General features: G+C 55.0%; 58 protein-coding genes and 1 tRNA gene. 24 read left to right on the top strand and 35 right to left on the bottom strand.

Annotated features, from left to right (window positions below; all coding sequences use genetic code 11):
• Positions 1-107: 107 nt before the first annotated feature.
• On the bottom strand, positions 108-2,720 hold the full coding sequence (gene clpB, locus DDZ13_RS12730; RefSeq protein WP_110131841.1) for an ATP-dependent chaperone ClpB: 2,613 nt from the start codon (positions 2,718-2,720) through the stop codon (positions 108-110).
• 219 nt (positions 2,721-2,939) lie between these two features.
• Here clpB and DDZ13_RS12725 point away from each other — a divergent pair, with 219 nt between their 5' ends.
• Positions 2,940-3,329, top strand: a complete 390-nt coding sequence (locus DDZ13_RS12725) for a hypothetical protein (RefSeq protein WP_146209364.1) — start codon at positions 2,940-2,942, stop codon at positions 3,327-3,329.
• Between the two features lie 6 nt (positions 3,330-3,335).
• Here the strand turns inward: DDZ13_RS12725 and nth are convergent, their stop codons facing one another.
• The 3 genes from nth to DDZ13_RS12710 form a co-directional block, all read right to left on the bottom strand.
• On the bottom strand, positions 3,336-3,986 hold the full coding sequence (gene nth / locus DDZ13_RS12720; RefSeq protein ID WP_110131839.1) for an endonuclease III: 651 nt from the start codon (positions 3,984-3,986) through the stop codon (positions 3,336-3,338).
• Positions 3,987-4,108: 122 nt separating this feature from the next.
• Positions 4,109-4,405 (bottom strand): TM2 domain-containing protein, encoded by a 297-nt coding sequence (locus DDZ13_RS12715; RefSeq protein ID WP_110131838.1) that lies wholly within the window; start codon positions 4,403-4,405, stop codon positions 4,109-4,111.
• Between the two features lie 107 nt (positions 4,406-4,512).
• Positions 4,513-5,016: a hypothetical protein gene (locus DDZ13_RS12710; protein WP_110131837.1), complete on the bottom strand. Its 504-nt coding sequence runs from the start codon at positions 5,014-5,016 to the stop codon at positions 4,513-4,515.
• A gap of 129 nt (positions 5,017-5,145) precedes the next feature.
• Here DDZ13_RS12710 and efp point away from each other — a divergent pair, with 129 nt between their 5' ends.
• Complete coding sequence (gene efp / locus DDZ13_RS12705) at positions 5,146-5,703, top strand: elongation factor P (RefSeq protein WP_110131836.1); 558 nt, start codon at positions 5,146-5,148, stop codon at positions 5,701-5,703.
• Positions 5,704-6,103: 400 nt separating this feature from the next.
• Here efp and DDZ13_RS12700 read toward each other — a convergent pair whose 3' ends face one another.
• From DDZ13_RS12700 to DDZ13_RS12655, 10 genes are all read right to left on the bottom strand, one after another.
• Positions 6,104-6,442, bottom strand: coding sequence for a histidine triad nucleotide-binding protein (locus DDZ13_RS12700; protein WP_110131835.1), 339 nt, complete (start codon positions 6,440-6,442; stop codon positions 6,104-6,106).
• A 51-nt stretch (positions 6,443-6,493) separates the two neighbouring features.
• Positions 6,494-6,673: a hypothetical protein gene (locus DDZ13_RS15770; protein WP_233246159.1), complete on the bottom strand. Its 180-nt coding sequence runs from the start codon at positions 6,671-6,673 to the stop codon at positions 6,494-6,496.
• A 135-nt stretch (positions 6,674-6,808) separates the two neighbouring features.
• Positions 6,809-7,285, bottom strand: a complete 477-nt coding sequence (locus DDZ13_RS12695; protein WP_146209363.1) for a hypothetical protein — start codon at positions 7,283-7,285, stop codon at positions 6,809-6,811.
• A 74-nt stretch (positions 7,286-7,359) separates the two neighbouring features.
• Complete coding sequence (locus DDZ13_RS12690) at positions 7,360-7,833, bottom strand: hypothetical protein (protein WP_110131833.1); 474 nt, start codon at positions 7,831-7,833, stop codon at positions 7,360-7,362.
• Positions 7,820-8,290 (bottom strand): transcriptional regulator NrdR, encoded by a 471-nt coding sequence (gene nrdR / locus DDZ13_RS12685; RefSeq protein WP_110131832.1) that lies wholly within the window; start codon positions 8,288-8,290, stop codon positions 7,820-7,822. The genes DDZ13_RS12690 and nrdR overlap by 14 nt, the downstream gene beginning before the upstream one ends.
• A gap of 505 nt (positions 8,291-8,795) precedes the next feature.
• Positions 8,796-9,359 carry an anthranilate synthase component II gene (locus tag DDZ13_RS12675; RefSeq protein ID WP_110131830.1) on the bottom strand — a complete coding sequence of 188 codons (564 nt, stop codon included), beginning with the start codon at positions 9,357-9,359 and terminating at the stop codon, positions 8,796-8,798.
• A gap of 158 nt (positions 9,360-9,517) precedes the next feature.
• A complete protein-coding gene (gene trpB, locus DDZ13_RS12670) occupies positions 9,518-10,744 on the bottom strand; it encodes a tryptophan synthase subunit beta (RefSeq protein WP_110131829.1) in 1,227 nt (408 codons plus the stop codon).
• A 514-nt stretch (positions 10,745-11,258) separates the two neighbouring features.
• A complete protein-coding gene (locus DDZ13_RS12665; RefSeq protein ID WP_110131828.1) occupies positions 11,259-11,669 on the bottom strand; it encodes a type II toxin-antitoxin system VapC family toxin in 411 nt (136 codons plus the stop codon).
• Positions 11,669-11,932, bottom strand: coding sequence for a type II toxin-antitoxin system Phd/YefM family antitoxin (locus DDZ13_RS12660; protein ID WP_110131827.1), 264 nt, complete (start codon positions 11,930-11,932; stop codon positions 11,669-11,671). Before DDZ13_RS12660 ends, DDZ13_RS12665 begins: the two co-directional genes overlap by 1 nt.
• Before the next feature lie 177 nt (positions 11,933-12,109).
• Complete coding sequence (locus DDZ13_RS12655; protein ID WP_110131826.1) at positions 12,110-12,901, bottom strand: PEP-CTERM sorting domain-containing protein; 792 nt, start codon at positions 12,899-12,901, stop codon at positions 12,110-12,112.
• Between the two features lie 162 nt (positions 12,902-13,063).
• Between DDZ13_RS12655 and DDZ13_RS12650 the strand changes: the two genes are divergently transcribed.
• Positions 13,064-14,149: a substrate-binding domain-containing protein gene (locus tag DDZ13_RS12650; protein ID WP_110131825.1), complete on the top strand. Its 1,086-nt coding sequence runs from the start codon at positions 13,064-13,066 to the stop codon at positions 14,147-14,149.
• 26 nt (positions 14,150-14,175) lie between these two features.
• Here DDZ13_RS12650 and DDZ13_RS12645 read toward each other — a convergent pair whose 3' ends face one another.
• Positions 14,176-14,964, bottom strand: a complete 789-nt coding sequence (locus DDZ13_RS12645) for a hypothetical protein (RefSeq protein ID WP_110131824.1) — start codon at positions 14,962-14,964, stop codon at positions 14,176-14,178.
• 331 nt (positions 14,965-15,295) lie between these two features.
• Positions 15,296-16,024 carry a 3-deoxy-manno-octulosonate cytidylyltransferase gene (gene kdsB, locus DDZ13_RS12640; RefSeq protein ID WP_233246158.1) on the bottom strand — a complete coding sequence of 243 codons (729 nt, stop codon included), beginning with the start codon at positions 16,022-16,024 and terminating at the stop codon, positions 15,296-15,298.
• A gap of 54 nt (positions 16,025-16,078) precedes the next feature.
• Between kdsB and DDZ13_RS12635 the strand changes: the two genes are divergently transcribed.
• Positions 16,079-16,399, top strand: a complete 321-nt coding sequence (locus tag DDZ13_RS12635; protein ID WP_110131822.1) for a rhodanese-like domain-containing protein — start codon at positions 16,079-16,081, stop codon at positions 16,397-16,399.
• Positions 16,400-16,403: 4 nt separating this feature from the next.
• Here DDZ13_RS12635 and DDZ13_RS12630 read toward each other — a convergent pair whose 3' ends face one another.
• From DDZ13_RS12630 to DDZ13_RS12620, 3 genes are read right to left on the bottom strand one after another with little or no spacing between them, the layout of a single operon-like run.
• Entirely contained in the window at positions 16,404-18,776 is a 2,373-nt protein-coding gene (locus DDZ13_RS12630) for an adenylate/guanylate cyclase domain-containing protein (protein ID WP_110131821.1), read from the bottom strand.
• 18 nt (positions 18,777-18,794) lie between these two features.
• Complete coding sequence (locus DDZ13_RS12625) at positions 18,795-19,706, bottom strand: FecR family protein (protein ID WP_110131820.1); 912 nt, start codon at positions 19,704-19,706, stop codon at positions 18,795-18,797.
• Positions 19,707-19,709: 3 nt separating this feature from the next.
• Complete coding sequence (locus DDZ13_RS12620) at positions 19,710-21,656, bottom strand: O-antigen ligase family protein (protein WP_110131819.1); 1,947 nt, start codon at positions 21,654-21,656, stop codon at positions 19,710-19,712.
• A gap of 135 nt (positions 21,657-21,791) precedes the next feature.
• Here DDZ13_RS12620 and DDZ13_RS12615 point away from each other — a divergent pair, with 135 nt between their 5' ends.
• Positions 21,792-22,427, top strand: a complete 636-nt coding sequence (locus tag DDZ13_RS12615; RefSeq protein ID WP_110131818.1) for an acetyltransferase — start codon at positions 21,792-21,794, stop codon at positions 22,425-22,427.
• Between the two features lie 23 nt (positions 22,428-22,450).
• Here DDZ13_RS12615 and DDZ13_RS12610 read toward each other — a convergent pair whose 3' ends face one another.
• On the bottom strand, positions 22,451-23,158 hold the full coding sequence (locus DDZ13_RS12610; RefSeq protein ID WP_110131817.1) for an exosortase-associated EpsI family protein: 708 nt from the start codon (positions 23,156-23,158) through the stop codon (positions 22,451-22,453).
• Positions 23,159-23,413: 255 nt separating this feature from the next.
• On the opposite strand from DDZ13_RS12610, the gene accB reads away from it, so the two are divergent.
• The 8 genes from accB (at position 23,414) to DDZ13_RS12570 (ending at position 29,904) form a co-directional block, all read left to right on the top strand.
• Positions 23,414-23,881, top strand: coding sequence for an acetyl-CoA carboxylase biotin carboxyl carrier protein (accB, locus tag DDZ13_RS12605; RefSeq protein WP_110131816.1), 468 nt, complete (start codon positions 23,414-23,416; stop codon positions 23,879-23,881).
• Positions 23,882-23,889: 8 nt separating this feature from the next.
• Positions 23,890-25,254 (top strand): acetyl-CoA carboxylase biotin carboxylase subunit, encoded by a 1,365-nt coding sequence (accC, locus tag DDZ13_RS12600; RefSeq protein ID WP_110131815.1) that lies wholly within the window; start codon positions 23,890-23,892, stop codon positions 25,252-25,254.
• Between the two features lie 25 nt (positions 25,255-25,279).
• Positions 25,280-25,720 (top strand): Asp23/Gls24 family envelope stress response protein, encoded by a 441-nt coding sequence (locus DDZ13_RS12595; protein ID WP_110131814.1) that lies wholly within the window; start codon positions 25,280-25,282, stop codon positions 25,718-25,720.
• Positions 25,721-25,738: 18 nt separating this feature from the next.
• A complete protein-coding gene (gene amaP, locus DDZ13_RS12590) occupies positions 25,739-26,278 on the top strand; it encodes an alkaline shock response membrane anchor protein AmaP (RefSeq protein WP_110131813.1) in 540 nt (179 codons plus the stop codon).
• 108 nt (positions 26,279-26,386) lie between these two features.
• Complete coding sequence (locus DDZ13_RS12585; RefSeq protein WP_110131812.1) at positions 26,387-27,184, top strand: indole-3-glycerol phosphate synthase TrpC; 798 nt, start codon at positions 26,387-26,389, stop codon at positions 27,182-27,184.
• Between the two features lie 31 nt (positions 27,185-27,215).
• The gene (gene rsmA / locus DDZ13_RS12580) at positions 27,216-28,046 is read left to right on the top strand and encodes a 16S rRNA (adenine(1518)-N(6)/adenine(1519)-N(6))-dimethyltransferase RsmA (protein ID WP_110131811.1); all 831 of its coding nucleotides are present in this window, start codon (positions 27,216-27,218) and stop codon (positions 28,044-28,046) included.
• 5 nt (positions 28,047-28,051) lie between these two features.
• Positions 28,052-29,383: a dicarboxylate/amino acid:cation symporter gene (locus tag DDZ13_RS12575; protein ID WP_110131810.1), complete on the top strand. Its 1,332-nt coding sequence runs from the start codon at positions 28,052-28,054 to the stop codon at positions 29,381-29,383.
• Between the two features lie 62 nt (positions 29,384-29,445).
• On the top strand, positions 29,446-29,904 hold the full coding sequence (locus DDZ13_RS12570) for a RidA family protein (RefSeq protein WP_110131809.1): 459 nt from the start codon (positions 29,446-29,448) through the stop codon (positions 29,902-29,904).
• A 317-nt stretch (positions 29,905-30,221) separates the two neighbouring features.
• Here the strand turns inward: DDZ13_RS12570 and queF are convergent, their stop codons facing one another.
• Positions 30,222-30,596: a preQ(1) synthase gene (queF, locus tag DDZ13_RS12565; RefSeq protein WP_110131904.1), complete on the bottom strand. Its 375-nt coding sequence runs from the start codon at positions 30,594-30,596 to the stop codon at positions 30,222-30,224.
• A gap of 164 nt (positions 30,597-30,760) precedes the next feature.
• On the opposite strand from queF, the gene rsmI reads away from it, so the two are divergent.
• Entirely contained in the window at positions 30,761-31,471 is a 711-nt protein-coding gene (gene rsmI, locus DDZ13_RS12560) for a 16S rRNA (cytidine(1402)-2'-O)-methyltransferase (protein WP_110131808.1), read from the top strand.
• Between the two features lie 346 nt (positions 31,472-31,817).
• Here the strand turns inward: rsmI and DDZ13_RS12555 are convergent, their stop codons facing one another.
• Genes DDZ13_RS12555 through DDZ13_RS12545 form a run of 3 tightly spaced genes read right to left on the bottom strand, consistent with a single transcriptional unit; the run spans position 31,818 to position 33,852 of the window.
• Entirely contained in the window at positions 31,818-32,837 is a 1,020-nt protein-coding gene (locus DDZ13_RS12555; RefSeq protein ID WP_110131807.1) for a M23 family metallopeptidase, read from the bottom strand.
• 23 nt (positions 32,838-32,860) lie between these two features.
• Entirely contained in the window at positions 32,861-33,346 is a 486-nt protein-coding gene (locus tag DDZ13_RS12550; protein ID WP_110131806.1) for a hypothetical protein, read from the bottom strand.
• Positions 33,347-33,354: 8 nt separating this feature from the next.
• A complete protein-coding gene (locus tag DDZ13_RS12545; RefSeq protein ID WP_110131805.1) occupies positions 33,355-33,852 on the bottom strand; it encodes a hypothetical protein in 498 nt (165 codons plus the stop codon).
• A 169-nt stretch (positions 33,853-34,021) separates the two neighbouring features.
• Between DDZ13_RS12545 and DDZ13_RS12540 the strand changes: the two genes are divergently transcribed.
• The 4 genes from DDZ13_RS12540 to DDZ13_RS12525 all read left to right on the top strand — a co-directional run bounded on the left by DDZ13_RS12540 (position 34,022) and on the right by DDZ13_RS12525 (position 36,789).
• A complete protein-coding gene (locus DDZ13_RS12540; RefSeq protein ID WP_110131804.1) occupies positions 34,022-34,702 on the top strand; it encodes a metallophosphoesterase in 681 nt (226 codons plus the stop codon).
• Positions 34,703-34,823: 121 nt separating this feature from the next.
• Entirely contained in the window at positions 34,824-35,381 is a 558-nt protein-coding gene (locus DDZ13_RS12535) for an isochorismatase family protein (RefSeq protein ID WP_110131803.1), read from the top strand.
• A gap of 47 nt (positions 35,382-35,428) precedes the next feature.
• Positions 35,429-35,911 (top strand): YegP family protein, encoded by a 483-nt coding sequence (locus DDZ13_RS12530; protein WP_110131802.1) that lies wholly within the window; start codon positions 35,429-35,431, stop codon positions 35,909-35,911.
• Positions 35,912-35,913: 2 nt separating this feature from the next.
• Positions 35,914-36,789, top strand: a complete 876-nt coding sequence (locus tag DDZ13_RS12525; RefSeq protein WP_158279914.1) for a DNA-3-methyladenine glycosylase family protein — start codon at positions 35,914-35,916, stop codon at positions 36,787-36,789.
• 266 nt (positions 36,790-37,055) lie between these two features.
• On the opposite strand, the gene DDZ13_RS12515 is transcribed toward DDZ13_RS12525, so the two are convergent.
• The 3 genes from DDZ13_RS12515 to DDZ13_RS12505 are packed head-to-tail and all read right to left on the bottom strand — an operon-like array spanning position 37,056 to position 38,764.
• Positions 37,056-37,958 carry a phosphatidylserine decarboxylase gene (locus tag DDZ13_RS12515; protein WP_110131799.1) on the bottom strand — a complete coding sequence of 301 codons (903 nt, stop codon included), beginning with the start codon at positions 37,956-37,958 and terminating at the stop codon, positions 37,056-37,058.
• Between the two features lie 15 nt (positions 37,959-37,973).
• On the bottom strand, positions 37,974-38,360 hold the full coding sequence (locus DDZ13_RS12510; protein WP_110131798.1) for a fluoride efflux transporter FluC: 387 nt from the start codon (positions 38,358-38,360) through the stop codon (positions 37,974-37,976).
• A complete protein-coding gene (locus DDZ13_RS12505; protein WP_110131797.1) occupies positions 38,360-38,764 on the bottom strand; it encodes a fluoride efflux transporter FluC in 405 nt (134 codons plus the stop codon). The genes DDZ13_RS12510 and DDZ13_RS12505 overlap by 1 nt, the downstream gene beginning before the upstream one ends.
• Positions 38,765-38,814: 50 nt before the next feature.
• Here DDZ13_RS12505 and mgtE point away from each other — a divergent pair, with 50 nt between their 5' ends.
• Together mgtE and DDZ13_RS12495 are read left to right on the top strand one after the other, a co-directional pair.
• Positions 38,815-40,191, top strand: a complete 1,377-nt coding sequence (gene mgtE / locus DDZ13_RS12500; RefSeq protein WP_110131796.1) for a magnesium transporter — start codon at positions 38,815-38,817, stop codon at positions 40,189-40,191.
• A gap of 99 nt (positions 40,192-40,290) precedes the next feature.
• Positions 40,291-40,449 (top strand): small basic protein, encoded by a 159-nt coding sequence (locus DDZ13_RS12495; protein ID WP_110131795.1) that lies wholly within the window; start codon positions 40,291-40,293, stop codon positions 40,447-40,449.
• A 57-nt stretch (positions 40,450-40,506) separates the two neighbouring features.
• On the opposite strand, the gene DDZ13_RS12490 is transcribed toward DDZ13_RS12495, so the two are convergent.
• The gene (locus DDZ13_RS12490; protein WP_110131794.1) at positions 40,507-41,499 is read right to left on the bottom strand and encodes an adenosine deaminase family protein; all 993 of its coding nucleotides are present in this window, start codon (positions 41,497-41,499) and stop codon (positions 40,507-40,509) included.
• Between the two features lie 141 nt (positions 41,500-41,640).
• Between DDZ13_RS12490 and DDZ13_RS12485 the strand changes: the two genes are divergently transcribed.
• Complete coding sequence (locus DDZ13_RS12485) at positions 41,641-42,099, top strand: EF-hand domain-containing protein (RefSeq protein ID WP_110131903.1); 459 nt, start codon at positions 41,641-41,643, stop codon at positions 42,097-42,099.
• Between the two features lie 587 nt (positions 42,100-42,686).
• The gene (locus tag DDZ13_RS12480; protein ID WP_110131793.1) at positions 42,687-44,315 is read left to right on the top strand and encodes an ABC-F family ATP-binding cassette domain-containing protein; all 1,629 of its coding nucleotides are present in this window, start codon (positions 42,687-42,689) and stop codon (positions 44,313-44,315) included.
• 73 nt (positions 44,316-44,388) lie between these two features.
• Here the strand turns inward: DDZ13_RS12480 and DDZ13_RS12475 are convergent, their stop codons facing one another.
• Genes DDZ13_RS12475 through coaE form a run of 6 tightly spaced genes read right to left on the bottom strand, consistent with a single transcriptional unit; the run spans position 44,389 to position 52,669 of the window.
• Positions 44,389-45,648 (bottom strand): type II secretion system F family protein, encoded by a 1,260-nt coding sequence (locus DDZ13_RS12475; protein WP_110131792.1) that lies wholly within the window; start codon positions 45,646-45,648, stop codon positions 44,389-44,391.
• 12 nt (positions 45,649-45,660) lie between these two features.
• Positions 45,661-47,349, bottom strand: coding sequence for a GspE/PulE family protein (locus tag DDZ13_RS12470; protein ID WP_110131791.1), 1,689 nt, complete (start codon positions 47,347-47,349; stop codon positions 45,661-45,663).
• A gap of 39 nt (positions 47,350-47,388) precedes the next feature.
• Positions 47,389-48,468, bottom strand: coding sequence for a type IV pilus twitching motility protein PilT (locus DDZ13_RS12465; protein ID WP_110131790.1), 1,080 nt, complete (start codon positions 48,466-48,468; stop codon positions 47,389-47,391).
• Positions 48,469-48,491: 23 nt separating this feature from the next.
• Positions 48,492-50,210, bottom strand: coding sequence for a GspE/PulE family protein (locus tag DDZ13_RS12460; protein WP_110131789.1), 1,719 nt, complete (start codon positions 50,208-50,210; stop codon positions 48,492-48,494).
• Positions 50,211-50,246: 36 nt separating this feature from the next.
• On the bottom strand, positions 50,247-52,070 hold the full coding sequence (gene rho, locus DDZ13_RS12455; protein WP_110131788.1) for a transcription termination factor Rho: 1,824 nt from the start codon (positions 52,068-52,070) through the stop codon (positions 50,247-50,249).
• A gap of 17 nt (positions 52,071-52,087) precedes the next feature.
• The gene (gene coaE, locus DDZ13_RS12450) at positions 52,088-52,669 is read right to left on the bottom strand and encodes a dephospho-CoA kinase (protein ID WP_110131787.1); all 582 of its coding nucleotides are present in this window, start codon (positions 52,667-52,669) and stop codon (positions 52,088-52,090) included.
• 86 nt (positions 52,670-52,755) lie between these two features.
• Here coaE and DDZ13_RS12445 point away from each other — a divergent pair, with 86 nt between their 5' ends.
• Positions 52,756-54,303, top strand: a complete 1,548-nt coding sequence (locus DDZ13_RS12445; RefSeq protein WP_110131786.1) for a YifB family Mg chelatase-like AAA ATPase — start codon at positions 52,756-52,758, stop codon at positions 54,301-54,303.
• Positions 54,304-54,864: 561 nt separating this feature from the next.
• Here DDZ13_RS12445 and DDZ13_RS12440 read toward each other — a convergent pair.
• Positions 54,865-55,206, bottom strand: a complete 342-nt coding sequence (locus DDZ13_RS12440; RefSeq protein WP_110131785.1) for a hypothetical protein — start codon at positions 55,204-55,206, stop codon at positions 54,865-54,867.
• 403 nt (positions 55,207-55,609) lie between these two features.
• Between DDZ13_RS12440 and DDZ13_RS12435 the strand changes: the two genes are divergently transcribed.
• A tRNA-Ser gene (locus DDZ13_RS12435) sits at positions 55,610-55,697 on the top strand.
• Positions 55,698-55,895 lie beyond the last annotated feature (198 nt).

Genomic DNA, 55,895 nt, shown 5'->3' with positions numbered 1-55,895 from the left:
TCAATGATTTCTGCTGCCTTCATTAGGAGTATTATCGTTGATTTCATGGGAGATTGCAAGCCAACTGTCGTCGTGTGCGATCTCGGCCTTGAGTTCATTTTAAATGATTAGATCAGTTCGACACGGTCAATCGTCTCCATCCCGAGAGCGTCCCCCTCCAGCTTGAAGAGCACCGTGCTTTCCTCTCCCAGATCGCCGGCGATCAAGGCTCGGGCGAGACGTGTCTCCACCTGCTTCTGCAGGAAGCGCTTGAGCGGGCGGGCGCCGTAGACTGGGTCGTATCCGCGTTCGGCAATCCAATCGCGGGCACTGTCATCGAACTCGATGGTGATCCGGCGCTCGGCCAGACGATTGTTCAAGTCGGCCAACAGCAGATCCACGATTCGGGTGATTTCCTCGAGCGCGAGGGGCTTGAACAGAATAACGTCGTCAATCCGGTTCAGGAATTCGGGACGGAAGCCCTGCCGCAGCTCGGCCATGACCGATTCGCGCACGCTTTCCGGAATCTCGCTGCCGGCCACACCCTCGGTGAGGAAACGACTGCCGACGTTCGAAGTCATGATAATGACGGTGTTCTTAAAGTCGACCGTATGCCCCTGCGCATCCGTGATACGCCCGTCATCCATGACCTGGAGCAGGACATTGAATACATCGGGGTGCGCTTTCTCGATTTCATCGAAAAGAACGACACTGTAGGGCTTACGGCGAACCGCTTCAGTCAGTTGCCCCCCTTCGTCGTAACCGATATAACCGGGAGGCGCCCCGATCAAACGGGCCACGGCATGCTTCTCCATGTACTCCGACATGTCGATACGGACGATGTTTTCCTCCGTGTCGAAAAGCGTTTGCGCAAGGGTGCGCGCGAGCTCGGTCTTGCCCACGCCGGTCGGTCCGAGGAAGAGGAAACTTCCGATCGGCCGGCGCGGGTCTTTGATACCGGCCCGTGCACGCAGGATGGCTTCGGAGACAAGGCTGACGGCCTCATCCTGTCCGATCACCCTTTCATGTAGGACATCTTCGAGTCGAAGAAGTTTCTCTTTTTCGCCCTCGACCAAGCGGGTTACCGGGACACCGGTCCACTTGGATACAATATCGGCAATTTCCTCTTGCGAAACTTCCTCCTTAAGCAGCGCCCCCTCCTGAACTTCCGCAGCCTCAAGCTTCTGGAGTTGCGCTTCGAGTTCTGGCATTTTACCGTGCCGCAACTGCGCCACCGTGTTCAGGTCGTAATTACGCTCTGCTTTTTCCATTTCGATGCGGGTTGCGTCAATCGCCTCACGAACCTGGCGGATCTCGTCGATGGCGCCCTTTTCCTTGTCCCATTGCGCCCGCAGTCCGGATTCTTTCTCGCGAACATCCGCCAACTCCCGCGAAAGTACGTTGAGCCGTTGTTTGGACGCTTCGTCCTTTTCATTTTTCAACGCGGCCTCTTCGATTTCCAGCTGGAGCGCGCGGCGGGATAAGGCATCGAGTTCCTGAGGCATGCTGTCCATCTCCGTGCGGATCATGGCACAAGCTTCGTCGACCAGGTCGATGGCCTTGTCCGGGAGAAAACGCTCACTGATGTACCGGTGCGAGAGAATGGCTGCCTGCACCAGGGCGTTATCCTGAATACGCACACCATGGTGCAGCTCGAAGCGCTCACGCAGGCCGCGCAGAATCGAAATCGTGTCTTCGACATTGGGCTGGTCGACCATCACCGTCTGGAAGCGACGTTCGAGGGCGGCATCCTTTTCAATGTGCTGCCGATATTCGTCGAGCGTGGTGGCCCCGACACAGTGAAGCTCGCCGCGGGCCAGCATGGGCTTGAGCATATTGCCCGCATCCATGGCACCTTCGGTCTTGCCCGCGCCAACAATCGTGTGCAGCTCGTCAATAAAGAGCAGGATACGTCCTTCGCTGCCTTTGACTTCGGCGAGGACGGCCTTGAGCCGCTCTTCAAATTCGCCGCGGTATTTGGCGCCGGCGACCAGAGAGCCCATGTCGAGGGCGAAGATGGTCTTGTCCTTGAGCCCCTCGGGCACGTCCCCCCGCACAATGCGCTGGGCAAGCCCTTCCACGATCGCGGTCTTACCGACGCCCGGTTCACCGATCAGAACGGGATTGTTCTTGGTTTTGCGCGACAGAATACGAATGACCCGCCGGATCTCGTCATCACGACCGATCACCGGGTCCATCTTTCCCTTGCGGGCCTGCTCCACGAGGTCGATCCCGTATTTCTCAAGGGCTTCGAAGGTTGCTTCGGGCGTTCGTGTATTCACCTTCTGGTTGCCCCGCACCTCTTTCAGGACTGAGTAAAATTTATCCCGGTCGATCTCAAATTGTTGAAAGAACTTGGCGAGTTTTCCGCTGGCGGCATCGAGTAGCCCCAGAAACAGATGCTCGGTACTGACAAAATCATCGGACAGCTTTTCCTTCGCCTTCTGTGCTGCTGCCAAAGCTTTCTGCAAGGCGGCGGAGATATAGACCTGGCTGGCATTAATGCTGCCACTTGCTTTCGGCAGCGCATCCAACTCGCGCTTGAGCGCCAGATCCAAAGCAGAAGTGGTGATCCCCATACGCTCCAGCAAGCCCGGCACAATACCGTCTTCCTGCCGCACAAGCGCTAGTAGCAGATGCCAGACATCAATCTCCTGTTGGCCGTGCTGTTGTGCAAGCGACTGTGCCTCTTGAAAGGCAAAGGCGGACTTCTCGGTAAAACTGTTAAAATCAATATTCATACTTATTTGAGTTGCATGGTTCATTCCAGAATTCACCCGCGCGATGAAGATAAATTACATCTATAAGTATCTATCAATTAACAGTTTGCATACCAATAGAACAGCATCCATTGATTCCAAAAAAACTCGGTGTGAGTCAAAGCCGGCAACAGGTGCGACAAAATGGCCCATTTCGATTCCATCTCGACACTTTGCTGCTTAAGTGTAGTCCATGAACCTATGAAAACGAGAATTAGAGTCCGGACGACGCGCTTGTGGACAAGTCTTGGCCTTCTCGCCGCTTCCCTACCCCTTTCGCTACCCGCCTACCAACAGGGGAGCTATTTTCTGATCGATGTACGCGAAGACGCGAAGGCAGCGAGCAAAACCGGTCGGATTGTTGTAGCCGCCTCGGTCTTCCAGAAGAAAGCCCCGAAAGCCGGGACCGGTATTGCGGCCAAGGCGAAACGCAGCGAATTCGAAACCGAGATTACCAGCCTGCGGACAAAAGACAGCGACTTTGGCAGCCCGGGCAGCGAGTTGATCAAAAAGAAAAAGGAAGGCGCGGACAGTGAATCGTCATTCGGCGAAACCGTTCCGGCCTCCGGCGGCTTTTTCTTCGATTTTTAAGCGTTCCTATTTCCTGGTTTTCTTGGCCCGCTTGCGCTGCGGATAAAGTGTTTGGCATATGTCGCAGACCATACCGTCACAGCCGCGGGCCGTGCAGTGCTCGCGCCCGTAGTAGATAATCTGCAAGTGCAGGTCGTTCCAGCTGGACTCGGGGAAGAGGCGCTTCAGATCACGCTCGGTTTGCACGACGTTCTTGCCCGAAGTCAGCCCCCATCGCTGAGCCAGCCGATGTATATGCGTATCAACGGGAAAGGCGGGCACGCCAAAGGCCTGGCTCATGACGACGGAAGCGGTCTTGTGCCCCACCGCCGGCAAGGCCTCCAACGCCGCCATATCGGCGGGCACTTCCCCACCATGCTGGTCCAGCAGGATGCGGGAGAGTCCAGCGATGCCCTTCGACTTCATGGGCGACAAACCACAGGGCCGAATGATTTCCCGAATCTCCTCCACGGAGAGCCTGGCCATATCGGTGGGATTGTCCGCCCGGGCAAAAAGCAATGGTGTCACTTTGTTGACCCGTTCATCCGTGCATTGGGCCGAGAGCAGGACCGCGATCAAAAGCGTGTAGGCATCCTTGTGGTCCAAAGGAATTGGCGGATCCGGATACAGCTCGTTCAATCGCTTCAGAACATAGGCGGCTCGTTCGGTCTTGGTCATAGCTCGAAATGAAATTGATCGACACGTCCGGGGCTAGCCAAAAGACCGCGACGTCAGTAACGTTCGCATAAAAAAGCCGCCCCTGCGGGCGGCTGAAAAATCAGGAGAGCCGGATACAGGTGCTAGAACCAGCCTTTCTTGCCATTGATGTAGGTCGCGACGAACTCTTCGTCCGACTTGGTCAAATACATGATCCCTTCGACCAAACCGATAATTCCCATGACCCATGCAAATAACCCCAGGGTGAGCACAGAAACCAGCAGCATGATGACGCCTTCCTTGGTATAACCGAGGATGAACTTGTGAATACCCAGTGCGCCGAGCACGATAGCCAGAATACCGGCGACAATTTTCTTATCGGCACCGGCGGGCTTGGCAGCTGGTGCGGCGGGTTCTTGGGGAACGTTTTCTTCAGACATGTTAGTGCTTTCGTTAGTTGTGGTTAGAAATTTCCAGTTAATGCATCAGTCGTTTACTTTTCGAGAAAAATTTATGAGTCGCCTGACGCCGGTTCCGCTTGATCTCGCTATAGAACCGAATCGATGGTCTCCCGGTCACGCTCGTCGCGTTGTTTGAGTTGCTCCTCCCCTTTTTCGAGGGTTTTAAGTGTCACCTCGACCCCGAAAAAGGCGGTCACGGCGGCCGCAGTGGCAAAAGCGAAAATGAACACAGCGGCATAACCGCTCACCATAAAGACCCGCTTGGACAAATACAGGATGACAAGCAGGGCGACAAAAACGAAGGAAGCAAGTGGCAGATATTTTCCCGCCCAATCAGCTTCGATTTGCGGGACCACACGCACATCCACAACCCCGTAGGCGAGCAAGCCGAAGAAGAACGGAAGAATCAGCGCGACTGTGGCCGCCAGAAAGCCGCGGTCGCTTTTCAGCAGGCCCATGAAAACACGAGCCACCACAATCCAAGCGACCGCAAAAGCCCCCAGAACGACGTAGAACTGGGTCGAACCGGGCTCATAATCAATGCAGGCAGAGACCAGTTCTGAGACGGAATCGATTAATTCCTGGGGCATGATTCAAGGTTTTCCCACAGTAAGGCAGACTTTCCCCTGACGGGCCACCTTATTTTGCATGGATCGCGTGCCCTTGACAGCCCCGATAGCGGCTGACAAATAAAGGCCTTTTTTCAACACAACACAGCTATGGCATCACCTACCGACGTCCGTAAAGGCAAAGTCCTGAACTATCAAAACAACCCTCACCTCGTGCTTGATGTGCAGCACCGCACGCAGGGGCGCCAGGCCGGCTTCATGCAAGTTACCATGCGTAACCTCAATACCGGGGCCAGCACCAACACCAAAATCCGCACCACTGACTCGGTTGAGATCCTGCATACCGATATGGTCACACTCGAGTTCAGCTATATCGACGGAGACGGCTACCACTTCATGGATCCGGAAACATTCGAGGATGTGATTCTGGATGAAAGCCTGGTCGAGGATGCCAAGGATTTTCTGGTCGAAAACCAGGCCTACAGCATTCTGCATGTGGACGAAAAACCGATCTCCATCGACTTGCCCGCCTCTATTGAAATGAAAGTCACCGAATCACCGGAAGGGGTTAAGGGAGACACCGCCAGCAATGTGCAGAAGCCGGCCACACTGGAAACCGGACTTACCGTGCAGGTGCCGCTCTTCATCAAGGAAGGCGAGGTCATCAAGGTCAACACCGCCGACCGCTCCTACGCTGGCCGGGCTTAGGTTCAGAGGGCAGAGGCCCGAAGACAGTAGAGGCTCCGCTTGCGGATGCCAGTGGTAAGTCTCGCGCTGTGACGCTCGGATCGGCATCACCGCATCACGAAAACGAGCTTAAAAGAGCGTACTTCAGTGGCATCTCATACCACTTTGTGACTTTTACTGGTGGTATAGGGGATGTTGGATACGGGTGGCAAACGGAGTCGGGACATTCCTGTCCCGATTGATCGCAAGGGAGAACTTTTCTAAATTCAATATGCATCTCAATTCGCGATGCTATGGATGGACAGGAATGTCCATACTCCGTTTGTTGGCTCAGATTCGATGATATTGCCAATAAAAGTAAGCAGACGTTATTCTCTGCCAGTTGGCTCATGGCATGCGCAAGCGCAGCCTCTACAATCTCTCACCCCGGAGGCCAGTTCATCTGGCGGCCACCGAGCACATGCACGTGAAGATGCGGCACCGCCTCGCCGCCTTGTTTCCCGTTGTTGATGACAACGCGATATCCGGCATCCAGTTCCAGTTGCTTTGCCATCTCGGCCGCGGTCAGCAATAAATGACCGAGCAGGGACTGATCCTCTGTGCCGGCTTCGCCCACACGCGGAATGGGCTTTTTCGGAATAACCAGTACATGTACGGGGGCCTGCGGATCAATATCGTGAATGACGATACAAGCGTCATCCTCGTGCTCCACCTTGGCCGGAATCTCGCGGGCAATGATCTTTTCGAAGAGTGTGCTCATAGTATTATTTATATGGGTCGAAAGTCTTGGGGATACTTAGTCGCAAGCGTTTCAAGGAACAGCAAGCATAGAACTAATACCCCAGCTTGTGGATTTTAGATTGCTGATGATTCGCGGATTCGCGGCGGCATAAATCGGTTTATCCAGCTTCGACTGGATGTAGAGCAGGCCGGTCGTGCGGCGTCCCATGGTCGAGTGCTTATCCTCCGGTATACATGTTATTTTTTTCAACCGTTAATTAACGTTAATGAACGGCTCCTTCCCCGGCACTCTGGTTTCTGTTTCTTAGTTTTTTTCCGCATACCTGTTCATCCTTGGTTCCCTCCTCTTCTTCATACATCAGAGTAGATTCTCAAAGACGTTCGGCTACGGATTCTGCTTTTCAAACGCAGTCACAAAATCACTCATCAGTTCCCGCAATTTGGATTTGAGGGAACTCAAATCATCAGGCGTGGGAACACTCTCGCGTTGCATCTCATAAATTGTGGCGATGGTCCGCTGCTTATTCCGGTCGATGGTGACATAATCAAAGACTTTCAGAGTCAGTTCATAGTTATCCACGCTCCGGGACTGGGCTACCTTGATCGAGACCTCCACCAGCGGCACGTTGGTTTGCGGGGCATTCATCACATAGGGCCTCAAGTTAATATCGGCGCGTCGCAACTGCAGCTCCACGATATCACTGATATCCAAACGTTCGGCAGAAGTAATTCGGGGCGCGAGCGAAGTATCCACATTCATGTAGAGGTAGTTAATGCCTTTCAAATGCGAGGCCTCTCCGCGCTCGGTAGTCTGGGCAATGAGAGTGATGGGCAAGACGAGGAACAGGGTAAACAATCTCATGATCCCAGCATGCGATCACAGCCCAAAAAGTAAAGCGTACAGCCAGCTGTCGATTTTCGCTGCGGGGTCCTTCATCAAAGCACCACCACCTGCAATTGTGAGCCGCGGGTCGCCCAGGCGCAGGCCAGTTCTTCAATCCAGCCACGTACACGCTCATACTCGGATTGCCGGGCCTGCGTCCAGTATTTGCCCCTGGGGCAGACGGCCTCACGCAGCCCCGTGACCAAGAGTAAGGCCTCGCGCCGACCGGCCAGCTTCTTCATTTCCCCGACAATAGCCTGCCGGATCCAGAGGGCGCTGAAGACCTCCAGCTGCGGCACATGCCAGTGGGAGAACCCCATGCTGGCAGGTTCGCCCCCTTCTCCAAAATGGAGGCGCGCCAGTTTCTCGACGTAGCTCCCGAGTTGTACCTGAGCGGCGTCCTCCGGGTGCTCACGGTAGAAAAATTCCAGCGCCCGGCGGGCGTGCTCACTGCGTTCGGGATCGGAGACCCGGGCCAGCAGCTCATTGAGCGTGCGCAGCTGTTCGACGGGGTCAGGTCGTGGCATTTCCGGAAGACGACTTCAACTCGTTGATCTCCTGGGCCAGTTCCGAAAGGTCGCGGAAATCCTTGTAGACCGAAGCATAGCGTACGTAGGCGATCTGATCGAGGTGCTTCAGGCGCATCATGATCTGCTCGCCGATCGCTTTCGCCGGGAACTCGTGGTCGAACTCGTTCTCGAGGGCGGACAGGACGTCGGCGACCAGCATTTCGATCTGCATGACGTCGATCGGCCGCTTCTCCACCGCCTTCTTCAGGCCTCCGAGCATTTTCGCGCGATCAAAGTCCTCACGACGGCCGTCGCGCTTAACCACCTGCAAATCGGCGCGTAGGACCTCCTCAATCGTGGTAAAGCGATAGCCGCAATCCAGACACTCGCGACGGCGACGGATCGACGTTTCGTTCTTACCGGTTCGGGTATCGAGCACTTTTGTCTCGATCGAGGTGCATTTTGGACAACGCATGTTGAAAGGAAGTCAGAATTCAGAAGTTAGGAGCCAGAAGACAGGAATTATACCGTTTCAAAAAGTTTTGCACCTTACAGAAATGACTATTGTGGCCCCGGTTCTGGGAACCGGGGCGACCTGCATCGACCCCGAAACAGAGTTTCGAGGCTACGGAGTTACTCATCTAAAAGATTAAAACTTAAGAAAACGATATTAGAAAAACTGACGAAGTTCTATGAACTAGATGTAGTGTGACAATTTGGCAAACACTATATTTAGTGCGCAAGAAGGGCAATCAAACCGCATCTAGTCCCCATGCCCTGACTCTTAATCTTAATCTCAATCTCAATCACCCCGCCCTAGAATGATCGGGTGGGCCGACCAAGGTCTTCGATCCCAACATCTCAAAGACAAGGATCAAAACCCGCCGTAAAAACTCTGCGACCTCTGCGCCTCTGCGGTTCATGCAAAATACGCCCGGGTTTGAGTAAGAGTAGGAGCAAGGGTAAGACGATTTGAATCTCTAGAGCTTGAGGAAATTCTCCAGCATCTTCATCCCCTGCTCCGTCGCGATGGACTCCGGGTGGAACTGCACGCCCCAGAGAGGCAGCTCCTTGTGGGCCAGCCCCATGATCTCGCCCTGCTCCGTCTCAGCTGTGACTTCGAGGCAGTCGGGCAGACTTTCGCGTTCTACGATGAGAGAGTGGTAGCGGGTCGCCTCCATGGGATTGGGCAGGCCCTGGAAGATATCCGTATCGCGGTGCGTCACCGGACTGGTCTTCCCGTGCATGAGATTAGCGGCCCGGATGACCTTACCGCCGTAGTATTGGCCGATACACTGATGCCCCAAACAAACCCCGAGCAGCGGCTTCTTTCCGGCAAAAGCTTCGATCATCGCCAGCGAGACGCCGGCCTCGTTGGGCGAACAGGGCCCGGGAGAAATCATCACCCGCTCGGGATCAAGCGCGAGGGCTTCCTCCACCGTAATAGCGTCGTTGCGATAGATCTTCTGCTCCACCCCAAGCTGGCCAAAATACTGAACCAGATTGTAGGTGAAGGAATCGTAGTTATCGATGACGAGAAGCATAAGAAAATGATTTAGACCGTTAATTTACGTGAATTGACGTTAATAAGAGAAGATTTTTCCGATGTGAATGCGAATGATGTTTAAGCGTTTTCGTCGATGACGAATCCTCCTGAACAATCTAAACCATCATTCACGTTAATTCACGTTAATTAACGGTTCTAAACATCATCCCCCATCACCCGGGCCGCTTCCTGCACGTCCTTGTCGCCGCGGCCGGAGAGGTTGCCCACGATGATCTGGTCGCTGCTCATTTCCTTGGCGCGCTTCATGGTGTAGGCAATGCCATGGGAGGATTCCAGCGCGGGCACAATACCCTCGACCCGACATAGCGCCTTGAAGGCGTCAAGCGCTTCGTTATCGGTCGCGTAGCCGAAGCGGATACGATCGGCATCGCGGTAGTAGGCGTGCTCGGGGCCGATGGCCGCATAGTCGAGCCCGGCGGATACGGAGTGCGTCAGATCAATCTGGCCCTCATCGCTCTGTAGAATCCAGGTCTTGGCTCCCTGCAGCACGCCGAGACGACCGCCCTCGAAACGGGCGGCATGCTCACCGGGCTTGATGCCGTGACCGCCGGCTTCCACGCCGGTCAGCGCCACTTCCAGGTCTTTGAGAAAGGCGAAAAAGATCCCGATGGCATTGGAGCCGCCACCCACGCAGGCAGTAACTTCGTCCGGCAGGCGCCCGGCCTTTTCCAGAATTTGACGGCGGGTCTCTTCACCGATCACCCGGTGAAAGTCCCGTACCATCATGGGGAAAGGATGCGCGCCCAGCGCCGAGCCGATGATGTAGTGCGTCGTGCGCACATTGGTCACCCAGTCGCGCATGGCCTCGTTGACCGCCTCCTTCAAGGTCTTCTGCCCGGCCGAGACGCCCCGCACCTCGGCCCCGCAGAGCCGCATACGATAGACGTTGAGGGACTGGCGGCGCATGTCCTCCTCGCCCATGTAGATGACGCACTCAAAGCCCATCTTGGCGCACATCGCCGCCGTGGCGATGCCGTGCTGCCCGGCCCCCGTTTCGGCAATGATACGCTTCTTCCCCATCCGCTTGGCCAGCAGGGCCTGCCCGAGCGCATTGTTGATCTTGTGGGCCCCCGTATGGAGCAAGTCCTCGCGCTTGAGGTAGATCTGCGCTCCACCGCAGTGCTCGGTCAACCGCTCGGCAAAATAAAGATTGGTCGGACGGCCGGCGAATTCACGCAGGTGATGGTCCAATTCTTTTTGAAATTCGTGATCCTTCCGCGCCGCCTTGTAAGCCTCGGTCAGCTCGAAGAGCGGAGTCATCAAGGTCTCGGGCACATACATGCCCCCATAGGGCCCAAAATGGCCCCGCTCATCCGGGAGGCTGAGCGGATCAAGTTCTAGTCCTGGCGTCGCAGTTGGCATACTTAGAATACGGCGCGCAGAGCGCGGCTTTGTCAAGCGCGGTGGTGGGTAACATAATCGAGTTAACGGCTGTCAGTGTAAGAAAATAAAAGAAACCGTTAACCGCAGAGTTCGGAGAGCGCGCTGAGGCTTCGCCGAGCGGTTTCATTTTTCGGTTCTTCGAAGATTTTCGTGGAGGACTATTTGCGTTCTCGGGGTGATTCATCCCCCGACCCGAATGGCAGACTTGTTTGCACCGTGCCTGACAGGTCACAGCCGATTGGGGCGCTCCAAGCGGAAGCCCATTCGCAGCCCCTAACCCGCTCGGTCGGGGGATGAATCACCCCGACAACTTCTACCGAATATATCGTTTCTCTTTGAACGCTTGAGGACTCGTCGGAAAGCTCGTTTCTCAGACATCTACAAATAGCCCATTTCCTTCTCCCTCAGTTCTCCGCGTTCTCCCCGAACTCTGCGGTTCAAAAATTGCTTCGTCATTTTCGGAAGACCTTCGTCTATTCCTCTTTGTCGTATTTCAGTTCGACCAATCCTCCCAGTCCAAACCTTCGATCAATTTAAAATGGCGCACATTCAACGTGGCAAGGGTCAGATTGTGCGCAACGGCGATGGCTGCCATACTCAGATCGAAATCATCAACCGATTTGCCGAGCTGACTTTGCCTCGCCTTCATCTCTCCAAAGACCGAAGCCACTGGGGCCGTAAAATCAAAAACCTGCAGGCGACCCTTGAGTATCGCCCGATAGGCGCTCCATAACTTATCGGAATCCTTGAGAAACAGACCATACTCGACCTCGGCAATGGCCATGGCGGGCACAGCCAACTTGCCATCACCCTGTTGCTGCCAACGGCTCTGGCACACAGGCAGAGGCTGCGGACGAATGGGCTGGGAAAAGACCGACGTATCCAGTAGGTAGCGAAGCGCCATCAGTCCAAGGGATTCGCATGCTTGTCCGCGTGGGTCTTTCGTTCCGGCAGCTCAAAGTCCTCGTCGAATACACCCTGTTGGGCCTCAATCTGGGCCCGGCGTGCCCAGACATCGGAGCGAGCCGATGCCGCATCTTCCACGTAGGGGCGAATCTCCGCGACCGGCCGATTGCGGTCCAGGACGATGATGGAATTTCCAGTCTGCCGCACCCGCTTGAGATAACGGCTCAATTGGTTACGTAGCTCTCCAGTCTTCACCTCCATGTAGCCAAGTATTTTAAACTATTTGGCTAAGTCAAGCTTGGTGGTAGGTCCCTAGTCATCGCAGGTGGCACTCAAAACCTTCATGCACACCCCTCAGCAACAGGCCGCGGTTTCCAAGTACAAAAAAATCCGCTCCGAAGCTGGAGCGGATTTTTGAAATTTAAAATGGCAGCAACCTTAGCTGCGACGGCGGCGCAGCATGACCGAAGTCAAGGCGAGCAAGCCGCCGAGGAGCGCGAAGGTGCCGGGTTCCGGGACAGGAGTGACATCGGCATACGATATGCCAAAGCGGATTTCGTCAGTTTCGGCACGAGGATCAGACGTTTTGTTCCAAAATGTGATAGTGTCGAAGTTGCTCTGGGTCAAAGACGCCGATACGGTTTGTTGGACATCGCCCAGAACCAGATCAGTGCCAGGGGTATAGATATTGATGGTATCGGTAGCGCCAAAAATAATTTCACCAACCACGAAAAGGTCAGTTCCAGAGGTATATCCTACGCCGCTAGATGAGCTAACAACTCCTCCGCTCCAAGTGGCCGCTTCCAGCCCACCCTTAATACGAAAACCAATTCCATCGCCAGAGTTTTGAAGAGGAACGTTATTTGTATCATTTCCTTCGTCAGTACTGAGGGCGAAAGCGAAATCAGGATTGGAGCCTGAAATCGTGTTGATAATCACGCTGAACCAAAGCGTGTCACCGTCATCCATGAATGTGTCAAAAGTGCTGCCAATATCAGTCCATGAAGAATCGTCAGACATGGTAACCTTGTTGCCTACAACAGAAAGCGACCCCCAAGACATGCCCGGACTCTCGATGGTTGAACCATTGTCGCTCCATACACCTGAAGTCTCAGTAGAAAGATCGCCAGTATTATAATCAAAACCTTCGTAGAAAAGCGTCTGGGCGCTAAGCGCGCTAACAGCCAAGAATACTGCTGAAAGTGTGGGAATGAATGGTAAGTCATTCATAGAGATTAGACTACATAAACAGCGACTGTTAGTAACACAATCACACCCTGATCTTTTTTTCAAGACAATAACAGCCCTACCCACCTGCCCTTATCCGGACAGGAAAAACCTCGCCTTTACGACATTATTCTCAAAAATAGCCTCTAAAAATCAAAAAGAGCCATGCCCTTCGACATCCTTTCCCCTTCTGAGCAGGTCGCTCAACATTTAAAGAAACTGATCCTGCGCGGTCGCTGGGACCGAAACCTTCCGGGCACGCCGGCGCTGTCCAAAGAAACCGGGATCGACCGTAAGACGATCACGGCGGCCATTCAGCTGCTGGAGGAACAGGGCGTTGTCCAATCCCAGGGGGCCGGGCGGCCGCGAAAGATCGTCCTGTCCGAGAAACAGCGGCGGAGGGGGTTAAAAATCACTCTTCTCCTTTATGATGAAGGGGTGAAGGACAAGCTCTATATTCAAAAACTGCAGAGCCTGCTGACGGCGGCCGGCCACACTCTGGAATTTTCCAGACGCAGCTTGACCAGCATGGGCATGGACCTCGAGAAGGTGAAGCGCTTTGTCCGGGCGAATCCCTCGGATGTTTGGATCCCGACCGCGGCCTCAAAGGAGATACTGGAATGGTTCGCCACCCAACCCTTCGCCACAATAGCGCTGTTTGGCCGTCGGCGCGAGGTCCCGATTGCCGGTGCAGGGCCCGATAAGATCGGGGCCATTCGGGAATTAACCCAAAAGCTCATCTCGCTGGGACATGAGCGCATCGTCATGTTCAGTCGGGAGGAGCGCTTACACCCCAGCCTGGGCCTCTTCGAACGGGTCTATTTGGAAACGCTGCAAGCCAACGGCATTAAAGCGGGCAGTTACAACCTGCCCGACTGGAAGAGTAATGCCAGAGGCTTTCAGGAGTGCCTGGACGGACTTTTTAAAGTGACACCCCCGACCGCACTGATCATCGAGGAAAGCCAGTTTTTCGTGGCGGCCCTGCTCGAGCTTTCGCGACGCGGCATTTCCATCCCCGAGCAAATCTCCATCTGCTGCACCGACAACGACATAGTTTTTGAAATGTGCGCCCCCCACGTGACCTGCATCAACTGGCCCTCCGACCCGGTGGTGCAGCATATTGTCAAATGGGTGAGAAAAGTTAGTCGCGGGAAAGTGAATAATAAGCAGGTCTACACCCCGGCCAGCATCCTGGAAGGCGGGACGATCGGTCCGGTGCCGGGGGCGCGTGCCCAAACGGGCGAGACATAAAAAAGAGACGCTCCTTTTCGAATCGGCTAGCTGCAGCAACGACGGCGAAAACCGGCACACAAGGCCAGTATCCCGAAAACCAAGGCCGAAGGCTCCGGAATCCGGTCCACGGTAAAGTTGATGTTATCGATCACGCCAGAGGAGATGTTAGAGTCCGGATTACCCATCCAGAGGTCTTTGAAGGCGATCCCGATGTCCTTGCCGAAGTGCTCGCTGTCGGCGGGCAAGCCGGTGTAGGTCAGCGTGACCCGGGAAAAGGACGGCCCGGCGTCGACGGTTCCGGTGGCTTGGCCCAAAATGGTATGCTCCTTGTCCGGCATGTCCCGTTTTTTCCCGCCCAGGTCCTCCCCGCGGTCGGCGCCGGGATTGAAAGCGAGAATGTAAGCGTCGTAACCCATGGCGACGGAGGGGTCCTCATTGTCGTTCCGGTCCTGCTGTACATCAAAGGAGAGCGTGTAGACCGACCCCTCTTCCAGGGTGATGCGGAAAGCTGCTTCCGATGAGACAATTTGAGGTGAGGCGGTGTAGCGGAAGGCATAGGCCTGATTGTTTCCGACTGAGGCGGAGAAAGCGTTGTTGACCGCATCGACAATCCCCTGCCGTTCCGCCCCGTAGACGAGATTGCCGGTATCCGGGTTGATCGGCCCCACCACCCATGCGCCGGGCCTTCGCTCGCTGGTGAATTTCGGCTCGGTGGTCTCCGTCACATTGGGAAATTCAAAATTTTCCCGAAAGATCTCATTGGCATTGGCTGTCGCCGCGCACACCAAAGCTCCGCCCGCTAAAAAAATGAGTGTTTTTCTGATCAAGGACATAATTCAAACCTCTGCTAGGTTCATGCCTTCAGGGCAAAATATAAAGCATGAAGCATCGTGAAAACTGAGTTCACATTTTATTTACTGAACGGATTACTTTTCCGGTCATAAATAATGTCTAAGAATTCGGTCGACCCCGCTGTCACAAGCGAGCAAGGCCACGTCGCCTGAGGCTCCATTGGATTACGCCCGCACAAGTCAAAACTCAGTTTTGGGGTGAGCGAGACACGAGGAAGAAGATCAAACCGCACCGGGCCCCGCTGTCACCAGCGACCATGTCCGGCGTCCTGTCCGGCGTAGCTTGGAAAAGCGCAGACGGAGGCCACCGAGGCTAAATTTTCTTCAAGGCCGCTTCAAAGGCAGCCACATCCTCGGGTGTATCGATTCCGATGGTCGGCTGGTCGGTAATCCCGACGTGGATTTTGTACCCATGCTCCATGGCGCGGAGCTGCTCGAGTTTTTCCAGCTCTTCCAGATAGCCCGGCTCCAGGGAGGAAAATGCGGATAGGAAATCAGCGGTGTAGGCGTAGAGCCCGAGATGACGGTAGACCAGATGCTCCGAAAGCCAGGCGACGTCGATTTGCCCCTGCTGATCGCGGGCGAAGGGAATAGGCGAGCGCGAGAAATAGAGCGCAAGGCCGGCGCGGTCGCGGACGACTTTGACCTGATTGGGATTGGCAAAGTCCTCCGGCCGCTCGAAGCGGACCGCAAGCGTGGACATGGCAGCGCCACCTTTGAGGCCGGCGGCGAGGGCGCGGATCTGCTCGCCGGTGACGAGGGGTTCGTCGCCCTGCACGTTGATGACGGCCGACGCGCCGACGCTGGCATTGGCTTCGGCGAGTCGATCCGTCCCACTGGGATGATCGGGACGAGTCATCACGGTTTGGTAGCCGGCGGCGCCGAGACAGTCTTCCAACTCGGCATCGTCCACCGCAAAATAAAGCGGGAACTCCGGAGCCACCTCGCGAATGCGCTCCGCTGTCCAGAGAATAACCGGTTTGCCCTGAACGGGGTGAAGCAGCTTGCGCGGGAAGCGGGAGGACGTGAGCCGGGTGGGCACAATTATAACAGGCGTCTTTGACATCTTGCCCCCAATCATCATGAAAGATCGGCAATGAACAAGGAAATCAGTGCGACCCACGCGGCTAAATTACGTGATACCGACCCGAAGGTGACCTTTCTCGATGTGCGGGAAGACTCGGAGCTGGCCATCTGCCGGATCGAGGGGGCCTTGCACATTCCGATGGGCGAGATTCCGGAGCGGGCGGATTCGCTGCCAAAAGACGAAACCATGGTGGTTTTTTGCCACCACGGCATGCGCAGTGCCAACGTACAGCAGTATCTGGAAGCCAAGGGCTTTAAGAAAGTTTTGAATCTGGCCGGGGGCATTCACAGCTGGTCGCTGGAAGTGGATCCCGGGACGCCGCGGTATTGAACGGCTATTTTGAGGTCATGCGATAGACGCCGTCCCAGGGATCGGGCGCGCCGTGCTCGATAAATTCCCGGCAGCGGGCCGCAAGGACCTCGGAAGGAGTGGTCGGGGCAAACTCGCGGCACGGCTCATGCGGCAGGCTGGCCTCGAAACCGGATAATGCCGATTCCCACCGCCCGGCGAAATAAGCGTCCAGAGCTTCCTCATAGGCCTTCTTGCAGGACTTTCGCTTGGCTTCGTCCAAGGTACCGTCCCAGAGCTCGAAGATATCGACCGGCTGGCTGCGACCCTTGACGATGATTCGGTCCAATTTGCGGTAATCCAGGCTGCCGCCGTGCGCCAGAGCGGCCTTCAGGGTGTCTTCAGTGATCATGGTATAGACACCGTAGCTCTTGGCCCCGCTTTCGCAGCGGGCGGCGAGATTCACCGAGTCGCCCATCATGGTATAGGTGAATCGCATCTTGCTGCCCATGTTGCCGATAACAGCCTCACCGGTATTAATGCCAATGCGCGTGCGCATCTTCAGCACCTTCTCCGGCCATTTACCTTCCTGCGCCCAGTGCAGACGCAATTCGGCATGCCGCTCCTGCATCCGTACGGCCGAGTAGCATGCCTTAATGGCATGATCTTCGACCGGGTAAGGCATCCCGAACATGGTGACGATGGCATCGCCAATATATTTATCCAGGGTACCCTGCTGCTCCTGAAAGGTTTGGGTCATGGCGCCCAGGTATTCATTCATCAGTGCCACGAGATCACTCGGACTGAGTTCCTCCGAGATCGCGGAGAAGCCCTCAACATCGGAAAAGAGCGCAGTGACCTGGACTTCCGTGCCTCCAAGCTCGGGGTCGCGCTCCGACTCCACCATTTCCTCGACGAGGCTGGGCGAAACATAGGCCCCGAAGAGCGTTTTGATACGCCGACGCTGCCACTCCTCCACGCTCAACTTAAAAACGACGACAAGCAAAGTTGCAGTCGCGGCACCACCCACCGGCGCGATCAGCGGCAGGATACAGGACCCGTAATTAAAGGCATAAAAAACCAGACCGGTGTAAGCGAGAAGCGCAACCACGCCTCCGGCACGGGTCCACACCCGCCCCCGGCCGCTCCACAGAATCAGGACCGACACCATGATGGTGAGGAGAAAAACAATCAGAGACGAACCGATCCCTTGAACCCGGGAAACATAAGCCTGCTCTTGAACGGTTCGGTAGACGTTGGCGTGCAGCCCGACCTTGGGCATAGGCGCACGGCTAAAAGGCGTGGGCGCGAGGTCCTTTAAGGTGGCATCCACACCCCCGATAAAAATAACCTTGTCGTGGAAGCGCTCGAACCAAGCCTCCCACTCGGATACTGCGGCAGCATCGCCTGCCGCGGCCGCCGCCCCAAGCGTATTGGCCGCTTCGAGCACATCCGCCATGCTGTAGTGTAGCCCGGCGCCTTGGTCCGCCCAGTCCCTGAACCAATTGACCTCAATCGTCTGCCCCTGGATCAGCGGTATTTCGCGAAAGATCGAGCCCTCCCTGCGGATGCGCAGAGCACTCCCGGACCACTCGACTGCTTCTGAATCAAGGTCATGAGCAGCAAGAAAAACTTCCAAACCCAAACTTAGCAGCCGATGCGAGCTATGAGCCGGGATCGGATCGAGCGCAAATCCATCGGCGTCCTTTAATTGCATATTGCCACCCTCCAGCACGATTTCCGGATCGTTGAGAATATGGTAAAAATAACGCCGCTGCCCGTTAATCAAATGCCGACTAAAGCCTTCGCCCTCGGCCTCAATAATCGCGGGGAGCATGTGGGGCACATCGCCCCGGTTGAGCTCTTCATCCACGTTGGCCAACCCCAGGCGACCGGTATCAAATGTAATAATGGGAAATGTCGGCGCCTCCGGGAAAGGCACGTCCGGCGGATCCGTAAACCCATTACGGCGAAGGGGTAATTCCGACAGACCTCCGCTTGTGCCCGTGTAGGCTGCCGCAAGTACCAACTTATCGGAGTAGCGAGCCACCACTTGCCCGAAGCGCAGATCACCTTTCCGCGCCCGCTTTACGTCGAGCAAAGAGCCGGTGCCCATGGGCGAGAAAATAATATCGACCCCAACCGCCCGAGCCTTTCCGGGTCCAAGCAGGGCCTCGACCGTCTGGGCGAAATTTAAACGGTCCCAAGGCTTATCTCCCATTTTGGCCACCGTCTTCGGATCCACATTGACGAAAACAATCGGTGCCCCCGAGACTTTCTCCCCACGCACAAGGTAACGCCAACGAAGAGCCTCCTGCTCCACACCGTCCAAGAGACCGGATAGGCTTAGAGCAACCCAGAGCCCGGCAGACATGGCAATGAGTACCGCGTAGGCGATGAGTTGTCTGGTCCGGCTCACGTAAGCTCTTTTTAGCGGTTAAAAAAGTTCGGCCTGATTCTTTGAGGGTGGTTTCACTTCACCGCGAAACGGTGAAATGGTTTCGGCACGGGGCGCGAACTCAATCACGCGTGGGCGTCTGGCCTGTTCTACGGGCCGGCCATCATTCGACGGGGAAACAACCACCTCCACATCGCTAAAATCAGCGAGCGCTTTGGTATGGGCCCACAGTTTCGTTTGATCCATTTCGTCCAGCTCCATACGATCCAATCGAGATAAAAACTGCTCGAATTTTTCACGAATTTGGTCGGTCTGCTCCCCCACTTCAATTGCCGGCGCCAAATAACTGCCCGCACCCGAGATCCGCTGCCCTGCGTAAATCAAGTAGGATTCCCCGCGTTTGTCACTGAGGCGAACCGTCCCTTCCGTGCAGGAAATCGTGAAATCGTAGATGTTACTGCGGTAGTCGAAGTCAATCCGCACGAGCAAGACCGCCTTAACACTCGAGATCCGGCCAAAGGGAGTTTCCACGACAAACTTGGAATCGGCAGTCAGCGAGCGACTGTCAATCAGGAGCTCGCCCCGGCGCAAATTAAGAATCATACGACTACGAATTTCCGTAAGTTCCTCCCGTTCACCGGTACTTTGGGCCTCGTAAAGACCTTCAAAACGCTCGACAGAAAAATAACCTCCCCCACGAAAACCGAGCGTCATAGCGTTTGAGGTATGAATGAGAATCGACCCATCCGCCTGCGCCTGACTGGAAAACATCCCGGAAAAATAGGTCGCCTGCCCGAAATCCTGGTAAGTCTTACCCGCGGCGGTATCCGTCAACTGAACCTCGCCCGAGGCCTCGACCACCATGGCCGAGCCACGCACCCACGCTTCGGCCGCAACAGGCCGGACGCCGAACACGAGCAATAGAATGACAAATTTCGGAAAGGTTCTCATGGATCAAAGAATTAACAGTTTCTGCTCCAGGCGCCGGGCAGCGGCATTGTTCGGATCGATTTCAAGCGCGCGGCGAACCTGCTCGACCGCTTCTTCGCGCATCGAAGCATCGCTGCCCAGAAATGCCGCGTAATAGTAATGTGCGTTACTCGAATTGGGGGCGAGCTCAACCGCACGCTTCAATGCGGTGCCGGCTTCTTCAATTTTGCCGGATAGCGCAAGTGCCACACCCAGTTGGGAGGAAGCCAGCCAATACTCCGGGCAAATCTCGTAGGCCCTGGACGCGGCCTTGACAGCACGTGCGCCCGTTGTGGCAAACTTTGAGGGGTCACGGTAATGCAACTGACAGATCGCCATACTGAGGCCGGCCCAGGCATCCGCATTTTCAGGGTTTGCAATGAGCGCATCCTCGTAAGTTTCGATCACCTGATCAAGCAGTTCAAACTTGCCCGACACGCCAATGCCCCGCTCCACCAAGTTTTCCAGGCGCTGTCTGGCCTGTAGTTCCTGTCCCTGCGACTCAAGAAGCAGCGATGCATGCGACCAAAAGACCGCAGCGACCGTGGTCCCAATGAGAAAGTAAAGCATGCCGAACGATCGAAATTTCGGCAGCGGGAGGGTCCGGCGATAGCTGGACTTGACCAGGACCGCACCCATCAAGGTGGCATAGAGCAAGAGGGCAGGGATATAAATCAGGAAGTGAAGTGCTCCGCTCAAAATAATAGCGATACCGGCACTAATCGCCAGAGAAAGAAAGAACTTCTGCGAAGACATGACGTCACGGCTTCGGGATTTCAACTTGAATGGCTCTTTCGACCACTGCCGTAAAGATCTCAAAAAGACAACGCCCAGGGGGATGAACAAAAGCCCCGCACCGATGAATCCATACGCGCTGAGAACCAGCAGGAAATCGTTGTGTGGCGTCACCGGCAATTCTGCAAGGGAGAGATCTGGGCTGCTCTCCAACATCAAAGAAAAGCTCCCGGCCCCACTGCCAAAGATCGGATTTTGAGCCAGTTGACTCAGTGTCTCCCGCCAAAGCACGAGGCGAATCCCCTCGCCTTCAGGTGTCAGCGCCTGGACCAGGCCTCGCTCAAAGAGCGGGTTGAACGAATACATCAGGAGAAAGACTGCCAGTGCGGCAGCAACCCCGATAAAAGAATACAGGTAACGGCGCCCCAATCCCTCGAAACAAAACCAGGGTACGACAGCCATCATCACCACCACCGCAGCCGCCGCCCAATAGGTTTGGGTCAGAGTGATCCCGACAACCAGGATAAGGGCCACATAGAAACTGAGAACCCGCAAGACTTTCGGCAGCCGGGGAACGAATGCGGCAATGGTGAAGCAGGGAAGTAGAATCAGTAAGAACGTGGCAAAACTGCCCGGATCCGCAAAGATACCGGTCGCCTGACCGCGATACCGGGCACTGATTTCAAGCGGGTAGCCGATGGCAATCGCCGCCATTTTCGTCGAGTCCTGAAAAAACTGATAGTAGCCGACGAAGATCCCCTTTGCGACCGGGACCATCGCGATGATCAAGAGCGCCCAGAGGTGCGCCCGGGTCCGGACGTTGTTGACCGCAACCCAGCCGAAGAGAAAGGCGGTCAAAAAATAAACCAGTTCGTAGCTGCCACGCCATGGCGTCGGCGTCCAAAACATGACCGAGGCGAAGCCCCAGATCAGGAAGGGGACAAACAGGAAGGGCACCGGATTGAGCTTACGCGACTCCGGCCGGCACACGGCCAGGCTTAGTCCGTGCAACGCCATCAGGAGAACATAGAGCGGCAGCTGCTGAAGCTGAGTTTCCGGCCGAACGCCGCCCAGCTGTGTCGCCGTAAGCACGATGATAGCACCCAGACAAAAGGTGATCAACCAATCGAGAAAATTGGCCCAGGTGAGCTCACCGAAGTAATCAATACTTCCGGCTTTTTTGATTAGGGATGGCATAAGAAATCAGCAAACTTCTGAGATAGATTTATCTGACATCTGGGTAAACGCATATTTTGTGCCCGCAGGCAATCCAAACTCCTGTCTTGCACTTCGGTGCCTATAAAAGAGAAATGAAGTAACACGCATTTTGTAATGACGAAAAAACTACTCGTATTCGGCGGTTCCGGTCACGCGAAAGATGTCATCGCTGCGGCGCGGGTGATGGGCTATGAGCGCTTCGGGATCGTCACGACCGACGGCACCTCCCATATTGAAGGACTGTCTGCCGTAGCGGAGGCGGATTTCAAACCCGACCAATACGCCGATTGGGACTGCATTGCCGCCATAGGTAACAACGACCACCGAAAGCGCTTCTACGAGCAGTATGCTGCTAAGATAAATTTCGTCAGTATTATCTCAAAGGAAGCCTCCATCTCTGAATCCGCGACCATCGGACCGGGCACCTACATCGGAGCGTTTGCCTACATCGGCCCGGATGCCGTCGTGGGGGATGCCTGCATCGTGAACACACACAGCATCGTCGGCCACGATGCCAAAATTTCAGATTTTACCCACGTCGGCCCCCGGGTCTGCCTGTCCGGACATGTCGAACTCGGCAAGAATGTCTTCATCGGTGCCGGCGCCAGCTTCAACAACGGAAGCTATGATGCGCCGCTGTGCGTGCCGGACGGCGTGCATATCGGCATGGGATGCCAGATCACCGAGTCGATCCGCCACCAGAATGTACGACTTATCCCGAAGCCAAATTATATCCTTATGCAAAGGTGAAGCGATGATGGCTGAAGTGCCGCTCAATTAAGCTTCGACTGGGCATTTTCCCTGGTCAGCCCAAGTCCTTCCAGGGCGGACAGGATATCATCAAGCTCGCCGCTTGCTTCCACCTCTTCGAACGGCTTGTTCGAAGAGATCCGGACAAAAAGCTGGTCCTGGCCGAGGTCGAAGCCCATCTGATACATGTTGTAGATGAAGTAAAACTGACGCTTGAAACTATCGATGCCGGAACTGGTCCAAATCATGTTTTTGATATGCTTGTTCGGCTCGCCTCCGAGCAGATGCCAGAAAAGCACATACACTTCGTTGTTATCCTTCTCGTAGACGCCCCACTCGTGCTCTTTGAGGGGATAGCCGGACATCTTGACACTTCGATTGCTTTCGCGCTCCAGCACGTCCCAACCGGCAATCACCCAGCAACTGTCCGGATTGTGAATGGCTACCGAACTGTAAGGCTCACTGCCCGGAAACCAGTAGGCCACGTAGACCATAATTTCAGTATCCCCTTTGGTGTACTGACGGCAAAAAACATCGTCCAGGTCGAGCACATCCAGAACCCGCTCCTCCCCCTCCGGCGTTTGGGAGAGTGGCACGTTGGTGGAATGCCAGCCTGCAATATGCTCCGGAAGCAGTTCCTCGAGTGAGCGGTCAATCGTCGGCTCAACTTCGGGCACAAAAAAAGCGAAGACCAGGCCGGTCGACATGACGAGGATCAGGCCGAGGGCCATGCATACTAGAACGAAACGCTTCACAGGGGGGGGGGGTGGAATCTACGGAAATAAGAGGTGAATAATAGATTGAGCTAAGCCAGCTAATGTTTTGAGTCAAGTTTGCGCCCTACCTTGAAACAAAGCCTATCGGTGTAACAAAGTCGTTGCACAAGACGAAAAGCTTGCCTTTCATGATCGCCAAATACGGAGCTAATCCAACACATTTACATTCTAATTAATCAGAACTACCAACGACCCAACAAAGGAAACACCTTGGATATAAAACTGATCAAACAAGTCGTCGATTTAATGAAACGCTCGGAACTCTCGGAGTTCGAATTTGAAGAAGAGGGCTTCAAGCTGAGGCTGAGCCGTGACAACGGCGACGCGCCGCAGATCATACAAGCGCCCGCTCCTGTTGCCCAACCGGCGGCAGCACAGCAACCTGCTGCCGCGGCAGCACCTGCCGAAGAAGCCGCAAAACCTGCTGAAGAGGCCGGCATTTCCGTGATCAAGTCACCGATGGTCGGTACTTTCTACCGCGCCCCGTCACCGGACAGCCCGACCTTTACGGATGTCGGCAAAAAGGTTGGCTCCGAAAGCGTCGTCTGTATCATCGAAGCGATGAAGGTCATGAATGAGATTCAGGCCGAACTTAGCGGAACCATTACTGAAGTGCTCGTTGAGAATGGCGAGGCAGTCGAATACGGCCAGCCACTCTTCAAAGTGAAAACTGCTTAACGCTCTGGATGATAAAAAAAGTCCTTATCGCAAACCGGGGCGAGATTGCGCTGCGCATCGTCCGGGCCTGTAACGAACTGGGAATCAAGACGCTTTGTGTCTACTCCGAGGCGGATGAGCAGTCGCTCCACGTGCAGCTCGCTGACGAGGCGATCTGCATCGGCCCGCCCCCGAGCCATCTGAGCTACCTGAAAGCGGACCGCATCATCGCCGCAGCCGAAATTGCAAATGTGGATGCGATCCACCCGGGATACGGTTTCCTGGCGGAAAATGCCGACTTCGCCGAGCAATGTGAAAACTGCAAAATCAAATTTATCGGCCCCAGCTCGGACGCCATCGTTAACTTCGGCGACAAAGCACGGGCCCGCGAAATGGCGGTCAAAGCCAAGGTTCCTGTCATTCCCGGCAGCGAAGGAATCGTGGATAATGAGAAGGACGCCCTCGCCGTCGCGAAGAAGATCGGTTTCCCCGTCATCATCAAGGCAGTGGCCGGCGGTGGCGGTAAGGGCATGCGCGTGGCGCACAACGCCGTTGCCTTCACCAAGGAATACAGCAGCGCCCGCAACGAAGCAGAGAAGGCTTTCGGTAACGGTGCCGTTTACATCGAGAAATTCCTCGAAGCACCGCGCCATATCGAAATCCAGATTCTGGGCGACCAGCACGGAAACGTCATCCACCTCGGCGAGCGCGACTGCTCGGTGCAGCGACGCCACCAGAAGGTAATCGAGGAAGCTCCCTCCCCTTTCATCAGTGCGGAGACCCGCAAAAAGATGGGGCGCGATGCCGTCAAGCTGGCGAAGTCGGTCAATTACGAAGGCGCCGGGACCATCGAGTTTCTCATGGATGAGAAGCAAAACTACTACTTCATCGAGATGAATACCCGGATCCAGGTGGAACACGGGGTGACGGAAGAAATCACCGGTGTTGATCTGGTCAAGGAACAGCTGCTGATCGCCAGCGGACAGAAACTCAGCTACGAGCAGAAGGACATCAAGATCACCCGCCATGCGATCGAGTGCCGCGTTTGCGCAGAGGATCCGAGCCGTAATTTTGCGCCCTGCCCGGGCGAGATCACGCTTTACTACTCCCCCGGCGGACACGGCGTGCGGATCGACTCGCACGTTTACAGCGGTTACACCATTCCACCGCACTACGACAGTATGATTGCCAAGGTCATGACCTTCGGGAAGACCCGCGAACTGGCCCTGGACCGGATGGATCGTGCCCTCGGGGAATATCTCATCCGGGGCATCAAAACCAATATTCCTTTCAGCCGCGCCATCATCCGCGACCCTTACTTCCGCGAGGGTAAAGCGACCACCAAATTCATTGAAGAATTTATTAATCGCGTCCCAAAGGATATTTACACCTGAGCATACACACCCTAAGTTAATCACTATGAACAAGGAATCCGATAATCCAAACGAGTCTTCCATCCCAACGGTTTCTGAAGATTCCAATACACTCGGCGACATTCGCATTAACCACAGCGTCGTCGCGAGTATTGTCCGGCTGGCTGCCCTGGAAGTAGCCGGCGTCGCTGCAGTCGGTGGCGGATTCGTCGATGGTATCGCTGAGATCTTCTCCAAAAAGGGAGATGAAAGAGGTGTGCGGGTCGAAGAAGACGAGGCAGGCGACTATCAAATTGAGATCCGCGTCATCCTCCGTTTCGGAGTTGAGCTGGCGGCCGTTGCTACCCAGATCCAACAGCGTATTTCCGAGCAGGTTGAAAAAATGACCAGCAAAAATGTTTCCCGCGTCAATGTAGTCATTGATGGAGTGCGCACGCACGAGGAAGAGAAGCAGCAGGAAGAGTGGGAAGACGAGCACACGGATTAATTCCGAAACGGGCGATTTATGGATTGGGCGACACTAAGCGAAACTCTTGAGCATTTGACTCAGCCGACATATCTTTACAGCGCTGCGGCGGTGCTGGTGCTTGCCTTTTTTCTCATACTCCTCGTACGGCGCCAGCCCAAGAATGTGACGGCTTATGTCACCACGAATGGCCAGGTCATGGTCAGCCGTTCGGCAATCGTCGAACTGGTGCAAACTTCCTGCGAGCAAATCAAGGAAGTGTCCAAGCCGCAGGTCCGCATGAATGCGAAGGGGAACAAAACCCACTTCGAAGTACGCCTGAAACTGGCCAGTGGCGCCCAGCTGCGCTCCATCGAAGAAACATTGCAATCCCACCTGCGTAAGGCTTTGACGGAAAATCTCGGCATCGAAAACCTCGGCCGGATCAACATCGTGGCGACTGGTTTTAAAAGCGGGCGGCTTGAGCCCAGCAGCTCGATTGCCAAGAAGCAGCCCGACCCGGAACCGGCGGAAGAGCCGGAGGAAGAAATCTTCGACGATCCGGAAGAACCGAAAAGCGGCACTTCGTCGTCTTACTAAGGCACCTCCCTGAAAGCTTGCTCGCCGCTGCACCCCCAGGATTTGGATCAACACGTAAGTCCAGCTTGATCTCATGGCGGAGCCCGACAATCTTGGCCGCGAATCAACATGGACAAGCTATCTGAAATCATGGCCGCCAAGCGGCAGGCTCTCGCTGGCAGCATTCGGCCGGTTCGGAACCAGGAACTGGAACGCCTCGGGCAAATGCAGCGCCAGGGCGGCAGCTTTCTCAAGGCACTTGCCCGAAAGGACAGGCTCTCTGTCATCGCAGAGATCAAACGCAAGTCACCCTCTGCCGGCGAAATCGCCTCGGCCACCCTGGATGCCGTGGAACAGGCGCGGGAGTATGTGAATGCGGAAGCCGACTGCCTCTCGATCCTGACCGATACGGATTATTTCGGCGGCAAGTTGCAGGACCTTTGGGATGTGGTGGAGTTTTTGGAGTGCCACCAGCGCAAAACGCCCTGTCTCCGCAAGGATTTCATGGTTCACCCCGTTCAGGTGGCCGAAGCGGCCGAGGCCGGAGCCCGCTGCATCCTCATCATCGTTCGCGCATTGGAAAACGACGAAATCAAAGCCCTCCGCGATGCTGCAGACATCGCCGGTTTGGACATTCTCTACGAAATTCACGAAGAGCGCGAATTGGAAAAAGCCCTGCGGTTCGACCCGAAGATTATCGGAGTCAACAACCGGGACCTGAAACGATTCAAAACCGATCTGGTCGTGTCCGAAGCGCTCATCCCGCAAATCCCCAACGGGATCATCAAGGTCAGCGAAAGCGGTATCTTCGACCCTGAGGATGCCACCCGTGCCCGTGAATGTGGGGCCGATGCAATCCTGGTGGGGGAAGCACTCATGAAAGCGGAGGATCCGGAAGCACTCATGGAAGCCTTTCACCAAGCCTGATCGTCCCACCTTTCTACCTCCCCACCTTCACATGCCGCTAAGCCCAAGCCAAACGAAAGAGCTTCTGAGTAAGCTGGGCCATCAGCCTAATAAGAAGCTGGGGCAGAACTTCCTGATCGACGGCAATATTGTCCGCAAGTCGGTCGAACTTGCCGGCCTGCAAAAGGGAGATGCAGTCGTCGAAGTCGGACCGGGCCTGGGAACCCTTTCGCAGGCCATACTGGCATCGGGCAGTAAACTTTGGGCCGTTGAGCGCGATCCGGCACTATCCGCATACTTACGTGAGTCGCTGCTTCCCGGGTCGCCCCAGTTTCACCTGACGGAAGGCGATTGTCTTGATTTTCCGCTGGCAGGCCTCCCGTCGGCTCAATCCGATGACTTTAAGATCGTGGCCAACCTCCCCTACGCAGTTTCCACGCCCTGGATGGAAGCCGTTCTGTCCGGTCCATTACCGGAATGCATGGTACTGATGCTACAAAAGGAAGCGGCCGACCGCTACGCTGCCCAGCACGGCAGTAAGAATTTCGGTGCCATCTCCATATTCCTGCAATCGGCTTACACGATCCGGGGCAAGCATCCGGTCTCAGCGGCCTGCTTCTGCCCCGCACCGAAGGTCGATTCCGCCCTGCTCTGGTTGGAGCGAAAACCCAATGCAGTCCGTTTCTCCGAGGCCGCCAGGCAGTGTGTGCGACGCATTTTCACCCAACGCCGCAAACAACTCGGCGCTCTGTGTCGAAAAGAGGCTGAGCCGGAGGCCAAATTCTGGTTTGCGCAACTCCTCGAGCAGGGCGTCTCAGACAATGTGCGGCCCGAAGAGGTACCACTTGAGCATTGGCAAGCACTGGCAAAAGCGCTCAGCTAGTTTCGATGAACCCGATTCGCTGGAAACTTCATTGGCAAATCCTGCTTGCTCTCGTACTGGGGGCTATTTTCGGGCTCTTTATACTCCCCGGAGCCAGTGAGGGTTTCCAATCCGCCACTCTGGGGTTCTGCGCGTTCGTCGGCAGCCTGTTCATGAACGCGCTCAAGATGATCATCGTCCCGCTGATTGTCACCTCGATCATCGGGGGTGTCATGCACCTCGGGGGAGAGAAGGGCCTGGGGCGCATTGGCGGCAAGACTTTGCTTTATTATACCACGAGCGGCGCACTGGCCGTCACCGTCGGCTTGCTGGTGGTCAATATCATGGCCCCGGGCAACGTGGATGCAGAGACCGCACAGGCGATGCTGGGCGAAGCGGAGATCACTTCGGCCGATCAAGGTTTGATCGAGAAAGTGGAAGGCCGGGACGCCAGCGATGTGGTGGAAGTCTTCCTTCGCATGTTTCCGTCAAACATCGTCGATGCTGCCAGTAACAACGGGCAATTGCTCGGAGTCATTACTTTCTCGATTCTATTCGGCCTCTTCATCGGCAAGCTGAATCCCGACTTGCGTGAAGCCCAGCAAAAATTCTGGGATAGCGCCCAGCAGGTCATGCTCATGCTGACCGAGTTTATCATTCGCTTTGCCCCCATCGGTGTCTTCGGACTGGTCACGCCAAAATTGCTTGAAGCCCCCTTTGACAAACTGCTCGGAGCGATCCTGGCATTCTTTCTCACCGTCCTCATCGCACTGGCACTCCACTTTATTATCAGCCTCGGCCTCATCCTTAAATTCTTTGGTAAGGTGCGGCCGATAGAACACTACAAGGCGATGAGCCCCGTGCTGTTGACCGCCTTTTCCACATCCAGCTCTTCGGCGACCCTGCCCCTGACCATGGAAACCGTTGAAGAAGAGGCAAAGGTCTCAAGCAAAACCTGTTCTTTTACTCTGCCGCTGGGCGCAACGGTCAACATGGACGGCACTGCGCTCTATGAATGTATTGTCGTGTTGTTTATCTCGCAGCTCTACGCCTCCGCCGGAGGCGTGGCACTAGACCTCGGCCAGCAGCTGCTCGTCGTCTTTCTTGCCCTGACCACGAGTATCGGGGTTGCCGGCATACCGGCAGCCAGTCTGGTCGCGATTGCGGTTATTCTACCCGCTGTCGGCCTACCGGTGGAAGCCATTGGCGTTATCTGGGCGACCGACCGCCTCCTCGACATGTGCCGAACCGCAGTCAACGTTTTCTCCGATACCGTAGGTGCCGTCGTCATCGCCCGCTCCGAAGGCGAGACGCCCTACGGGAATGTCGAACATTCAACCCCCAAGATTGAACATTGAACGTTGAATTGGTATTCGGTGCGTTTCATGAGTACCATAAAACTACGTACGAATAACTCATTATGACCACAGAAGAACGCCTTAACGAACTCGGTATCGAACTACCCGCTGCACCGGCACCCGCCGGCAACTATGTGCCCGCTTACCAAACCGGAAACCTGCTCTATCTGTCCGGCGCGATTTGCCTGGTGAACGGAGAAATGACCCACACGGGAAAAGTCGGCGCCGAACGTGATCTCGCATACGGGCAAGCCGCCGCCCGGGTCTGCGCATTGAATCTGCTCGCTGTAGCCAAAGCATATCTGGGTGATCTCGATAAAATCAAACAGGTCGTGCACCTTGGTGGTTTTGTGAACGGCGCCCCCAGCTTTTCCGACAGCCCGGCCGTCATCAACGGCGCATCGGACACCATGGTTGAAATTTTAGGTGACCGCGGGCGCCATACCCGGGCCGCCGTCGCCGTAACCGGTCTACCGAAAGACACGACCGTCGAAATTACCGCCGTCATCGAAGTCAACTAAAAGAGCCGGGCACTGAAAATAGGCCCGACCCACAGGGCGTATGGTCGCCGAACGCTTTCGCGTTTGGCCCGATGTAGCCGAATGCCTTCGCATTTGGCCCGATGCTTGCACTGAACCACACACGAACCAAAGCCAAAGGGCTTCGGCTACTTCGACTAATCGACCGTAGCCAAACGCCTTCGCAGTTCGCCCGTGTCGTGTAGCCGAACGCCTTTGCGTTTGGAACATGCGCCATTCGGCCTCGGTACGCGAGCCGGCCAAAGCCAAAGGGCTTCGGCTACAAAATTCGATCGGCCTGGCCTTAAGGGCAACTGCCTTTAACCGGCAAAAGGTTCCGTCTCAGGGCCCATGTAGCCTTCCTGCTGGTCTTCGACGACAACGTTGGAACGTATTCCGCCGCGTCCCCGCCAAATCGTCTCCAACCGGGCCCAACGCGGCTTGGTTGCGGCATAAAGATCTTCGAAAATCTTGTTCGTCGCCGCTTCAAAAAAGATTCCCTTGTTCCGGTAGCTATGGAGGTAGAGCTTCATGGATTTCAGTTCGATGCAGATCTGATCAGGCGCGTAGCTGAAAACCACCGTGGCATAATCCGGATGGCCGGTCATCGGACAGGTCGAGGTGAATTCTTCCTGAATGTGCTGAATCGTGTAATTGCGCTCCGGATTCGGGTTGGGAAAGGTCTCAATGTCCATGATTTGCAAATTGAGCGTAGTTTCCGAAAAATTCAACTCCTTTGCCACCCCGCTAATTCGACCCGGCGCAATCGCTACCCGCAATGTCACACTGTCAGAACTGAATTCGAACTGCGATAGAAATCAGCCTTTACCCGCACCCAGGAAAACACGAACCTTCACCAGTGAACAACGAGAGCGCAAAGACCGGTTGCCTGACACTGATTTCGACTCCGATCGGGAATCTTTCGGACTTATCGGAACGATCCATCGAATATTTGCGGACTGCCGACTGTATTGCCTGCGAGGACACCCGGGTAACGGGCAAGCTACTGTCGAAACTCAAAATTGAAAAGTCGGGCCCCCTTGTCTCCTATCGGGAAGAGAATGAAAAACACATGGCCACCGAGCTGGCCGACCGTGTGGCTGGCGGTGAACGAATTGCCCTGGTCGCCGATGCCGGCATGCCCGCCATAAGTGACCCCGGCTTTCGCCTCGTCCGTGAATGTCAAAAGCGGGGACTGCCCATCACCTGCGCACCGGGTGCGACGGCAGCCACAACCGCGCTGGCACTGTCCGGACTGCCGACTGATGGTTTTCTTTTCACCGGATTCCTCCCACCAAAAGCCGCGGCACGGAAAAGGTTTTTTGAAAAGTACCAGGATTTCGAATACACGATTATAATCTACGAGTCCTGCCACCGCATCAGTAAATTCCTCAACGATGTTATCGAAGTTCTGGGAGAGGGTCGTTGCATCAGCGTCGCCCGCGAACTGACCAAACTTCATGAGAGCATTCACTCCGGTCCGGCCGATGTCGTTCGCGACAAGATCCTCAAAGCGAGCCAAAAGGGAGAGTTCGTCGTTTGTATTGCCAAGAAGGGCTACGAGCTTTGAGCCTTTCCTAATAGACCATTGATAAAGGTCTGTCCCGGTAGGCTCGCTTGTAGCGATGGCACGATACATGTCACGCCGTCTTGTCCGGCGTAACCCGGTGAAGACGGAAGCCTCCTTAAGCGTAAGCGGAGTGCCGTCGATTATCGCTAGGATAGATCGATCGACCTTGCTCTCGCAACGTCGCTACGAGGACAAACCTTCTTGAAACTGGTATCATCTCTCTTCTGCAAAATACCTGTTTGCAAAAGGTTTCCTCCTGTAGCCCAAGCCCTTAGGGCTTCGGTCAGATGTGGTATTAAACCAAGGCTGAATGCGTATTCGGAAGGCACAAACGGGGCCACTGCGATCACTTAAACCCAAAGAGTTTCTTCAGGATGGTCACCGTGCCCGGTGCGATCGTCGGTACCCGGCCACTAATGCGAATCACCCGTCGGCAGCTCTGAGCCTCCAGAACTTGCGGATTGTAGGTCAGCACCCGTACTTCGCCGGCACGGCCGCCCAATTTCTCCTCGGCAAAGCGGGGCGTCCATTCTTTCGGCACACCGAACTCGGTAAACGCGATATCCCAAGCCACCACACGGCGCCCCGCATAGGGACGGGTCACCAGCGCGGGATAGTCCTGCACGAAATTCGGCACCTTCGCGCTGTGCACACGCACTCGTGCGGCTACGGGTAAACGCCTCAGATACTCGCGAAAAGTACTCACCTCCCCCTGGCGCATGGATCGGTAAAAATCCAGCGGGTCGACACTGACCAGATTCATACCGTTCCAATTGCCATGCCGATTTTTGCTGCCGAATCTTTGCCGATCAAACCAGGTCTGAAATTGGTCGCTTAAACGAAACCCCAGCTCGAGATGCAAGTGCGACCGCGAACGGGGAATGGAATAACCCGCTGCGGAACGCCCCATAATGCCCAGCTCCGTGCCGGCTTCGACGCGGGAACCAACCTTGAGGGAAGAATTGATCGATGCCATGTGGGCATAGAGCGAATGGAAGGAGGGCGATTCCCCGTTATGCACGACCACGATGTAGCGGCCGTAGCTACTGTAGCCCGCAGTTCGGCTGATGTGGACGACCTTGCCCGGCAGGATGGAATAAACCGGGTCAAGCGCCTCGCCGCGACTGCTTCGCTTCACCGGAAAAAGGTCGAGCCCTTCGTGGAATTTGGCGCCACCGTTCCGCACACAACCAAAGAGCCCGGACTCGACACGACCGGAGGACGTGGGCTGGACAAATGCCTCGATCGGCTTACCAGCCTGGAAGGCTTGATTGGGCGTTGGCCATATCAGGCTGGCGGATGCGGAGAGTGAAATCGAGGGTAACAGTCCCAGCGATAGAAATAACAACAACAGTCGAAATGACATAGCTTACAACTGTCTCCCTACCCTTAGAGCTCTTGTAGCTCTTTGATCGTCTTTTTCATATCCAGCACCAGTTGACCGATTTCCTCATCATCGACCTCAACAAAGGTGTAGAAGTTTCCATTTTGGATGGCTGAATCGACACGTCGGGCTCCAATCGCGTTGTTGTTCACGGTGAGGACGATGCGGCCACCCATGTTCGAGACCGTCCCACGATATAGCGCACGCGCGCCCGTTTCAGTTGTCTGAATCAACAAAGCCAGCCCCATGTCCACTTTAACCAGTTCGACATTGGCGATATCAAACTCGCTTACTAGTGGCTCCTTCTGCAGCGCGATACGTGTGCCGCTGACCGGCAACTCCACGACGTTTCCGCCAAGAGCCCCATACTGCACGCTCCGAGTCTCTATCATCAAACGCGGAATCATCATGTCCTCCGCCTCGAGCTTGTCTTTCCTGCAGCCCGTAAAAACGAGTACGATGAGCGGAATCAATAGAAGGTATTTTCGCATAGTCAGGCTTATAGAATGATATCTCCCAGGGTATCCTCAATCTTGAACATCAGGTCTCTGGAAATCTCGGTGATGGGCACCTTTAACTCCTGCTTCGTCTTAACGTGCAGATAAGTTTGCGTGCCCGAAGTCTGGCGCGGACCGATGGCCCGAAGGATACGCTTACGCTCCAGCATCAGAGCAAGCAGGTGCTTCAAAGCGTCCGAACGCTCGCGCTCATCCCCCGCTTCATTTTCGAAAAGCGAGAAGAAGAAATCCTCGGCGGAAGCCACGGTGTCACTGGTGCTGGTGGCCCCTTCTTCCGGGTCTTTCATCACCCAGGACCAGCGGCCCAGCACCTGCCCGGGCGCCTGGAGTTCCGAAAGTTCTTTTTCGTGAATGTCGGCCCGGCCGAGATCACCGGCCTCGTCGTCCACGTAAACAAGTGATACTGCCCGATCACCGGGCTCGAAGCTTTCCCCGCTGAGCGTGGATTTCCGTGAAAGTGTCTTAATCTGCCAATCCATGGTCCTTGTCAAAACGAAGAGCCTGATCCTGCGCGCGCTTCTTGCAACCAAAACCAAGGCCTCTCCCTGAATCTATTTTCATTTCCTTCTTGAAAGCGAATAAATCTTGCAGAGTGCTTACTCGAAACCAGCGTCATGCCACTCTTAACCCACACGACCCAGAAATAATATGCCACGAACAATCGCCATCGGAGATGTCCACGGCTGCGCCGACGAGTTTGAGGAACTGCTGAACGCGCTCGAACTTGATCCGGACGATCGGGTCGTCCAACTCGGAGACTTGGTCAACCGCGGCCCAAGCAGCCACGGCGTCCTGGAACTGGTTCGCGAGTACAAAATTGAGTCCATTATCGGCAACCATGAGCTACGGCTCCTCCGCGCCAAGCATGAAGGCCGCAAAGATCTCCTTAAGGATTACGACAAAACGACCATCAAGGAGCTGAGCGAAGAAGACTGGGACTACCTCGATACCATGCCAAAATTTGAATACGGCCCGACCAGGGATGTGGTCATGGTACACGGCGGATTCGTGCCCGGACAACCGTGGCAATCACAGGATGTGGATACCATTACCAGCATTCAGGTGGTCGACAAAAAAGGAAATCCGGCCAAGCGCTCGGATGCTCCGAACGCCAACCCCTGGGCGGATACCTGGGTCGGTGAACCCTTCGTCATTTACGGCCACACGCCCCGCCCCAATGTATTGGAACGACCCGGCTCAATCGGTATCGATACCGGCTGCGTCTATGGCGGTCACCTCACGGCCTATGTCGTCGAGGATAAGAGCCTCGTCCAGGTACGGGCCCGCAAAGCCTACGCACACAGCAAGCGACTTCCTGATCCGGTATAGCAGTTTAAAGTGAAGCTGAGAGTAGAACGACAAATCTCACTTACGCCCAATATTGGAATAAACCAGCTACCATGCCGCACCTGGCTCAAACCTTCACTTTCACCTTCACCCTCACTTTCCCATGAGCGACCCTATCCAACATCTCGGCCTCCTCTGCATCGATCTGCAGGATACTTTTCTGAAAGCGATTCCCGAACAGGAAGCGTTGATTCACCGCTGCCGCTTCGCGATCGAGGCCGCCAAGCTTCTCGGCGTGTCGGTTGCCGCTACCGAGCAGCGGCCTGAAAAACTCGGAGCGACAAGTGCCGCACTGACCGGGAGCTTTCCGGAAGACACGCCTGTGTTTGATAAGGCTGCTTTTTCCGCGCTCGAGGCCGAGGGCCTGGACCGCTGGATCGAGAGCAATCAAATCGATCACCTTCTGCTCATGGGCATCGAAGTCCCCATTTGTATCTACCAGACGGCGGTACAGGCGATGGGCGAAGATCTGGGCGTGACTCTGCTCAGCGACTGTGTCAGCCAGCGACGCCCCGAAGACCGGGAGGCCGTCTTTCAGCAGCTCCTGGCGATGGAAGCACACATTTTACCCTCCGAAACCATCTTTTACAGCCTCCTCGGAAGTGCCGATCACCCGCTCTTTCGCGATTATACAAAACTGGTAAAAGCTGCCACCGCTTAGGCTTGCTGGCTATTGACAAGAGATAGGCACTTCGGAAACTCTAAACCATGCGTCACCTTCTTCTTGTCCTCATCGGCTTCGCACTCGCGGGCTGTGCATCAACACCCGACGAACCGATTCGCTCGGTCGAGATCAAGGAGATCAAACCGCGCTATATTCCGGAGGAGAATTTCAAGCGGATCAGTGAATACTGGAGCGGGGCTGAAAACAAAGGGAACCGCATTATTCTGCGTAGCGACCCGGAAGTGCGCGACGGCTATTACTTCACCCTCGTACTGGACGAAAAGGTCCGCGATCTGCCGCGTGGTAGTGTCATTACCGGCGAGTTCTACACCCCGGCCTCTGCCGATCTGCAAACCCACGATTTTCCGCTGCCCAATAAAATGCCCAAGACGAAGGAAGTCTTTGTCGGGCTGACCGGCGAGGACTGGCCGGAACCGGAGGGCGTGCCCGGGGCATGGCGCTTCACGATCAAGGATGCCAACGGCGAAGTGCTCGCCAGAAAGCAGAGTTACCTCTGGAGCATGTAGACTTGGCTTTTTCCGACTGGCAGCTTTGGGCTGATGCACCGCATTTCAGCCGTACCGCTTTCGCCGAAACGCTTGATGGCGGGCAAGCTTTCCGTTGGAACAGGATAAAGAACTGCTTCGAAGGCCGATGGGCTAAAAACACCGTTCGCCTGCGGCAGGATAATAGCGGCATTCTATGGTGTGCCCCAACCGGCGACAATCCGGAGGCCGTGGGATCGGCCCTCGCGCAATACTTCGCGCTGGATACGGATTTTGCCGGACAAACCGATGCGCTCCCCTGGCGGAGCGACCCGGTACTGAAGACTGCGATCGAGGCGTTCCCCGGCCTGCGCATCCTCCGGCAGCCACTGGGCGAGACCCTATTCGGCTTTCTCTGCAGCTCGACCAAACAAATCCCTCAGATCAAAGCTATTTGCGAAGCCGTGGCAATCGACATGGGGGATCCCCTACCCGACGGTAGCCACGCCCTACCCTCCTGGGCGCAAATTGCCGCCGCCGGCGAGACCCGCCTTCGTGAGGCCAAACTTGGCTACCGGGCCCGCTACATTAACCAGACCGCGGTCTTCCTCTCGCAAAATCCCGGTTGGCTTGATGAAACCGAGGCTTTGCCCACCTCGGAAGCACGCCAGCGACTGATCTCGCTCCCCGGCGTCGGCCGTAAGATCGCCGACTGCGTGCTCCTCTTCGGCATGGGCCGCCTCGAAGCCTTCCCCATCGATACCTGGGTGCAGAAGATCCTTGTTCGCGCCTACGGGCTGGAAGGTTGGAAAAGCGATCCGTTGCTCGACTTTGCCCGCGTCCACTTCGGCCCGTCCGCGGGACTGGCCCAGCAATACCTCTTCGCCGCTGCGAGGGCCGGGCTTATTGCCAAAAAATAAACATGCTTGGTTCAGAGCAGTGAAGCATTTCTGCCTATTTTTGATCCCCACCCTAATGATTGGCTTAGCGTTGCTCTGTGGTTATTCAGCCGCCTATTATGCATGGGCTCATACAGCTCCGCCTGACACCCATAATGATTACTATGAAAGGATGCACTTAATCTATTTCGGCGCGACACTGGCCTGCATCCTTTCAGCCGCACTTTCGATGATTTGGCTTTGGCCGAAACAGAAAACAGATTCCGGCAGCGACGCTAAAGTTTGATTTACGAGAGAACCACACCACAACGCTCGCCTACTTTACCATAGACTTCGGTAGGCTGTCTTGAGTGTTCGATCAGATCTTCGTCAAATTGTAGACGTCCCTTCTGAAAAAGCGTCGCAACACAGGAGCCACCAAAACTGAAGTAGCCCTTTTCCTGACCCTTTTCCACCGGGCCGGGCGCAAAGGTGGCATGAATCGAACCCACGCAGGTCGCACCGATTTCCATAATCACAACTTTCCCGAAGGCAGGTGATTCGACGATCGTGCGTACCCGCTTGTTATGCCAGAGGATGGCCAAATCTCGACGGAGTGCCAATGGACTGACCGAGCGCAAATGGCCATTGATCAGGACCGGCGCACCAGCCTCCCCTGAAACGGGAAAGTGGTAGCGGTGGTAGTCGACCGGGCAAAGTCGTGAAATCAGCATGCTCCCGCCGGCAAACTCCTCTACCAGCGAAGCTTCGCCAAGAAATGCGGCCAGGTCAAAACGCTGCCCTTTGATGTAAAAATCCTCCACCGCATCGACGTCCGGGACTGCGAGGTGTCGCCCGTCTGCCGGAAAAACAACAGTTTCTGGCTCCGGCGCAACCGGCCGCGCTTCCGGCTTCAAGTGGCGGTAGAAAAACTGGTTGAAGTTGGCAAAGGAATCCACCGGATCGGCAAACTCATCCTCGTTCAGGCCGTATTCCTGGATGAAAGGACGGATTTTCTCACGACTGGCAGGCCGGTTCATACGCCAGCCGTACCAACGGGAAAACCAGGCGCGTTTCACCGCCAACTGGACCGTCAGCCGTCCGAGCGGATTGCCGTAGGCCCATCGTAGAAAACCCTCACCGTAGACTGTCTCGGTTTCAATCTGACCGGTCAGGCGATTATAAAACTGAATGGGTGCTGTTTGCTGCATGGTGTCGCAAGTACTTTATGCCTCTTTTTGTCGCAGAGTTGCCCAGGACAGGCCAGCCCAGACTGCAATTAGCCCAAATCCGACGCTGGCCGCAGCGTAAACGCCGGCCAGTTGCGCGTGCCCGTTCTCAATCATCGACAGCACCTGCCAACTGAAGGCCGAAAAGGTGGTGTAACTCCCGCAAAATCCGGTCATCCAGAAATGCCATTTATAGGGATGTGGGCCGGCTGCCCCACCGCTTGCCCAGAGACCGGCGATAAATCCGATCAGCAGGGACCCGCTTATGTTGATAAAAAGGGTCGACAGTGGAAATCCGCCGGTGAAATGCAACGCCAGCAAATCCAGTCCATAGCGCAGGCTACCTCCAAGTGCACTGCCCAAGCCGATCCAAAAAAGATGCATCAGGCGGTCCACCTTTCCGAAAGCGCATACCCGGCAGCGGCGACCAGAAGACAGAGGGCGACATTGGCCAGAATGTTGACCGCTAGTGCGCCTTTCCCTCGCTTCGACAGCAGACTGAGGTTTTGCAGGCTGAAAGTTGAAAAGGTCGTCAGGCCGCCACAAAAGCCGATCCCGAGAAAGGCATGCAGCCGGGCAAAGGAAAGCGCACCCTCCTCCATTGAGATACCGGCACCCAGAATGACACCCAGCAGAAAACTTCCCAGAACATTGACGAACAGGGTACCCCATGGAAATCTCTCACCCATGAGCCGGGTGAAACCTGCCGTGCATAGATGGCGGGTGACGCCGCCAAGCGCACAACCTAATGCTGTGAGAAGAAATAGCACGCAACCTGCTTGGCCCATAAGCCTGCGCTTGTAAAGCGTACCCTATCCAACCATACGAGCAACAAAACATGTCGAACCACGAAGACAGCCAGGATTTTGATCTCCGCCTCGAGCAACTCGCCGGTGCCATCGAGCGTTCCGATGCGGGTGCCATCGTTCAACTACTTGGAGAAACTGAAGGCGACGACACCGCCCTCCTCATCGACCGACTGGAAGCCGAGGAACGCTCACATTTGCTCCAACTGCTGACGCCCGAACAAGCGGCGGAAGTTCTCGAACATGTGCACTACTTCCAGGGTGCCGACATCATCGAAACGCTTCCCCCGGAAAGGGCGGCGCCCATGGTGGCCGAACTCGATTCCGACGATCGGGCCGACCTTTTGAAGGAGCTGAGCAAGCGTGACTCCAAGGCCATTCTACAGGCGCTCGCTCCGGAGCAGGCGGAAGAGACCCGTCGCTTCATGGCTTACCCCGAGGGAACTGCCGGTGCCATCATGTATAGTGAATTTGTCTCCTTTGAGGCCACCATGACGGTAAGGGAAATTCTCGAGGATATTCAAAAACACCGGGAGGACTACATCGAATACGGGGTGCAATATGCCTACGTGCTCGGCCCCCGCGGGGCGCTGTTGGGCGTACTTCCCGTGCGCAACCTGCTGTTTGCCCGTCCCGAACAGGCCGCCAGCGAAATTATGATCCCGGATCCAATCACCATTGAAGCCGAAACTCCGGTGAACGATCTGGAAAACATCTTCGAGCAACACAATTTCCTCGGCCTCCCGGTCGTCGACACAGACCACCGCCTGATCGGCATCGTCGACCGCGAGTCCAGCACCGAAGCACTCCAGGAGGCCGCCACCGAAGATCTGTTGAAATTCCAGGGCTTGATGGGCAAGGAAGAACTCCGCTCCATGCCCCTTCGGGTGCGTAGCCGGCGCCGTCTTTCCTGGCTGAGTATCAACATCGTGCTCAACCTAATTTCGGCCAGTGTGATTGCCATGCATACGGACACGCTGGAAGCGGTTATCGCCCTCGCGGTCTTTTTGCCCATTATTTCAGACATGTCCGGATGCTCCGGCAATCAGGCTGTCGCCGTCTCCATGCGCGAGCTTTCACTTCAACTGGTCAGCCCGCGTGAATTTGGGCGTGTCTTCTTGAAAGAATCCAGTGTTGGCCTGATCAACGGAGTTTGCCTCGGCCTTTTAATCGGTGCAATCGCCTGGCTTTGGAAAGGAAATGCCATGCTCGGAGCCGTCGTGGGAGCAGCACTTGCCCTAAACACGACCGTCGCCGTCTGCGTTGGAGGCCTCGTCCCCCTTCTTTTAAAAGCGCTCAAGCAGGATCCTGCCCTCGCCTCAGGCCCGATTCTGACTACTGTCACGGACATGTGTGGCTTCCTGCTGATCCTCGGCCTGGCCTCACTGGCACTGCCTTATCTCGTCTAAACCTCAAATAAGTACCAAAAATGGGCGGAAATAACCCTTGATCTTTCTCCAGAGGCCCCATTTATTCCACCGCTTTCACTTTTAACAAGGAGTCATCGTATGTCCCAACACAACAGTTTTAAAGCCGCCGGTGGTAGCGGCAAAAAGAATCGCACCGTGCTCAAGCGCTTCGAGCGCATTGATCTGCTCCGCAAGCGCGGACAGTGGGAAGACGGCAACCGCGTCGTGGGTCTGAGAAAGACCAAGCCGGAAGAATAAGACGCCGGTTCCTCTATTTTGACAAAGCCCTTTCCCCTCGAAAGGGCTTTTTTGTTTCTATTGAACGGCGAGTCGCTCGTCGACCTCGGCGATCCACTCCTTTCGTGTGGCATCGTCGACCAAGGCGACCTCAAAGCCATTCTTGGCAATTCGCCCGAGCTCAGCCGGACTGAAATCAAGATCATGGGCCAGAGCATGGTACTCATCCTCCACCCTGTTCCCGAAGGAAAACGGATCGTCGGTGCTGATCGTGCAGCGCAGCCCCCGATCAAAAAATTCACGAATCGGGTGTAGCGGCATCGATTCGACTACGTCGAGCTTCACATTACTGATCGGACAAATGTCGAAGGTCGCACCCAGATCGATGGCCAATTGAAGCACATCCGGATCATCCACCGCACGGATACCGTGCTGAATACGGCGCGCCCCCAAAATCTCAAGTGCCTCACGCACATGCCCGGAAGGACCAAACTCGCCGGCATGCGCCTTGGTCTCCAGCCCGTTGGCCCGGGCTCTTTCCCAGAGCTTCGGCGTCCAGTGCTCCAAAGGCAGATACTCGACCCCGTGTAAATCGATCCCGGCAAGACCTTCCCAGTTGATGCAATCCTGAAGCACAGGCGCGAGCACCTTGTTGTATGAATCCCGGGCCATTCCCATAAATACCCGCACCTCCAAACCCTTTGGGGCAGCACTGCGGATCGCCGCCACGATCTCCGGTCCGGGTATGTTCATAAACTCGATGATGCCCGCGTGAAACGAGATTTCCACGTAGCGGATATTTTGCTCAAGATGTTTGGCGAAGATTATTTTAGCCGCTTCATGGTAATGCTCGGGCGAGGTAAACCACTGCACAGCGTGCTCAATCAGGTGCGACTCAAAGGCCTCAAAGGACGGCCACTTAAAATCGGGCGCCCAGCATTGCTGAGGCTCGGCAAACTTTTCCGGATTGAGGCCCTGCAGCAGTTCGTAAGGCAGCGCCCCTTCAATATGCAGATGCGTCTCGGTTTTAGGGAGAGAATGAATGAAGTGCGACAAATCTTGCTCTGTCATATTGGCTAGCACTAAAGCCGAGTGTGGAAAGTTAAAGTAAATAGATGACGTCAAAATACGGCTGCAACTTTCTACGCTTGTGGGCGATTCAGAGGATAAGCAGCACGACAGAGGCTGTGAAACTCCCAAACCAATCGTAACATGAAATACAGAAAAATGATCCTTTGCCTGCTTACAGGCAGCCTGCTCCCCTTCGTCGCAACCGCCAAACCGGACAAAGCGGCCAAACCCGGCAAGGGATTCGGAAAACTGGACAGCAACGGTGACCAAGTCATCACTCTGGATGAGGCAGAAGCCGCAGGTGCAAAAAAGTTCGTCGAGAGCTTTGCCCGGATCGATGCCGACAATAGCGGCGAAGTGACCAAAGAGGAACTACGCCAACATCATAAACAGCGCATGGAAGAGCGACGCGCCAAGCGCAAGGCCATGGATGAGGATGGCAACGGTGCCATATCCTACGACGAAGCCTCCAAGGCAGGAGCGGAAAAACTAGTCGAACACTTCGACACAATCGACAGCAACAATGACGGGGAAATCGACCGCAAGGAAATGAAGGCCCTCCGTCAGACGATGCGAAAAGAAAAAGCTCGCGACAGTTAATACTGACCGGCTTATCACCCAGCCCGGATGCGCGAGCTCCGGGCTTTTTTTGGTTCATCGTCGATTAGCGTGATGTCCCCCGGTTAAAGCTTCGAATAATGAGACATTACGCGGCCATTGAAGGAGCGTGGACATTCCTGTCCACGTTGCGTGATGGAAGAAAACGAACAATCAGGACAAGAATGCCCTGACTCCGTATCGAGCCTGTTTATTTAACTTCTCCTGGATATTACCAGATTGGCTTTTCACGAAAATCGACGATGAACCTTTTTCTTTGCCAACTTGGAGCGCTCAACAATCGCAGGATTCAATATTGGGATTCTTCGCCATTTTTGTAGAGGATGATTGCCGTAGTCGGGGTGATTCATCCCCCGACTACGAATTCAGGATGTCTTATTGTTTCGTTTGATGACCGAGTAACCGATTCGCTCGCAACGCAAAAATTTACAAATAGCCCCATTCCACAGGGTATTATACCGGCCCACCGAATAGGGATAAGGTGTAAAAAATCTCGCATCATGCAGCGGGTATCCCCTATCACCACGCATCTACATTCACTTTCTTTCTATTACTCATTACTTCAGGTCATGATTACGATTAACCAAGTCACTCACAACTTCGGCAAAAAAGTCCTCTACAACGGGATCAACTGCGTGATCGGCGCGCACGACCGCATCGCGCTGGTCGGCTCAAACGGCTCGGGAAAAACCACCCTCCTGCGCATGTTGATGGGTGAAGTCGACCCGGATAAAGGCTCCATCGACTACCCGGATTATGTCAGCATCGGCTACCTGCCACAGGATGGCATCTCCGTTTCCGGCCGCAGCCTCTACGACGAAGCAAAAAGCGCTTTCGGTGACATCCTCGAACTTCAGGGGAAAATTGAAAAAGCCGACGCCGATTTGCTGGAGATGGATACCGAATCGGAGGAATACTACGACTTGATCGATGCGATCGGCGACTGGGAACTCCAGCTTGAGGAGTTCGAGCCGCAGAAGATGAAATCGCGCATCGAGCGAATCCTCACCGGCATGGGCTTCTCAATGGACGACATGCAACGTGACACGGGCGAGTTTTCCGGCGGCTGGCAAATGCGCATCGCGCTGGCCAAACTCCTTCTGCAAAATCCATCGCTGCTGATTCTCGACGAACCGACCAACCACCTGGACATCGTCTCCCAGCACTGGGTCGAACAGTATCTCAAAAATTATCACGGCGCGCTGATTGTCATCTCTCACGACCGTGCCTTCCTCGACGAAGTGACCAACCGCACGCTCGAGCTCAAACTGGGCCAGCTGAACAGTTTCAAAGGCAACTACTCCTACTATAAGAAGGAAAGCGAGAAGCAAATCGAAGTCCTGCGTAAGGCTCATAAAAACCAGCAGAAGGAAATTTCCGAAATCAAGGACTTCATCAACAAGTTCCGCTCCAACGTGAAAAAAGCCAGCATGGTGCAAAGCCGTATCAAGCAGTTGGAGAAAATGGAGATCATCGAAATCCCCCGGGAAGAAAAGAAGATCTTCTTCCGCTTTCCACCGCCGCCACCATCCAGTGCCAAGGTAATCACGATAAAGGACCTGCACAAAGCCTACGGCGACAACGTGGTCTTTGACGGGCTGGATTTACGTATCGACAAGGGTGACCGAATCGCGGTGGTCGGCGTGAATGGTGCCGGTAAGTCAACCTTGGCGCGCATCATGGCCGATCAGGAACCCTATCAAGGAGGCGAAGTCGAAAAGGGCCTCAATACGGTGATCAGTTATTTCGCACAAACACAGGCGGACGAATTGAATCCCGCTAAAAGCGTATTGGATGAAGTCGAAGCAGCCGCCGTGAACAACCCTGACGCCAATCCGCGTGCCGCACTCGGTGCTCTTCTTTTCTCTGGCGACGAAGCCCTCAAGAAAACCGAAGTGCTTTCGGGCGGTGAAAAGAACCGTGTCGCGCTGGCTAAAATGCTGATGAAGCCGGGCAACTGCCTGATCCTCGACGAACCGACCAATCACCTGGATATCAAATCCAAAGAAGTGCTTCAGGACGCGATCAACGAATTCGATGGCACAGTCATCCTCGTAAGCCACGATCGCGCCTTCCTCGACGGCGTGGTCAACAAGGTCCTCGAAGTCGCCCCCGGCAGCACGCGTATGCTGACTTGTAACGTGACGGAATACGTCGAGCGGCTCGAAAAGGAAATGGCGGAAAAATCAGACTCGTAAGCCTTCCCAAAACGATAAAATAAAAAACGCAGCCTCTTTCGAAGCTGCGTTTTTTGTCGGGCCGAGAGTGAACTCAACCGGTAAGTTGCTTGATGATTTCGACAATCGGCAGGAAGAGCGCAATGACGATAAAGCCGACAACCAAGGCCAGAAAGACAATCATCACCGGCTCGATAATCGAGGTGATACCAGCGACCGCATTATCGACGTCCTCGTCGTAATTATCCGCGATGCGATTGAGCATCTCCGCCAATTCACCGGTCTCCTCACCGACATCCACCATACTGGTCACCATGTTGGGAAAGACTGATTCGCGCTCCATTTGAGCGGCAAGTGGCTCCCCGTCCCGCACGCTGTCGTGGATACGATTCAAGGCTCCCGCATAAAAGCTATTTCCGGTAATGTCTTTGGAAATCGTAATGGACTGCAGGATAGGCACACCGCTGGAAAGAAGCGTACCGAAGGTGCGGGTGATGCGCGCGATATTCACCTTTCGTACAAGGTCGCCGATCTTGGGTAGATTAATCGAACACCAATTAAATATTTTTTTGCCGAAAGTCGTTCTAAGCAGAAATTTGAAACCAAAGAAAGCAACCACACAGATCACAATACTGAGGATAATGTTTTGCTGCATGAAATTACTGATACTGATGACCAGTTGCGTCGGCCCCGGCAGGGCAGAGCCACCGAGCATATCGTCGAAAATCGTCTGAAACTTCGGCACCACCACTGTCATCAACAATGCGACAATCGCCACGGCCACACCGACCACGACGATCGGGTAAACCATGGCGGACTTAACTTTCTTCTTGGTCCTCAGGGCTTTTTCCATGAAGCCGGCAAGTCGCGAAAGAACCGTGTCGAGGACACCGCCCGCTTCACCGGCCTTCACCATGTTAATGTAGAGGCGGTCGAAAATTTTCGGATGCTGAGACAGGCCATCGGAAAAAGAGTTACCGGACTTCACCTGTTCGGCGATTTGCTCCAGAACTGCCCGGAACCGGAGATTTTTCTCCTGGCGAATCATCACCTCCAGTCCGCGAAGCAGCGGAAGGCCCGCCTGCAGGAGTGTGGCAAGTTGCCGGGTAAACGTGGAAAGGTCCTCCTGGCTGATCACTTTACCAAAAGCAATGCCCTTCTTTTTGGCTTTACCGCCGTCTTTCGCTTTTTTGCCACCAGAACCAGCGCTACTACCACCCGTGGCCGTTACTTTGGTTGGCATCAACCCAGCCGCGCTGAGCTTGGAATTAGCATCTTCTTGACTCTCAGCGTCGACCGTTCCGGTCTTTTGCTTACCATTGGCGTCAATCGCCGTGTATTTGAATTTTGCCATGGGACGTTGGGGTTAGGTATATTTGAGGACTTCTTCGATCGTAGAATTCCCATCAAAAATGGCACGTAGACCATCATCGCGCAAGCTTCTCATTCCTTGTTCGAGAGCTTTTTGTTTGATCGAGAGTGTCGGGGCACGCTGATTGATTAATTCGCGGATAGCGTCCGAAACCACAATCATTTCAAACAAACCGATACGGCCGCTGTAACCGGTATTACTGCAGTTCGGGCAGCCCTCCCCGTAATAAAAATCCTTATCGGCAATCTCGAGTGGGTCGACGTCGAGCATATCGATCAGTTCCTGGCCAGGCTCGTAAGCGGTCTGACAGCTCTTGCAAATTCGACGAACCAAGCGTTGGGCCAATATGGCTTCCAGGGATGCGGAAATCAGGAAGGGCTCCAGCCCCATATCAATCAGACGGGTGACCGCGCCCGGGGCATCGTTGGTGTGTAGGGTGCTCAAAACCACGTGCCCGGTCAGGGAAGCCTGAACCGCGATCTGGGCCGTCTCAAGGTCACGAATCTCCCCGACCATGATCTTATCCGGATCCTGACGCAGGAAAGCGCGCAGCGCACGGGCGAAATCGAGACCGACCTGGTGGTTTACCGCAACCTGCATAATGCCGTCGATCTCGTACTCGACAGGATCTTCGGCCGTCAGGATTTTCGTTTCGACGTCATTGACCTCACGAAGCGCACTATAGAGGGTTGTCGTTTTACCCGAACCCGTTGGTCCGGTAACGATAAAGATGCCGTTGGGCCGATCCACCAAATCGCGAATATTGTGAAGAATGTCTTCCGGCAAACTGAGGGCTTCGAGATCAAGGTTCACCACGGATTTATCCAGCACCCGAAGCACCACACTTTCCCCGAACTGCGTGGGCAAAGTCGAGACGCGCAAGTCGACCGGACGACCCGCAATGGTCATCTTAATCCGGCCATCCTGTGGGATGCGGCGCTCCGAAATATTCATATTGGACAGCACCTTCACGCGCGAGGTCACCGGAACTGCCAGGTTACGCGGTGGCGGCGCCATTTCATACAGCGCACCGTCGATCCGATAGCGAATACGAAACTGATCTTCAAAGGGCTCAAAGTGGATGTCGGATGCCTTGTCCTTAATGGCCTGCTGGAGAACAAGATTCACGAAACGGATGATCGGCGTCTGATTTGCCAAATCCGTAAGATCCCCTTCGGAAAGGTCGTCTTCCGAGTCGGAGTAGGTCTCCCCAATATCGCCCAGAATATCATCAATCGAAGAATCCTCCTCACCGTATGTCGCGGTAATCAGTTCATCCAGGAATTCCGGATTACAAACAACGATCGTAATATCTTTGTTCAGCGTAAAGGTCAGGTCATCGATGATGGCCGGATTAAAAGGGTCCTTTGCCAGGACGGATACCGAAGTATCGTCCACCTCGTAGGGAACGACCGCATACATCCTCGCAACGCTCGGACGCACCGTAGACGCGACCTCTTCGGGAATCGTATTCGGCAGCTTCTCGAGATACTCGTAGCCAAGATATTCCGCGATTGCGGCCAGTATGTCGTTACGCTCCACGACACCGGCATCGACCACCGCGTCGGCAAGCGACTTACCGGTATGTAAATGGGACTCATTCAGTTCATCCAACTGCGCGGCATCAAGCAAGTTGGCTGACTTGATTATATCGTAAACGGTATCGTTGTGATCTTCGAACATCGGGGTATTACCAAGAATAGATCTGTGGTTGAAAAATAACTATGTATCAAACTTTGCTCCGCACTCAATGAGCTTATCTCTCATCGGTCCGGGCGTTTGGGATTTGGTGAGTGCTTCCTCGGCAGTAATGAGGTCGCGGTTGTAGAGACTGAGAAGGTGGGCATCCAGACCAATCATACCATGGACAGCACCGGTCTGAATGTCGGAAGCGATACGGTAGGTTTTATTTTCACGGATCAGTTGGGCGATCGACGTCGTCGTCACCATAATTTCAAAGGAAGCGATACGTCCGCCACCTTTTTTCTTACAGAGGACCTGCGAAATAACCGCGACCACCGACGAGGCCAGCTGCGTACGCATCTGGTCCTTCATATCCGCAGGAAACGCATCCACGATTCGGTCGACCGTGCGGGCCGCGCCTGTCGTGTGCAGAGTCGCAAAAACGAGGTGCCCCGTTTCCGCGGCACCAACAGCGGCTTCGATCGTCTCGAGGTCACGCATTTCCCCCACCAGAATAACATCCGGGTCCTGTCGTAAGGCGCCACGGATTGCGTCCGAAAAGGAACCGACATCCACTCCGACTTCACGCTGTGTTACGATACACTTCTTGTGCTCATGGAAATACTCGATCGGGTCCTCAATGGTAATGATATGCCCGTCATGATGCTCGTTGATCCAGTTGATCATGGAAGCGAGCGTCGTGGACTTACCCGAACCGGTGGGGCCGGTCACCAAAATAAGGCCGCGCGGTCGGCTGATGAGTTCTTTGATCTTATCCGGCAACCCGATGTCACTGAGACCGAATAAGTCGTTCGGGATTTGTCGAAGCACCATCCCGTAGGCTCCTTTGGCCCGCAAAACGCTAACCCGGAAACGGGACTTCCCCTGATAAGCAAAACCGAAATCTGCGCCACCACTTGTCTTGAGCTTTTCCTGATTCGTGCTCGAGGTGATCGCCTTCATTAAATCCTCCGAGTCTTTCGCGGTGAGCGGCGGGCCATCAACCGGGGTCATCGTGCCACTCATCCGAAGAGTCGGCGGCTGGTTGACCTGAATGTGTAAATCCGATGCGCCCTGATCCACCATCAGTTCGAGAAGGTCATTCATTTCGTAGCTCATCGTCGTAAGATAGTCTCGTCGGATTATAGGGAATCGGCCACCGTGGCGTGCAGCACTTCATTCGGTGTCGTCACACCAGCAATGACTTTGCGCACCCCGTCTTCCCGCATGGTGCGCATACCCATTTCACGGGCCTTGGCTCGAAGAGCCACCAGGCTGGCTTCCTCGTAAATCATCTGCTGCAGTTCTTCATTCACGTTAAACATTTCAAAAATGCCTACCCGCCCACGGAAACCTGTTCCGTTGCACTTGGAGCAGCCTTCGCCCTCCATGAAGGTGGCATCCGCAGTCTGGTCGGGCCTGATACCAAGCGAATTCAGCAATTTCTCATCCGGATCCGACGATCCTCGGCATGCTTGACAGTTCCTTCTTACAAGACGCTGGGCCAGCACCGCACGAACCGCCGCCGCTACCAGAAAGGGCTTGATACCAATATCAATCAAACGGCTGATTGCGCTGGGCGCATCATTCGTGTGAAGCGTACTGAAAACCATATGACCGGTTAGCGATGCATTAATGGCGATCTCAGCCGTTTCTTTGTCCCGAATTTCCCCCACCATGATAATGTTGGGCGCCTGACGCAACATGGAACGCAACGCCGCGGCAAAAGTCATGCCGACCTCGCGACGTACTTGGACCTGGTTCACGCCAGCGAGCTCATACTCAACCGGATCTTCGACCGTGATAATCTTACGGTCCGGATGGTTGATGTAGTTGAGCGCCGAATACAAAGTGGTGGACTTGCCGGAACCGGTCGGCCCGGTTACGAGAAAGACCCCGTCCGGAAGCGAAATAATCCTCTCGAAGGTGGCTTGGTCATCACTAAAGAAACCGAGTTCAGGCAGCCCCAGCCGTAGGCCTTCCTTGTCGAGAATACGCATGACAATACTCTCACCAAAAGCCGTGGGCAGGGTCGAGACACGCAGGTCGATCACCTTGGCGCCCACCTTGATATTGATGCGCCCGTCCTGCGGCACCCGTTTCTCCGCGATACTGACATTCGACATCAGTTTGATCCGGGAAACAATCGAAGGCTGCAGCCGCTTCGGCGGGTTTTCCACTTCATGCAGGACGCCGTCAATACGATAGCGGACACGAAAACGTTTTTCCAGCGGTTCCATGTGAATATCGGAAGCCCGCCTTTTCAGTGCTTCCGATATTACCATATGGACATATTTGATGATGGGGGCCTCTTCTTCCGTAGCATCCTCGACGGACGGGAGGTCGATTTGAGTGGGCAGCGCATCCGGGTCTTCCTGATCGGCAAAAATTTCGTTCACCTGCTCTGCCCTGGCGCCTTCGTAGTACTGGTGTATCGCCTTTTCGATATCCTCGAGAGGCGCCACCCGGCAGATCACAGAACGCTGAATCACATGGCTGATACTGTCGACCGCATCCATATCCAGCGGGTCGGCCACCGCGATCTCAACTTCCGTTCCGTCGGCCTCAAGCGGAATGACCTTGTAGCGATTCGCCAGTTCGAAAGGTACGACTTCAAGAGCATCGCTGGAAATGCGGACATCGCTCAAGTCAACCAAGTCCATGTTGAACTCGTCGGCGAGGACCTCGGCAACTTGCATGGGCTTTAGCTTATGTTCACTGATGAGATACTCCAATACAGCGGTGTCTTCACTCGCATCATCACTGGCAGAGACGTTCGCACGGGCATCTTCGATTGCGGCAGAATCGACAATGCCTTTATCAGTTAACAGCTGTAGAACAAATTCGTCGGCAGAAGTCACAGGGTTTTTGAATTATTTGGGGTGATCAAAGTAAAACTAACGGGCAACACTCATCAAGAATTCAGCGTTTGTGTTGGTCTTTTTGATACGCTGTATGAGCATTTCCATGGCATCAGTGGACGGTAGCCCTTTCATTGCTCTTCGCAATGAATAAATTTTCTGCATCTCGTCCGGGTGATAGAGCAGTTCCTCTTTACGGGTGCCGCTCTTGTCCATACTGAGCGCGGGGAAGATTCGCTTGTCCGAAAGTCCACGGTCGAGGTGCAACTCCATGTTGCCCGTGCCTTTGAACTCTTCGAAAATGACTTCGTCCATCTTACTACCGGTTTCGACCAGTGCTGTAGCGATAATACTCAAGCTACCACCATCTTCGATATTTCGCGCAGAGCCAAAAAAACGCTTCGGTTTTTGCAGCGCATTTGCTTCCACACCGCCGGACAAAATCTTACCGCTATTCGGCATCGTCGTATTGTAGGCGCGGGCAAGACGGGTAATCGAGTCGAGCAATATTACAACATCTTTACCAACTTCGACCATGCGACGGGCCTTTTCGATCACCATTTCGGCCGCATGCACATGGCTCTCGGCTGATTCGTCGAACGTCGAACTGATGACCTCGCCATCCACCTGACGGCGAAAATCGGTCACTTCTTCTGGACGCTCGTCGATAAGCAGGATGATCAAATGTGCCTCCGGATAATTCTTTTGTATGGCATTCGCCATCCCCTGCATGAGGACTGTCTTACCGGTGCGGGGCGGCGCCACGATCAAGCCGCGCTGTCCGAAGCCGACCGGTGTCAAACAATCGACCACCCGCATGGAAAGGTTGTCCCACTTGGCGTCGTTGTCCGACTCCATGAGAATACGTGATGTCGGGTAATACGGCACACGCTCGGTAAAAGGGACAATTTCGCTGAGCGTTTCCGGGTCTCGATCCATCACCTGCTCGATCGAGACGGCAAACGGACAGGACTCGCCCTCCCGGTGCGGGTGCAACTGAGCCTTAACGATATGCCCGCGTTTCAAGCCGAAGTGTTCAATAAAAGCCTGCGGCACGTAGGCACTGAGCGGCTTGATCCGGTAGTTGTCGCGCTCGTAGACGAGGAGCCCGCCTTCATCGTCCTCCAGCAGTTCAAGCACGCCGACACTGAAAACTCCGTGTTTTGCATCCGCGAACTGCTTGACGATGGCGTTGATCAACTGGTCCCGATTGGGCGCATGATGTCCGGTCTCGACTTCGAGAGCTGCGGCCTCGCCCCTTAATTCCGTCAGGCCCATGTCGTAGATACGGTTGTAGTCGAGCGTCTCACTACCTCCGGACTTCAGGTCAGTGGCTAAAGTTTTAATCTCATCGAGCTTTTCGAGAACTTCCCACTCAAGTAGCTGGCCGAATTCGATCGGCGTTTCCTCTTCGCGGTCACGCCGTTTTTTATTCTGCCAGTTCTTGTTTTTGCCGCGCTGTTTCCCGCGCTTGTTGTTCTTGTTCTTAAACTTGTTTCCTTTTTGTCGGTCGTGCTGATGCGGACCGCCACTCCCCTGCTGATGCGGACCGCCACCGCCTTTCTGGGGCTGACCTTTCTTATCCTTCTCCCTGTCCTTATCTTTATCCGCAACGTCGCCCCTGGCCGTTCCCCCGGATTTCTCCTCGGGGCCGTCGTCCACCACGATATCGGCACTGAACGTCACTTCATCGTCGCTGTGATCCGACACTTCCGACGAGGCTTCTTCCGGCTTGGTTTTGGATACACGTTTTTTCGCGGCCTTTTTGGCAGCCTTCTTGGCCGCCTTCTTGCGAGGTGCCTTCTTAACTGGCTCGTCCGTTTGGAGGTCCAGACTGGGTTCGTCGTTTTCTTTGGTCATGAGAAATTGAATGGGGATCAGGCTCCCTGTATCTGCCCGATTAACCGCTTGGTTTGATTTTCTAAAAATTCTAAGTTGCCCGCATTGGTAATTACATGGTCGGCAAGCCGTATCTTTTCGTCGAGCGGCATCTGTCGCTGACGACGGCGCTCGATTTCCTCTCCCGTGTAACCTCGGGCCACCATTCGGGTTTCGACCACATCAGGAGGACTGGCAACACACACAACCAAATCGAATGCTGTTTCAAGCCTTTTTTCAAACATCAAAGGGATCTCCACCAGCCAATCAGACTGAGGATCCGCCTGCACGGACTCTTGCCAGAATTTCCTAACCAGCGGGTGCAGCAACTGTTCCAGCCAGCTCAATTCTTCTTCATCCTGAAATACCTTTTCGGCAATTGCCCTTCGATTGACCTGACCATCGTCGGAGAAGATTTTATCCCCCCAACGCTCCCTGAGCGCAGCATGCACCGCAGCATCGCCCGAGAGGATATCGGCAACGATTTGATCAGACTCCAGAGTCCTCCATCCCGCATCCTGAAACATGCGGGCTACGGTGGATTTACCACAACCGATGCCACCTGTTAAACCGACCTTCATTTTATTACTGTAACCGCATCAAGCACCACATGGGAAGAAACTTAAATCGTGACATAGGAAAAAGCATACGTTCTGATAATTAGGATATGCTGGGCATCACACATTCCGCAGCCCTGATGGGTGTCGACGCACATCCTGTGCAAGTTGAAGTTAATACCGGCGAGGCGGGCGAGCTTAAATTCGTCCTGGTCGGGCTTCCGGACAGTGCCGTTAAAGAATCCCAGGATCGGGTGTTTTCCGCACTGGCTAACAGTGGCTACCGCGCACCGGCCACCAGAACGACCATCAACCTGGCTCCCGGAGACTTGAAAAAAGAAGGGCCGGCCTACGATTTACCCATCGCAATCGCTATTCTTGCCTCCATGAAGAAATGCGAAGATGCGGAACTGGACGACTTTCTGATTTCCGGCGAGCTCAGCCTCTCGGGTAAAACGCGTCCGGTCAAAGGGGCTCTGGCCATGGCCATGCTGGCCAAACGCCAGGGAAAACGTGGACTGGTCGTGCCTGCCGAATCCTCCGATGAAGCGGCGTTGGTGGAAGGCGTATCCATTTACCCGGTCGCAAGTCTCGATGAAGCGGTGCGTTTCTTCAACGGAGAGAAGATTATCGCTCCGGTGCGTGCCGAGCAAAGCAGCTACACCCAAAGGCCGCCCGAAAGGCGGCAGCTCGATTTTTCCGAGGTCAAAGGACAACAAGCCGTGCGACGGGCGGTGGAAATTGCGGTTAGCGGCGGGCATAACTTACTGATGCTGGGCTCGCCTGGCTCGGGAAAGTCGATGATCGCCAAGCGGATCCCGTCCATCATGCCGGAGCCGCAGCTGGAGGAGTTCCTGGAAATCCTCAGCATCCAGTCGGCCGCCGGCTCGACGCTCCGGCAGGGAAATCGATGCTTCCAAAGGCCTTTCCGCTCGCCGCATCACACCATCAGCGACGTGGGGCTGCTGGGCGGCGGCACCATCCCGGGGCCGGGCGAAATCTCACTGGCCCACAATGGGGTGCTCTTCCTCGACGAGCTGCCCGAGTTCAAGCGGTCCACCCTCGAAGTGCTCCGCCAACCGCTGGAGGACGGCAGCGTCACCATCTCGCGCAGTGCCGGCAAGATCACCCTGCCCAGTTCGATGATGTTGGTCGCGGCCATGAACCCATGCCCGTGTGGCTACACCGGCGATTCTTCCAGGGAGTGTCGCTGCTCCGCGCCACAGATTCAGCGCTACCGTTCCCGCATCAGTGGGCCCCTGCTCGACCGGATTGACATCCACATCGAAGCGCCGGCGCTCAGTATCAAGGAACTGCAGAACGCCAAACCGGGCGAGAGTTCGGCCACTGTTCGTGAGCGCTGCACCAGCGCGCGGGAGGTTCAGGCCGCCCGCTTCCATGACGAAAAGGAGCCCTCCATGCGCTGCAACGCCCGCATGTCGCATAAAAGCATCCGTGAATACTGCACAATTGATAAAGAACAAGGCCAACTGCTCGAACAGGCCATGGAGCAACTCTCCCTATCCGCCCGCGCCTATGACCGGATTCTCAAGGTCGCACGGACCATTGCCGACCTGGCCGGCACCCCGGAGATCGAAACGGCCCACCTTCTCGAAGCCATTCAATACCGCAGCCTGGACCGGAATACCTTCTACTGAACTCCTGTGAGCGAAGCGCCTGCGCAACTGACCGACATCGACCGGTCGAGCGCTCATTCCCGGCACTGCCTAAAAATGATGTGCAGGATGGCTCCGCAAACCCACTGCCGCAGGAATAGGCATGATTAGCCTGCCCCTTAAAAAAGGTGACGAGCCCGACTACCTGATGATTTTCTGTGATTTTCCGGGCAAGCAAACGAGTATAAAAATTTATGGCCACTAGTGCTGCGCTAGCCACGGCACTGGCTGCAACCGTTATCGGGCCTTCCGGTGATTCGGCTTATTTCCTGGCTTTCCCATCGTCGGGCACAATCCCCCGTTCGGAGGCCGGTTCGGTTTGCCATGCTCTAAAAGCCTCGGCCGGAAGGAACGCTCCAACCCGCAGCCGTTCCCCATCCCCTACTACGCTCGGTTGGGGGATGAATCACCCCGACTACGGCGGCTACACTCCACAAAAATCTACGAAGAGCCCTTTTCATCAGGACCCTATCCGTTTGAATCGGATATAAGGATAGGCCGGTTTTTTTGTGTATTAGTGAATTAGCCTGTTCCTAATAAAATCTATTCCGCCGCCGGCGACCCCGCCTCGACGTTGCTGATTTTCATTGTCATCCCGGGCGCCTCGAAATGAATCCCGATACCGACCGGACCGAAGTATTTGAGACTCCAGGGCCTCTTGCTATCCGGCTTTGGGTAGGGATTAAATAGCCGCATCTTCTCATCGTCGGCGTAGTACCCCTCGCCGTCCGATGCAGAGATGAGTTCAGCCAGGTAATCGAGAGGCAGCGAGCTCTTGTAAGCAGGCGGAAGCGACCACCCGACCGAGGCGAAGCCAAGGACCCAAAAAAGCAAGCGAGCCACGACTGGATAAGAGAAATGCGGGTGATTCAGATTGGATTTCACGACTGGGTGTTATTATTTTGAAAATAAATTGAAGCACGCTTCCACCCGCTTCCATCGACTGAGACTGCTGGTGGCATGGGGATTTAAAGTCGACCAGTCACTTCAGACGCCGACCGACGACAACAGGTTGTTCGCAAAACCCGGCCCCTGTCGACTTCCAACACGTAAATTTCGTCATCCCTCACCATGCCGGTAACCGTCATGGCACTCGATACAAAACCAAGCAAGCTCACGGAGATAATACCACCTGCGAAAGATAAGTTCCCAAGAGCAATGACCTGGCGACCAGCCACGCTGCCAGCTGCGAAGCAGCCTGAACCACATGCCTATATCAGCTCAACAAAATCAGGATAAACACTTGCACTGCCCGTTTTATCCCCCAAAGAATGACTGTCTTCCTCAAGGAGAGATGGCAGAGTGGCCGAATGCGGTTGTCTTGAAAACAATTGAGCCGAAAGGTTCCGGGGGTTCGAATCCCTCTCTCTCCGCCAGGCTTCGTCTGAAGCGAAGCTAGGCAGCCTGTCACGGGGTCTACACCAAAGTTTGGGGACCGGAGCATTTCGGGTCTACACCAAAGTTTGGGGACCGGAGCATTTCCTTTCTATTTTCGTGGTTCATCTTTAACCGCACTGGGCGATGACTCTGAGTCGGTAGTTATCAAAGTTTTTGAAGCCGTATGCGCGTCTTTG

Source organism: Coraliomargarita sinensis, assembly GCF_003185655.1.
GTDB lineage: Bacteria > Verrucomicrobiota > Verrucomicrobiia > Opitutales > Coraliomargaritaceae > Coraliomargarita_B > Coraliomargarita_B sinensis.
The sequence above is the reverse complement of the archived record's forward strand: the minus strand, read 5'-3'. Positions and strand labels throughout refer to the sequence as shown.

Coding starts and splice junctions, on each gene's coding strand:
- rsmA (WP_110131811.1), top strand. CDS start 27,216: ATGCCGCTAAGCCCAAGCCAAACGAAAGAGCTTCTGAGTAAGCTGGGC.
- trpB (WP_110131829.1), bottom strand. CDS start 10,744: ATGCCAACTGCGACGCCAGGACTAGAACTTGATCCGCTCAGCCTCCCG.
- DDZ13_RS12490 (WP_110131794.1), bottom strand. CDS start 41,499: ATGACAGAGCAAGATTTGTCGCACTTCATTCATTCTCTCCCTAAAACC.
- rho (WP_110131788.1), bottom strand. CDS start 52,070: ATGACCAAAGAAAACGACGAACCCAGTCTGGACCTCCAAACGGACGAG.
- DDZ13_RS12515 (WP_110131799.1), bottom strand. CDS start 37,958: ATGCAGCAAACAGCACCCATTCAGTTTTATAATCGCCTGACCGGTCAG.
- DDZ13_RS12555 (WP_110131807.1), bottom strand. CDS start 32,837: ATGTCATTTCGACTGTTGTTGTTATTTCTATCGCTGGGACTGTTACCC.
- DDZ13_RS12655 (WP_110131826.1), bottom strand. CDS start 12,901: ATGAATGACTTACCATTCATTCCCACACTTTCAGCAGTATTCTTGGCT.
- nrdR (WP_110131832.1), bottom strand. CDS start 8,290: ATGCGTTGTCCAAAATGCACCTCGATCGAGACAAAAGTGCTCGATACC.
- DDZ13_RS12480 (WP_110131793.1), top strand. CDS start 42,687: ATGATTACGATTAACCAAGTCACTCACAACTTCGGCAAAAAAGTCCTC.
- DDZ13_RS12485 (WP_110131903.1), top strand. CDS start 41,641: ATGAAATACAGAAAAATGATCCTTTGCCTGCTTACAGGCAGCCTGCTC.
- DDZ13_RS12695 (WP_146209363.1), bottom strand. CDS start 7,285: ATGAGATTGTTTACCCTGTTCCTCGTCTTGCCCATCACTCTCATTGCC.
- DDZ13_RS12610 (WP_110131817.1), bottom strand. CDS start 23,158: ATGGCCCTCGGCCTGATCCTCGTCATGTCGACCGGCCTGGTCTTCGCT.
- DDZ13_RS12715 (WP_110131838.1), bottom strand. CDS start 4,405: ATGTCTGAAGAAAACGTTCCCCAAGAACCCGCCGCACCAGCTGCCAAG.
- DDZ13_RS12645 (WP_110131824.1), bottom strand. CDS start 14,964: ATGTCCTTGATCAGAAAAACACTCATTTTTTTAGCGGGCGGAGCTTTG.
- DDZ13_RS12650 (WP_110131825.1), top strand. CDS start 13,064: ATGCCCTTCGACATCCTTTCCCCTTCTGAGCAGGTCGCTCAACATTTA.
- DDZ13_RS12595 (WP_110131814.1), top strand. CDS start 25,280: ATGAACAAGGAATCCGATAATCCAAACGAGTCTTCCATCCCAACGGTT.
- DDZ13_RS12660 (WP_110131827.1), bottom strand. CDS start 11,932: ATGGAGGTGAAGACTGGAGAGCTACGTAACCAATTGAGCCGTTATCTC.
- DDZ13_RS12505 (WP_110131797.1), bottom strand. CDS start 38,764: ATGGGCCAAGCAGGTTGCGTGCTATTTCTTCTCACAGCATTAGGTTGT.
- DDZ13_RS12710 (WP_110131837.1), bottom strand. CDS start 5,016: ATGCCCCAGGAATTAATCGATTCCGTCTCAGAACTGGTCTCTGCCTGC.
- DDZ13_RS12665 (WP_110131828.1), bottom strand. CDS start 11,669: ATGGCGCTTCGCTACCTACTGGATACGTCGGTCTTTTCCCAGCCCATT.
- DDZ13_RS12470 (WP_110131791.1), bottom strand. CDS start 47,349: ATGTTCGAAGATCACAACGATACCGTTTACGATATAATCAAGTCAGCC.
- DDZ13_RS12575 (WP_110131810.1), top strand. CDS start 28,052: ATGAACCCGATTCGCTGGAAACTTCATTGGCAAATCCTGCTTGCTCTC.
- DDZ13_RS12465 (WP_110131790.1), bottom strand. CDS start 48,468: ATGAGCTACGAAATGAATGACCTTCTCGAACTGATGGTGGATCAGGGC.
- DDZ13_RS12620 (WP_110131819.1), bottom strand. CDS start 21,656: ATGCCATCCCTAATCAAAAAAGCCGGAAGTATTGATTACTTCGGTGAG.
- DDZ13_RS12615 (WP_110131818.1), top strand. CDS start 21,792: ATGACGAAAAAACTACTCGTATTCGGCGGTTCCGGTCACGCGAAAGAT.
- DDZ13_RS12550 (WP_110131806.1), bottom strand. CDS start 33,346: ATGCGAAAATACCTTCTATTGATTCCGCTCATCGTACTCGTTTTTACG.
- DDZ13_RS12570 (WP_110131809.1), top strand. CDS start 29,446: ATGACCACAGAAGAACGCCTTAACGAACTCGGTATCGAACTACCCGCT.
- DDZ13_RS12585 (WP_110131812.1), top strand. CDS start 26,387: ATGGACAAGCTATCTGAAATCATGGCCGCCAAGCGGCAGGCTCTCGCT.
- DDZ13_RS12675 (WP_110131830.1), bottom strand. CDS start 9,359: ATGCTTCTCGTCATCGATAACTACGATTCCTTCACCTACAATCTGGTT.
- amaP (WP_110131813.1), top strand. CDS start 25,739: ATGGATTGGGCGACACTAAGCGAAACTCTTGAGCATTTGACTCAGCCG.
- accC (WP_110131815.1), top strand. CDS start 23,890: ATGATAAAAAAAGTCCTTATCGCAAACCGGGGCGAGATTGCGCTGCGC.
- DDZ13_RS12540 (WP_110131804.1), top strand. CDS start 34,022: ATGCCACGAACAATCGCCATCGGAGATGTCCACGGCTGCGCCGACGAG.
- coaE (WP_110131787.1), bottom strand. CDS start 52,669: ATGAAGGTCGGTTTAACAGGTGGCATCGGTTGTGGTAAATCCACCGTA.
- DDZ13_RS12535 (WP_110131803.1), top strand. CDS start 34,824: ATGAGCGACCCTATCCAACATCTCGGCCTCCTCTGCATCGATCTGCAG.
- DDZ13_RS12545 (WP_110131805.1), bottom strand. CDS start 33,852: ATGGATTGGCAGATTAAGACACTTTCACGGAAATCCACGCTCAGCGGG.
- clpB (WP_110131841.1), bottom strand. CDS start 2,720: ATGAATATTGATTTTAACAGTTTTACCGAGAAGTCCGCCTTTGCCTTT.
- DDZ13_RS12530 (WP_110131802.1), top strand. CDS start 35,429: ATGCGTCACCTTCTTCTTGTCCTCATCGGCTTCGCACTCGCGGGCTGT.
- DDZ13_RS12625 (WP_110131820.1), bottom strand. CDS start 19,706: ATGAGAACCTTTCCGAAATTTGTCATTCTATTGCTCGTGTTCGGCGTC.
- DDZ13_RS12445 (WP_110131786.1), top strand. CDS start 52,756: ATGCTGGGCATCACACATTCCGCAGCCCTGATGGGTGTCGACGCACAT.
- nth (WP_110131839.1), bottom strand. CDS start 3,986: ATGACCAAGACCGAACGAGCCGCCTATGTTCTGAAGCGATTGAACGAG.
- DDZ13_RS12700 (WP_110131835.1), bottom strand. CDS start 6,442: ATGAGCACACTCTTCGAAAAGATCATTGCCCGCGAGATTCCGGCCAAG.
- DDZ13_RS12475 (WP_110131792.1), bottom strand. CDS start 45,648: ATGGCAAAATTCAAATACACGGCGATTGACGCCAATGGTAAGCAAAAG.
- queF (WP_110131904.1), bottom strand. CDS start 30,596: ATGGACATTGAGACCTTTCCCAACCCGAATCCGGAGCGCAATTACACG.
- mgtE (WP_110131796.1), top strand. CDS start 38,815: ATGTCGAACCACGAAGACAGCCAGGATTTTGATCTCCGCCTCGAGCAA.
- DDZ13_RS12510 (WP_110131798.1), bottom strand. CDS start 38,360: ATGCATCTTTTTTGGATCGGCTTGGGCAGTGCACTTGGAGGTAGCCTG.
- DDZ13_RS12690 (WP_110131833.1), bottom strand. CDS start 7,833: ATGCCACGACCTGACCCCGTCGAACAGCTGCGCACGCTCAATGAGCTG.
- DDZ13_RS12725 (WP_146209364.1), top strand. CDS start 2,940: ATGAAAACGAGAATTAGAGTCCGGACGACGCGCTTGTGGACAAGTCTT.
- efp (WP_110131836.1), top strand. CDS start 5,146: ATGGCATCACCTACCGACGTCCGTAAAGGCAAAGTCCTGAACTATCAA.
- DDZ13_RS12495 (WP_110131795.1), top strand. CDS start 40,291: ATGTCCCAACACAACAGTTTTAAAGCCGCCGGTGGTAGCGGCAAAAAG.
- DDZ13_RS12635 (WP_110131822.1), top strand. CDS start 16,079: ATGAACAAGGAAATCAGTGCGACCCACGCGGCTAAATTACGTGATACC.